This window comes from Chitinophaga sp. CCNWYY40 (genome assembly GCF_037483205.1).
Classification (GTDB): Bacteria; Bacteroidota; Bacteroidia; order Chitinophagales; family Chitinophagaceae; genus Chitinophaga; species Chitinophaga ginsengisegetis.
The window spans coordinates 164,741-211,896 of record NZ_JBBHLF010000004.1 but is presented as its reverse complement, the minus strand read 5'-3'; the positions used below and the strand labels follow the sequence as shown (position 1 = coordinate 211,896).

39 protein-coding genes and 1 pseudogene (1 of these 40 cut by a window edge) are annotated in these 47,156 nt (G+C 48.0%); 18 read left to right on the top strand and 22 right to left on the bottom strand.

From position 1 onward, the window contains the following. Positions 1-142: 142 nt before the first annotated feature. Positions 143-2,287, bottom strand: a complete 2,145-nt coding sequence (locus V7S65_RS15780; RefSeq protein WP_235015889.1) for a cation:proton antiporter — start codon at positions 2,285-2,287, stop codon at positions 143-145. A gap of 105 nt (positions 2,288-2,392) precedes the next feature. On the opposite strand from V7S65_RS15780, the gene V7S65_RS15775 reads away from it, so the two are divergent. The 3 genes from V7S65_RS15775 (at position 2,393) to V7S65_RS15765 (ending at position 4,026) form a co-directional block, all read left to right on the top strand. Beyond that, on the top strand, positions 2,393-2,701 hold the full coding sequence (locus tag V7S65_RS15775) for an ATP-dependent Clp protease adaptor ClpS (protein WP_079469023.1): 309 nt from the start codon (positions 2,393-2,395) through the stop codon (positions 2,699-2,701). Positions 2,702-2,709: 8 nt separating this feature from the next. Then, entirely contained in the window at positions 2,710-3,348 is a 639-nt protein-coding gene (gene aat, locus V7S65_RS15770; RefSeq protein WP_336387218.1) for a leucyl/phenylalanyl-tRNA--protein transferase, read from the top strand. A 69-nt stretch (positions 3,349-3,417) separates the two neighbouring features. Then, entirely contained in the window at positions 3,418-4,026 is a 609-nt protein-coding gene (locus tag V7S65_RS15765; RefSeq protein ID WP_336387217.1) for a DinB family protein, read from the top strand. Here V7S65_RS15765 and mtaB read toward each other — a convergent pair whose 3' ends face one another. Then, positions 4,027-5,316, bottom strand: coding sequence for a tRNA (N(6)-L-threonylcarbamoyladenosine(37)-C(2))-methylthiotransferase MtaB (gene mtaB / locus V7S65_RS15760; protein ID WP_339545995.1), 1,290 nt, complete (start codon positions 5,314-5,316; stop codon positions 4,027-4,029). An 80-nt stretch (positions 5,317-5,396) separates the two neighbouring features. Between mtaB and V7S65_RS15755 the strand changes: the two genes are divergently transcribed. The 3 genes from V7S65_RS15755 (at position 5,397) to priA (ending at position 9,107) form a co-directional block, all read left to right on the top strand. Beyond that, positions 5,397-5,831 carry a DUF4258 domain-containing protein gene (locus tag V7S65_RS15755; RefSeq protein WP_168771473.1) on the top strand — a complete coding sequence of 145 codons (435 nt, stop codon included), beginning with the start codon at positions 5,397-5,399 and terminating at the stop codon, positions 5,829-5,831. A gap of 73 nt (positions 5,832-5,904) precedes the next feature. Next, positions 5,905-6,672 carry a lysophospholipid acyltransferase family protein gene (locus V7S65_RS15750; protein ID WP_079469018.1) on the top strand — a complete coding sequence of 256 codons (768 nt, stop codon included), beginning with the start codon at positions 5,905-5,907 and terminating at the stop codon, positions 6,670-6,672. Then, entirely contained in the window at positions 6,669-9,107 is a 2,439-nt protein-coding gene (gene priA, locus V7S65_RS15745; RefSeq protein WP_079469017.1) for a replication restart helicase PriA, read from the top strand. The genes V7S65_RS15750 and priA overlap by 4 nt, the downstream gene beginning before the upstream one ends. A 3-nt stretch (positions 9,108-9,110) precedes the next feature. On the opposite strand, the gene V7S65_RS15740 is transcribed toward priA, so the two are convergent. Further along, positions 9,111-11,081, bottom strand: coding sequence for a DUF3857 domain-containing protein (locus V7S65_RS15740; RefSeq protein WP_336387215.1), 1,971 nt, complete (start codon positions 11,079-11,081; stop codon positions 9,111-9,113). 33 nt (positions 11,082-11,114) lie between these two features. Beyond that, entirely contained in the window at positions 11,115-11,777 is a 663-nt protein-coding gene (locus V7S65_RS15735; RefSeq protein WP_336387214.1) for an oxidoreductase, read from the bottom strand. Between the two features lie 73 nt (positions 11,778-11,850). On the opposite strand from V7S65_RS15735, the gene murB reads away from it, so the two are divergent. Beyond that, entirely contained in the window at positions 11,851-12,867 is a 1,017-nt protein-coding gene (gene murB / locus V7S65_RS15730) for a UDP-N-acetylmuramate dehydrogenase (protein ID WP_336387213.1), read from the top strand. Positions 12,868-12,908: 41 nt separating this feature from the next. Here the strand turns inward: murB and V7S65_RS15725 are convergent, their stop codons facing one another. From V7S65_RS15725 to V7S65_RS15650, 16 genes and pseudogenes are all read right to left on the bottom strand, one after another. Next, a complete protein-coding gene (locus V7S65_RS15725) occupies positions 12,909-13,877 on the bottom strand; it encodes a YpdA family putative bacillithiol disulfide reductase (RefSeq protein ID WP_079469013.1) in 969 nt (322 codons plus the stop codon). A gap of 15 nt (positions 13,878-13,892) precedes the next feature. Next, positions 13,893-14,588, bottom strand: a complete 696-nt coding sequence (locus V7S65_RS15720) for a type 1 glutamine amidotransferase (RefSeq protein ID WP_336387212.1) — start codon at positions 14,586-14,588, stop codon at positions 13,893-13,895. A gap of 38 nt (positions 14,589-14,626) precedes the next feature. After that, positions 14,627-15,508 (bottom strand): class I SAM-dependent methyltransferase, encoded by an 882-nt coding sequence (locus tag V7S65_RS15715; RefSeq protein ID WP_079469011.1) that lies wholly within the window; start codon positions 15,506-15,508, stop codon positions 14,627-14,629. Between the two features lie 114 nt (positions 15,509-15,622). Next, positions 15,623-16,579 carry a YeiH family protein gene (locus V7S65_RS15710; RefSeq protein ID WP_336387211.1) on the bottom strand — a complete coding sequence of 319 codons (957 nt, stop codon included), beginning with the start codon at positions 16,577-16,579 and terminating at the stop codon, positions 15,623-15,625. A gap of 95 nt (positions 16,580-16,674) precedes the next feature. Beyond that, positions 16,675-17,514 carry a hypothetical protein gene (locus V7S65_RS15705; RefSeq protein WP_336387210.1) on the bottom strand — a complete coding sequence of 280 codons (840 nt, stop codon included), beginning with the start codon at positions 17,512-17,514 and terminating at the stop codon, positions 16,675-16,677. A gap of 74 nt (positions 17,515-17,588) precedes the next feature. Then, the gene (locus V7S65_RS15700; RefSeq protein ID WP_336387209.1) at positions 17,589-17,966 is read right to left on the bottom strand and encodes a hypothetical protein; all 378 of its coding nucleotides are present in this window, start codon (positions 17,964-17,966) and stop codon (positions 17,589-17,591) included. A 96-nt stretch (positions 17,967-18,062) separates the two neighbouring features. Further along, positions 18,063-18,641 (bottom strand): hypothetical protein, encoded by a 579-nt coding sequence (locus tag V7S65_RS15695; protein WP_079469007.1) that lies wholly within the window; start codon positions 18,639-18,641, stop codon positions 18,063-18,065. A 63-nt stretch (positions 18,642-18,704) separates the two neighbouring features. Then, positions 18,705-19,136, bottom strand: a complete 432-nt coding sequence (locus V7S65_RS15690) for a phosphohydrolase (RefSeq protein WP_079469006.1) — start codon at positions 19,134-19,136, stop codon at positions 18,705-18,707. 56 nt (positions 19,137-19,192) lie between these two features. Continuing rightward, positions 19,193-21,124: pseudogene (nagB, locus tag V7S65_RS15685) on the bottom strand (glucosamine-6-phosphate deaminase); the annotation flags it as partial. A 235-nt stretch (positions 21,125-21,359) separates the two neighbouring features. Further along, entirely contained in the window at positions 21,360-23,654 is a 2,295-nt protein-coding gene (locus V7S65_RS15680; RefSeq protein ID WP_227024649.1) for a beta-N-acetylhexosaminidase, read from the bottom strand. Between the two features lie 20 nt (positions 23,655-23,674). Continuing rightward, on the bottom strand, positions 23,675-24,442 hold the full coding sequence (locus V7S65_RS15675) for an endonuclease/exonuclease/phosphatase family protein (RefSeq protein ID WP_079469004.1): 768 nt from the start codon (positions 24,440-24,442) through the stop codon (positions 23,675-23,677). Positions 24,443-24,449: 7 nt separating this feature from the next. Next, positions 24,450-25,334 (bottom strand): alkaline phosphatase, encoded by an 885-nt coding sequence (locus tag V7S65_RS15670; RefSeq protein ID WP_079469003.1) that lies wholly within the window; start codon positions 25,332-25,334, stop codon positions 24,450-24,452. Positions 25,335-25,419: 85 nt separating this feature from the next. Then, complete coding sequence (locus V7S65_RS15665; RefSeq protein WP_079469002.1) at positions 25,420-26,175, bottom strand: copper homeostasis protein CutC; 756 nt, start codon at positions 26,173-26,175, stop codon at positions 25,420-25,422. Positions 26,176-26,239: 64 nt separating this feature from the next. After that, a complete protein-coding gene (locus V7S65_RS15660) occupies positions 26,240-27,295 on the bottom strand; it encodes a N(4)-(beta-N-acetylglucosaminyl)-L-asparaginase (RefSeq protein WP_079469001.1) in 1,056 nt (351 codons plus the stop codon). Between the two features lie 36 nt (positions 27,296-27,331). Then, positions 27,332-28,297 (bottom strand): ROK family protein, encoded by a 966-nt coding sequence (locus tag V7S65_RS15655; protein ID WP_079469000.1) that lies wholly within the window; start codon positions 28,295-28,297, stop codon positions 27,332-27,334. Next, positions 28,269-30,185 (bottom strand): MFS transporter, encoded by a 1,917-nt coding sequence (locus V7S65_RS15650; protein ID WP_336387208.1) that lies wholly within the window; start codon positions 30,183-30,185, stop codon positions 28,269-28,271. Before V7S65_RS15650 ends, V7S65_RS15655 begins: the two co-directional genes overlap by 29 nt. Before the next feature lie 197 nt (positions 30,186-30,382). Here V7S65_RS15650 and V7S65_RS15645 point away from each other — a divergent pair, with 197 nt between their 5' ends. After that, positions 30,383-31,705 carry a sugar MFS transporter gene (locus V7S65_RS15645; protein ID WP_079468999.1) on the top strand — a complete coding sequence of 441 codons (1,323 nt, stop codon included), beginning with the start codon at positions 30,383-30,385 and terminating at the stop codon, positions 31,703-31,705. A gap of 109 nt (positions 31,706-31,814) precedes the next feature. Further along, positions 31,815-32,960 carry a galactokinase gene (galK, locus tag V7S65_RS15640; protein WP_111579452.1) on the top strand — a complete coding sequence of 382 codons (1,146 nt, stop codon included), beginning with the start codon at positions 31,815-31,817 and terminating at the stop codon, positions 32,958-32,960. A 71-nt stretch (positions 32,961-33,031) separates the two neighbouring features. Here galK and V7S65_RS15635 read toward each other — a convergent pair whose 3' ends face one another. Beyond that, entirely contained in the window at positions 33,032-34,426 is a 1,395-nt protein-coding gene (locus V7S65_RS15635) for a Gfo/Idh/MocA family protein (protein WP_079468997.1), read from the bottom strand. Positions 34,427-34,962: 536 nt separating this feature from the next. Here V7S65_RS15635 and V7S65_RS15630 point away from each other — a divergent pair. The 9 genes from V7S65_RS15630 to argH all read left to right on the top strand — a co-directional run bounded on the left by V7S65_RS15630 (position 34,963) and on the right by argH (position 46,054). Then, on the top strand, positions 34,963-37,023 hold the full coding sequence (locus V7S65_RS15630; RefSeq protein ID WP_336387206.1) for an alpha-L-fucosidase: 2,061 nt from the start codon (positions 34,963-34,965) through the stop codon (positions 37,021-37,023). Positions 37,024-37,597: 574 nt separating this feature from the next. Next, complete coding sequence (locus V7S65_RS15625) at positions 37,598-38,377, top strand: GNAT family N-acetyltransferase (protein ID WP_079468995.1); 780 nt, start codon at positions 37,598-37,600, stop codon at positions 38,375-38,377. A gap of 50 nt (positions 38,378-38,427) precedes the next feature. Beyond that, positions 38,428-39,618, top strand: coding sequence for an argininosuccinate synthase (argG, locus tag V7S65_RS15620; protein WP_227024651.1), 1,191 nt, complete (start codon positions 38,428-38,430; stop codon positions 39,616-39,618). An 11-nt stretch (positions 39,619-39,629) separates the two neighbouring features. After that, entirely contained in the window at positions 39,630-40,613 is a 984-nt protein-coding gene (gene argC / locus V7S65_RS15615; RefSeq protein WP_111579454.1) for an N-acetyl-gamma-glutamyl-phosphate reductase, read from the top strand. 31 nt (positions 40,614-40,644) lie between these two features. Continuing rightward, positions 40,645-41,772 carry an aspartate aminotransferase family protein gene (locus tag V7S65_RS15610; RefSeq protein ID WP_336387205.1) on the top strand — a complete coding sequence of 376 codons (1,128 nt, stop codon included), beginning with the start codon at positions 40,645-40,647 and terminating at the stop codon, positions 41,770-41,772. A 72-nt stretch (positions 41,773-41,844) separates the two neighbouring features. Beyond that, positions 41,845-42,795, top strand: a complete 951-nt coding sequence (locus V7S65_RS15605; RefSeq protein WP_336387204.1) for an N-acetylornithine carbamoyltransferase — start codon at positions 41,845-41,847, stop codon at positions 42,793-42,795. A gap of 2 nt (positions 42,796-42,797) precedes the next feature. Then, positions 42,798-43,586, top strand: coding sequence for an acetylglutamate kinase (argB, locus tag V7S65_RS15600; protein WP_336387203.1), 789 nt, complete (start codon positions 42,798-42,800; stop codon positions 43,584-43,586). A 3-nt stretch (positions 43,587-43,589) separates the two neighbouring features. Further along, positions 43,590-44,654 carry a M20 family metallo-hydrolase gene (locus V7S65_RS15595; RefSeq protein WP_336387202.1) on the top strand — a complete coding sequence of 355 codons (1,065 nt, stop codon included), beginning with the start codon at positions 43,590-43,592 and terminating at the stop codon, positions 44,652-44,654. 65 nt (positions 44,655-44,719) lie between these two features. After that, positions 44,720-46,054 (top strand): argininosuccinate lyase, encoded by a 1,335-nt coding sequence (argH, locus tag V7S65_RS15590; protein ID WP_079468987.1) that lies wholly within the window; start codon positions 44,720-44,722, stop codon positions 46,052-46,054. 59 nt (positions 46,055-46,113) lie between these two features. On the opposite strand, the gene V7S65_RS15585 is transcribed toward argH, so the two are convergent. Beyond that, on the bottom strand, positions 46,114-47,156 hold the end of the coding sequence (locus V7S65_RS15585) for a TonB-dependent receptor (RefSeq protein WP_336387201.1). Its footprint extends 1,333 nt past the window's final position; 1,043 of the gene's 2,376 nt are visible here — the last part of the coding sequence; its start codon lies off the right edge, out of view; the stop codon is at positions 46,114-46,116.

The window sequence follows — 47,156 nt, the reverse complement described above, 5'->3', positions numbered from 1 at the left end:
CTTAGCTCAGCTGGTTCAGAGCATCTGCCTTACAAGCAGAGGGTCACTGGTTCGAATCCAGTAGCTCCCACACTACACACAAATAAAAAAGGTCCTGCAGCAATGCGGGACCTTTTTGCGTTTAGCCGTTACGGGCTATCCATTATTTCTTGAATATCCGTTTCACCGCTTTACCCAGTTTATTCAGATTCGCAATTTGCTCCTGTATAGGCGCCAGCGTCAGATCTTCGGATTGAAGGCCCGCTTCCAGTGAATCAAACTCCCTTTGTTCAGGATACAGCAGGATTACATTATTGTCTTTAAAATGACGTTCCAGTTTAGCGGGAATGCCATCCATATAGGCATGATAGGAAAGCGTGCTTTTACGGGCTGTGACTACCACTACCAGGTCGTCCCTGGTTATTTCCCTGGAAAGGATCAGGAAATCCTCGATGGTATCAAACTGGCGGAAACTAAGGTCCACGCTCATTTTTGTCTGCTCCGCGAAAGCAGTGGTGATGGTTTGCGTTTTCTCATTACAGAAAACCAGTAACCTGGCGCCTGCCTGTTTGGCCAGCATAAACATTTTCTGCATGTAATGCAGGAAGCCCAGCTCGTATTCCGCATTGGGCGGCATTACCAGCACCATTTTTTTAGTGGTATTGAGTGGCGAGTGGAAGTTGCACACGTACACGGTTTCCCATACCCGTTGTAATACGTTATCAAGTGTGGTACCGAAGATGTTGCCCAGCCAGCGGTCGGTGGTGCTTGTTTTATCGGTCCAGCCCAATATCACATCGCTGATCAGCAGTTCTTTTGTGGCGCGCGTAATACCGTCGGAAACGTTGAGGTCTATGCGGGTTACCACCTGCACCGCGCTTTCTGTAGCAGCGGCGTGTATCACCGCCTTTTCCAGCATTTTATTGGTGAGATGGATCTTTTCTTTTGCTTCTTCATTATCCTGTACCACGGCCAGCGGATAAATAGGAGTAGGGGCGTTGCTGTCTTTAATCATTACTGCAAAGTCCAGCAGGGCCTCAATACGGTCGGGGTTGGAAACCGGTACCAGTATGCGTTCCGGCTGATCGTCCGCTTCGGGTTTGCCTTCTGCTTCCTGTATGGCCAACCGGCGGCCGGCATTTTCTGTTACAAAAGAGCCCACCAGGCAGGTAATGAGGATCAGGATCACCGTGCCATTCAGCACATGTTCATCTACAATATGCATATTATACCCGATGAGTATTACCGCAATGGTAGCGGCAGCGTGGGCGCTGCTGAGTCCGAAGATCACCTTGCGCTGGTTAGCGCTGTATTTAAACACCAGTTGAGTGAACAGGGCGGCCAGCCATTTGCTGCTAAGTGCCATCAGGGTAAGCGCGCCGGCAATGATGAGGGCTTCAGGGCCCTTCAGTAATACCCGCAGGTCTACCAGCATGCCTACACTGATCAGGAAAAACGGGATGAAAATAGCGTTGCCCACAAATTCAATCCGGTTCATCAGCGGTGAGGTATGCGGGATCAGCTGGTTCAGCGCCAGCCCGGCCAGGAATGCCCCGATAATACCTTCTACCCCTGCCAGTTCGGCCAGGAAGGCGGAAGCAAATACCAGCGCCAGCACAAATATGAAATGCGAAGTTTTATCGTCCTTAATCTTCTTAAAAAACCAGCGGCCAAGCATGGGCATCAGCCAGAGGATGATAGCGGCAAAAATGGCCAGTGAAATGCCCAGCCGTACCCAGAAGTAAGTATTGAGGTTGCCCGCCTGCGCACCGGTGATCACGGCCAGTATCAGCAGTACGGCCGTGTCGGTAATAATGGTACCGCCCACCGCTACGGTAACGGCCTCATTTTTTGTAATGCCCAGCCGGCTTGCCAGCGGATAAGCCACCAGCGTATGGGTGGCAAACATACTGGACACCAGCAGCGTGGCCATGAAATTAAACTGCAGTACATAGGTGCATACCACAAACCCCATTGTAAGGGGGATAAAGAAGGTAAAGGCGCCGAAAATCATGCTCCGGTAGCGGTTCTTGCGGAATTCCGTCATGTCCAGTTCCAACCCAGCGAGGAACATAATATACAATAGCCCGGCTTTGGCAAAGAGATCGATACTATCTTTCTGTATAATTTTAAAACCATGATCACCGATCAGCATCCCGGCAATGATCAGCCCTATGATACTCGGTATCCGCAGTTTACGTAACAGGATAGGCGCCAGCAGTATTATAAACAACACCAGCGAAAAGATCGGCACCGGATCTTTTAACGGCAAATTCGTATTCATCAATAAAACCAGTCCGTTCATCATAACCATTTTTTAAATTCGGAAGTATCCTGAAATCAACAGATCTCTGCTAAATATGGATAAATTAACGAATAATCCATGTAATTTTGCATAAAGCTTTTATTAAAGATGAGCGATCGTACAAGTACAAAAGGATTACCAGAGGAAGAGGTAGATGTGCTGGTGGCGGAAGATGAACAGTTTCCGTTCAGCCTGGTAGTCTGGAATGATGAAGTGAATACATTCGACTGGGTCATTGCTTCACTGATGGAGGTATGCGGTCATACGCATGAACAGGCAGAGCAGTGTGCGCTGATCATTCATTTTAATGGAAAGTATGCCGTAAAACAGGGCGAATACCTGAAACTGCGCCCCCTGTGTGAAGCCCTGCAGGAGAGAGGATTAAGCGTTACTATTGAAGAAATGGCAGGCAGCTGATTCCTGATATGTCCGTTTTCCGTCTTAACAAGCAACTGATTTTTCCGCCCGTTCAGCTTTCCGAGCCGGACGGATTACTCGCCGTGGGTGGTGACCTGTCTGTAGAAAGATTGCTGCTTGCTTACCGCTCCGGTATCTTCCCCTGGTACGATGAGCCCCCTATCCAGTGGTGGAGCCCTGATCCCCGCTTCGTATTATTTCCGGATGAACTGAAAGTATCCGCCAGCATGAAACAGGTGCTGCGCAAAAAAGAGTTCCGGATTACGTTCAATGAAGATTTTGCAGGCGTAATTGCCCGCTGCAGCAGTATTCCCAGGGCAGGGCAAACCGGTACCTGGATTACCCGCGAAATGCAGGAAGCCTATATCCGGTTGCACGAGGCAGGCTACGCTATGTCGGTGGAATGCTGGCGGAATGAAGCGCTGGTGGGTGGCCTCTACGGTGTTAAAACAGGCCCTTTCTTTTTTGGTGAGTCGATGTTCGCTACCGTCAGCAATGCTTCCAAAGCGGCTTTTATCACCTTTGTACAAACCTATGCACACGAGCTGGAAATGATCGACTGCCAGGTACATACCGACCACCTGGCCTCACTGGGCGCAGGATTTATTACCCGGGAGGAATTTCTGGAGATCATCGGTTTTTCGTAACTTACTTACTTATCTTTCTTCTTACTTACTATTACCCCCCATTTACTGGCACTTAAAATATTATCCACGATGAAAAAACTAGCGCTGTTACTCGCTATTGCTGTCTTTTCTGCGGTCACTGCTTTCCGGCCTGGGACCAGCGTCAGGGAAGACAGAACCCTCCTGATCACCCAGCTGCAACAAACAAAAGATCAGCTCCTGAAGGATGTACAGGGACTCACCGATGCACAACTGGAATATAAGCCTGCGCCGGATCGCTGGTCAGTGATCGAGTGCGTGGAGCACATCATGCAGATTGAAAAAGCTATCATGGAAGGGGAGCAGCACCTGGTACAGCAACCCGCCAATCCTGAAAGAAGAAAGGATATCAAAATTACCGATGAACAACTCATTAAGAATGTGGAAGACCGCAGCCACAAAGTAAAGGCGTCTGAAGCCGGTATTCCCAAACACAGCTATTCCTCCAATGCAGAAGCTATAAAAGCTTTCACAGACCAGCGGGATAAACTGATTGAATATGTAACCAGCACAAAAGACGTCATGCGTGATCACATCATGGATCATCCGGCGCTGGGGCCTATCGATGCTTACCAGTTATTGTTGCTGGATGCAGCGCATACCAACCGGCATACACAGCAGTTGCAGGAAGTAAAAGCAGATCCCGGCTTCCCGAAATAATTACCGGAGATCCCAGTCGATCAGCTGGTTGTGCCATTCCTGGCGGAAAGGAGTGGTTACCTTGATGTAGTTATCGGTGTAACCTTCCATCATACCATCTTTACCCAGCGATTCAAACAGCACTTTCCTCGTTTGATGGAGGTGTTGTTCGTTAAAGTATTGCTGTTTTTTGTGGCTGAGGTTACGCAGCATTTTGTTGCGTTCGTTCCTGATATGAACAGGTACTACCGGTTTTATATCCAGTGCACTGGTGTTGGAGCGTTCTGAGTAGGTGAATACGTGCAGATAAGATACATCCAGTTCATGCAGGAAGTCGTAGGTTTCGCGGAAATGCGCATCGCTTTCAGACGGGAAGCCTACGATCACATCCACGCCGATGGCGCAGTGTGGCATAAATTGTTTGATCAGGGCTACTTTTTCTGCATACAGCTCACGGCGGTAACGGCGGCGCATCAGCCCCAGGATTTCGTTACTGCCGCTTTGCAGCGGAATATGAAAATGAGGCATAAACCTGCGGCTGTTGGCTACAAATTCAATGATCTCGTTAGTGAGCAGGTTAGGTTCTATAGACGAAATGCGATAGCGGGAAATACCTTCCACTTTATCCAGTTCCTGCGCCAGTTCAAAAAAGGTTTCTTCTCTTTTCTTACCCCCTTCAAAGCCTTTACCAAAATCACCCAGGTTTACACCGGTGAGCACAATTTCCTTTACACCGGTAGCGGCCAGGTCCTGCGCATGCTTTACCACATTGGCAACACTGTCGCTGCGGCTTTTGCCACGGGCCATTGGAATGGTGCAGAAGGCACAGGTATAATCACAGCCGTCCTGTACTTTCAGGAAAGTGCGGGTACGGTCGTTAAGAGAATAGGAAGCATGGAAACTATTTACCTCGTCGATATCGCAGGAGCAGATTTTAGTGCTGTCTCCTTTGGTGAGTGTTTTGAGGTGTTCGGCGATATTGAATTTTTCGGCGGCGCCCAGAACCAGGTCCACCCCTTCAATAGCCGCAATTTCGGCGGGTTTCAGCTGGGCATAGCAACCGGTAATTACTACCATGCTGCCCGGCGCGCGGCGCTGTATACGGCGTACCAGCATACGGCACTCCTTATCGGCATTGTCTGTTACAGAACAGGTGTTGATCACATATACGTCCGCTGTTCCATCGAAATCCGTTTTTACAAACCCGTCCTGTTCCAGCAACCTGCTTATTGAGGAGGTCTCTGAAAAATTCAGCTTACAGCCGAGGGTATGAAATGCTACTGTTTTTACCTGTTCCATAAAGGGAAGCAAAGGTAGGAACTTTTTATGTCATAGTCAGGTAAGGAATTTTTGACTATTTTGCGCGGCGTTCTATTGTTTTTATGAAATCAATGCAAAAGTACCTTCCCGTTCTCCTTTTATCCATCTTATTGCTTGCCGGCTGGCAGCAGAAGTGGTGGAAAAGTGCGCCCACAGCCCCTACCACAGGCAGCCGCCCCGTGGTAGCCCGTAGCAACTCTAACAGTCCCGCTATTGCCGGCGAAGTTATTAACCGGCATGCCCATCTTGAATATACCAAACATGCCATTTGTCGGATGGATTGCCGTCAGGTGACAACCGCCGAAGTGGAGGAAATCCTGGCAGAAGGTAAGATCAACCCGGAAAAGTCCAACCCGGAAGACCATCCCTGCCCAACCTATGCCCTGGAAGGCTATTCCAGCGAAGGCCAGCACCTGCGGATCGTTTTTGCGCCCTGCGATTCACAGAACGCCAAAGTAATTACCTGCATCGACCTGGATAAGGACTGGGTTTGTCACTGCGATTAAATCGGCGCCCGGTTCCACGTAATTAGTAATTTTCTTCGTAGTTTTCCGCCATATTAAACCTTCCGAGGCGTTTATGAATTTTTTACTGAAACCGTTGCGTGTTATTTATGTGATATACGCCGCCGCCACTTTCCTGGGCATCATGTTTTTAATATTGCCGCCCATTTTCCTGGCCTCTTTACTGGGCCGGCAGAAAGGAGGTAACATTATATTTTATTTCCTGCGCTTCTGGGCCCATACCTGGTTCCCGCTGGTTGGCATGTGGGTAACCCGTAAATATTTATGTGAGCGCGACAACGAGCCCTGCATCTATGTGGTAAATCACCGCTCTTACCTCGATGCTGCCATCGCCGTAAAAGTAATGCGCCTCCCTTTCCGCCCGCTGGGAAAAGTAGAAATGTCTAAAATTCCTTTCTTCGGTTTTATCTATAAAAATTCTGTGGTACCGGTGGACCGCTCCAGCGCAGCCGCCAGGGCCCGCAGCGTACGGGAAATGATGACCGCCCTCAAAGCCGGCATCTCCATCCTCGTATTCCCGGAAGGCACCACCAACGACACCGATCAGCCGTTACGCCCCTTTCACAACGGCGCGTTCCGGATGGCCATCGAATTGCAAAAACCAATTAAGCCGGTACTGTACCTCGATGCAGGCCACCGCTTACCACATAAAGGACCTATGCACATCTCCCCCGGCAAATGCCGCGTGGTATTCCTGCCGCCAATACCCGTAACAGGAATGACACTCGATGATATCAATACCCTTAAACAACAGGTGTTTGATGCAATGGACACCGAATTACGCAAGTATCACAAATATCCAACCCTGCAGCCAATAGGATGAAGTACGCAGATGTAATATTGCCATTGGCGTTACCAAAAAATTATACTTACGCGGTTCCTGAAAATATGTCCACCCTGAAGGTAGGAAGCCGGGTAGCTGTACAGCTGGGAAAACAAAAGAAATACGCCGGTATCGTGAAAGCCATTCACGAACAGGCTCCCCTGTATAAAACCAAGCCACTGCTGGATATGCTGGATGCCGAGCCTATCGTATATCCTACCCAGTTAGCCTTCTGGACCTGGGTAGCCGCTTACTATATGTGCACGGAAGGAGAAGTGCTGAATGCCGCACTGCCCGCCCATCTCAAGCTTTCCAGCGAAACACTCCTGCTCTTCAACGATGCCTTCGGCGACGACTTTACTTCCCTCAGCGATGATGAATACCTCATTGCGGAAGCACTGCTCATCCGTAAAGAACTGCGGATTGAAGAAGTACAGATGATTCTCGATAAATCTGAAGTATACTCTGTTATCAAAACACTGATAGAGAAAAAAGTACTGCTGGTTTATGAAGAACTGAAAGAAGTATACCGGGAGAAACAGGAGAATTATGTGCAATTACATGCAGATTACCAGGAAGAAGAACAACTGGCCGCATTGTTCAATGATATGGGCCGCGCACCCAAGCAGATGGAACTGCTACTCGCTTATCTTCACCTGCTGAAAACACAGGGCGTTGTACTGCAAAAAGAACTGCTGAAAAAATCCGGCGCTACTACCGCCCAGCTAAAAGGACTGGTAGACAAAAACATCCTCTGGGTGGAGAAACGTACGGTAGACCGTATTCCTACCGGTAAGGTAGATACGCAGATCGATTTCGACCTGAGCCCTGCACAGGAAACGGCCCTCGCAGAAGTACAAACACACTTTAAAGATAAACAGGTAACCCTGCTCCACGGCGTTACCTCCAGCGGTAAAACACAGGTATATGTGAAGATGATGGAAGCGTGCCTGGCCACCGGCAAACAGGTGCTGTACCTGCTGCCCGAAATAGGACTCACCACGCAGATCATCCGCCGCCTGCAGAAACATTTTGGCGCCAGCATCGGCATCTACCACTCCCGGTTCAATAACAACGAACGCGTGGAAATATGGAACAAAGTAAAAACCGGGGAGCTGCAAATTATACTGGGCGCCCGTTCCAGCCTGTTGCTGCCTTTCCGCGACCTGGGCCTCATCATCCTTGATGAAGAGCACGATGCCTCCTATAAACAACAGGACCCTGCCCCGCGCTACCACGCAAGGGATGCGGCTATTTATTATGCCGGCCTCTTTAAAGCTAAAGTGCTGCTCGGCTCTGCCACGCCGTCCCTGGAATCGTATTTTAACGCCCAACAGGGAAAATATGGACTTGTTGAACTGAATGAACGCTATGGCGGCGTGGAAATGCCCGCCATAGAAATAGTGGATATCAAAAAAGAAATGGCGGAGAAAACAATGGACGGCCATTTTACCTCCGCCCTGAAAGTCGCCATCACACAAAGTATGGCCGAGGGCAAACAGGTAATCCTGTTCCAGAACCGCCGCGGTTACGCGCCTTTCCTGTTATGCACCACCTGCGGATGGATCCCGCATTGTAAACAATGCGATGTATCTCTCACCTATCACAAAAACCAGGATAAGCTGCACTGCCACTATTGCGGCACAAGATATCCATATGTACATACCTGCGCCGCCTGCGGCTCGCAAACTATTGAACCAAAAAGTTTTGGTACCGAGAAAATAGAAGACGACCTCCAGGTAGCCTTCCCGGAAGCCCGCATAGCCCGTATGGATGTGGATACGGTGAGGAACAAAGACAGCCACAATAAACTTATTCAGCTGCTGGAAGACCGCAGTATAGATATTCTCGTGGGCACACAGATGGTGGTAAAGGGGCTGGACTTTGAAAACGTAAACCTGGTAGGGATCCTGAGCGCCGATAATCTCCTGGGCTTCCCCGACTTCAGGGTGAACGAAAGGGCCTTCCAGATGATGGAACAGGTTAGTGGCCGCGCCGGCCGTAAAAACGGGCTGGGAAAAGTACTGATCCAGGCCAGCAACACCCGGCACCCGGTATTGCATTATGTAATGGCGCACGATTATAAGGCCATGTTTGAAGCAGAAATTGCTGAACGGCAGGTATTTGGGTACCCGCCCTTTTTCCGTTTACTGAAACTCACCATCCGGCATAAAAACCAGCAAACAGCAGAACAGGCCGCACAGATCCTGGCCAGCTGGCTGCAGCCGCATATCGGCGCACAACTGGTAGGACCGGCAGCTCCGCTGGTAGCAAGAGTGCGCAATAACTATTTGCAGGAAATGCTGATCAAACTGCCGCGTGAAGCCAGGCTGATCACCCATATCAAAAGGGTATTGCAGGAGTTCATTATTCAACTGAAAACGGAAAAAAGATTCCGTTCCGTAGTAATTATTCCGGATGTAGACGGGGTGTAGAATTTATTCTTTCACCAGTACCAGGTCCTGCTGCTGAAGCGTATGGATCCTTTCCAGCAACTGCCCGAATACGGCTTTACTGCTTCCGGAGAAATCTGTTTTTTTATACCACTCCAGTACAAAAATGCGCAGTTGATTGCCGTCCAGCTCACACCGCATTTTAAAACCCAATGCAGGATCAGCTCCTTTATCATTTATTTCTGCCGAAAAATCTTCTTTGTTCGCTACTTTATAACCCGCCGGCAGGGGAACGATCACGCGCCTTTCCTGGTAATAAGGAAAAGTAATCTGCACCGGCAGATCGCCCGGTGGAAGCGGGATATCCACTGGTATATTACCACCCAGTAAAGGACCAACGTGGATAACAATGCTGTTATTTTTATTTTCTACGGAAGATGTGGTAAGTAACGTACTGTTCAGCAACACAGGTTTATCCAGGGTGCGGTTATTAAACACTTCGTTTTCTGCTTTCACTTCCGTGGGTTTCCGGATACCCGGTTCAAACGGAAGGATGGCGTTGTATACCTGCAGCCGGCCTTCCGGTGTGCTGCCGGTACCGCCAAAGGCTGTTTTCAGGTTAGATGCAGGGTAGCCGCCAAAAGATTGCTTTACATCCCAGGTAGGATCTGTTACCGACCGGAGCGTGGCCTCAGTGGTAATGTTACTCAGGGTATACGGCGGCGCGGGTGTTTGAATAAAATCGGTCAGCACTTTGCTTTCTCCCGCCACCAGCGTATCACGGCAGCGCAATGCAGGAATGCCGGTCCACAGCGACGGGTAACACGGAAAACGTGTATTCGTTTCCGTTGGCGCCAATGCTTGTTGCAATCCGGGGAAATACAGCAATACATTGGTGGGCAGCTGCCGGTACACCAGTTGGCTGTCCATCAGTAAACTGTCGCGGGAAGTGGTGAACAATATCTGCGTGGGAATATTCAGCATATAATACACGGCATTCATCAAACGGGTAAACCCTGCTTTCTCTGCCTGCTTATTACGGATAATGGAAATGATATCTACCGTTTCGCCGGTTTCAGAAGGCTCTACCAGCCGGTAATTGGATTTGATAAATTGTTCTACCAGGTAGATCATCTGCGGAACAGGAATCCGTTGTTTCAGGAAAGGCCACTTCTGTAATTCTTTTTCCAGTTGCTTATATTCTGCTTTTGATACCGCCACAAAGGGGATATAACTATCTTCCCCAAACTTTTGCCAGGTCATACGTACGGTATCTTTTCCTTCTATTGCCTGCTTCAATCCGAAATCAATCCGTTTCAGCTGCGGCAGGTAAAAATACAGGTCGCTGTTGGGAAGCGCCGGCATATTCTGCATGCTTAACTGGTAGTAGTGGTTGTTACCGGCAATACTGTCCTGCAACGCGGGTAAACCGGCGCCGGGCTTCACCACAAAATCAAGCGTTTTTGGCGCTATCAGCACAAAGCTAAGCTGGTTGCAGGGAATGCCGGACTGCAGGTAGTCGGTGCCGGCGTAATCGTACTGTACTTTCAGGCTCAGCTCATACTCAATTTCACAGCCGGCTTCCAGCACGAGGTTGTTAGCCACTATTGCTTTCCGTTCGCGGTCCATTTCAATCATCCTCACCTGCTCGTTCAGGTTGGTCACGGTGCCACCGGGATGTATCACCCGGATACGCAAGCCACGCAAGGCTTCGCTGGGCTCCATCGACATTACCAGGCGGGTAAGGCTATCCGCTGCACGCTGTGTGTTAACCTTTATATTTTTGTACAGTGTTTTATAGTGCGAAGTGGCTTGTGCTTTATCACGCGGACTTACATTAAAATCCCTGACCATTCTGTAATCAACGATCGTGTAAGGAGCATCGGTAGATGGAGTGGTATGCAGCTGTGGATTATCTTTCCATATCTCAGGAAAGTAGCTGTTTACCTGCGCCTGCATAGATAGCGGCAGTATTGCAATACCTGCAACAGCCAGAAGAAGGACCCATTTTTTCATACGGGTTAAAGATAAGACTCAAATTCCGGATTTTCACGACTCGCCCATGCTCTGAATAGCATCCGATTCATAGATGCTTACGCCTTCATCATTCTCCTTTGCTGCTATGATCATGGCATTGGCAACGGTTGCCGCTTTGATGCCCCGGTATTTTTTCCATCTTCCCTGTAATAAAAAATAAAAAAGCTGGATAAGATATCTGCCGATCCATTCGCCGAATCTGAATTCTTTACGCTGACCTATCAGCACCGAAGGCCGGAAGATATTCACGCTGTGGAAACCCACTTTCTGAATGGCTTCTTCTGTTGCTCCTTTTGTACGCAAATAAAAGTTGCGGGAGTTAGGATTGGCGCTGACAGAAGACATCAGCAGGAATTGGGTGATGCCCTGTTCCTTTGCAATCCTGGCGCATTTCACAGGAATATCATAATCCACCGCCCTGAAACGTTCCTGGCTGCCGGCCTTTTTGATAGTGGTACCGATACAGCAAAAGAGAATGTCCCCGTGCAGCGCCGTCGCCAGGCTCTCTTCATCTTCAAAGTCCACAATGATGCTTTCCAGTTTTGGCCTGGCATGCGCCCAGGGCCGCCGCACCAGTACCTTCACTTTGCTGAAGGCAGGATCATGCAGCAGGGCTGCCACCAGGTGGGTGCCGGTGAGTCCTGTTGCGCCTATTACAATCGCCGTTTTATTCATGAAACTGGATTATAGGATTTATGATTTCTAAATGATTTGCGGCTATCTTTGCTGACCATAAATTTAAGTTATTATGCAGGTATCAGAAAATGTTCTGCTCAAATCATATAATACTTTTGGTATCAATGCCACTGCACGTTATTTCGCGTCCTTTTCCTCCGCGGAAGAGCTGAAGTCGTTCACAGAACATCAACAGCAGGACGGCCTGCCCCAGATGATCCTGGGCGGCGGCAGCAATATCCTGTTCACACAGGATTTTAACGGCTGGCTGCTGAAAAATGAAATCAAAGGCATCACGGTTACCGGGGAAGATAACGACTACGTATATGTGAAAGCAGGCGCAGGAGAGAACTGGCACGGGTTTGTGCAACACTGCATCGCGCAAAACCTCGCCGGCCTGGAAAACCTCTCCCTGATACCAGGTAATGTAGGCGCCAGCCCCATGCAGAATATCGGCGCCTATGGCGTGGAAATAAAAGATGTATTTCATGAGCTGGAAGCCCTTCACCTGAAAGATCATAGCATCGTTACTTTCAATAATGCCGATTGTCATTTCGGTTACCGCGAAAGCATCTTCAAAAAAGAATACAAAAACCAGTTTGCCATTTTATCCGTTACTTACCGGTTAAGCAAACAACCCCATTTTAATACCAGCTACGGCGCTATCAATGAAGAACTCCAGCGTATGAATGTGCAGGAGCTTTCTATCCAGGCCATCAGCCAGGCAGTGATAAACATCCGTTCTTCCAAACTGCCCAACCCCGCAGAAATAGGGAATGCCGGCAGCTTCTTTAAAAACCCTACCGTTACCAAAGCCGTGTATGAACAACTGCATGCAGCGTTCCCCGCTATGGTAGCCTACCCCGTGGCAGATGAACATTTCAAGCTGGCCGCCGGCTGGCTCATTGAACAATGCGGCTGGAAAGGATACCGTAACGGCGATGCCGGCGTACACGCCCGGCAGGCGCTGGTACTGGTGAATTACGGTCATGCAAAGGGAAGCGAAATTTACCACCTGTCCCAGGAGGTAATGGATAGTGTAAAAGAGAAGTTTGGGGTGGAGCTGGAGAGGGAAGTGAATATTATTTAGAAGCATTACAGGAACGGAGGTGTTACCTCCGTTCCGCTGCTCTACGCATTCGTTTTTATATGCTTCATAATCTTCTCCGCATGATCCCGCGAGTTTTCAATAAACCACACATGCGTGTTCATCCCGCCGCAAACAACGCCGGCTAAGTAAATCCGCGGCATATTGGTTTCCATCGTTACCGGATTATACGCAGGTAGTTTGAGCTTATCATCCGATAAAGCAATACCGGACTTTTGCAGCAGGCTGAAATTAGGCTGGTAGCCGGTCATGGCGATAACGAAATCATTGGCAATGGTAACAGGACCATCGGGGGTGGCAATATCCACTTCTTTATCACGGATGGCGGTAAGCGATGAATTAAACCATGCTTTGACAGAGCCCTCTTTGATACGGTTTTCAATATCCGGGCGTACCCAGTATTTTACGCGGGAGCCAATGTCTTCCTGGCGGATCACCATTGTTACGCGGGCGCCTTTACGGTAAGTTTCCAGTGCGGCATCTACGGCGGAGTTATGCGCGCCTATCACTACTACGTCCTGTGTGGCGTAGAAGTGAGGATCTTTGTAATAGTGTGTTACTTTGGGAAGCTCTTCGCCGGGTATGTTCAGCAGGTTGGGGATATCGTAAAAGCCGGTGGCAATTACTACATGCCGCGCATGATAAACACTTTTTCTGGTAGTAATCGTATATTCGCCGGCGTTAGGCGTTACCTGCTCCACTTCTTCAAACAGTTTTATATTCAGTTCATGCGAAGTGGCCACCCTTCTGTAATATTCCAGCGCCTCCGGCCGGGTAGGTTTCGGGTTGATGGACACAAAGGGAACATTACCAATTTCCAGCCGCTCAGAGGTAGAGAAAAAAGTCATGTACAACGGGTAGTTGTACAGGGAATTCACCACACAACCTTTTTCAAGGATAATATAGCTCAGTCCCGCTCTTTTGGCTTCCAACCCACAGGCCAGACCAATAGGTCCTCCGCCGATAATCAAAACATCAAACGCAGCAGTCATACAATCATATTTTATTTACAGCGCTGCCATATAATCCAGCAGGCGGTACATGGTTTCAGTGTTTTGCGTCAGCAGGTTCATATGCTGACGGATCTTCTCTTCATTTTGCACAAACGGCCCGCCGGCTGCAATGGCGCCGGCGCCGTGCAGGATCATTTCCTGCAAACTTTCTGCCGTTAATTCCATATGGAACTGGAGACCAATTACGCGGTCGCCGTAAATGAATGCCTGGTGGCTGCAGGCTGCGGAGGCCGCGAAGCGGGTAGCGCCTGCGGGCACATCAAAGGTATCGCCGTGAAAATGAAAGGTATTAAAATGATGGGGCAGCACTGTTTCCAGTGGAGCTGCCTGACCCTGGAAGGTGAGGTCCAGCGGGAACCAGCCGATTTCCGGCTGCGTATGCGGGTATACGTTAGCGCCGAGAGCCGCCGCAATCAGTTGTGATCCCAGGCAGATGCCCAATACTTTTTTATTTTGTTGGATAGCTTCCCGGATAAGGGCTATTTCGGTGGTCATCCACGGATGATGATCCTGTTCATACACGCCCATGGGGCCACCCATGATGATGAGCCAGTCCGCCGTTGCAAGCGCGGTAGTGTCGGTGCTTTCATACCAGCGGGTATAGGTTACCTGGTGCTGATGACTGCCGGCCCAGCCGGCAATGCAGCTGAGTCCTTCAAAAGGCACATGTTGAAAGTAGTGAATATGCATATGCAGAACGCTAAAATGATGCACCGAAGATACGGCTGCTATTTCACTTCTGCTCTTACTACTCTTAAATATTCATAGCCTTTCATCTGCTTACTCTTTTCTCCGAAATATTTTGCGCGGTAATCCCCGCCGCCGCCATCATAGTGCAGTTTCATATGATGTAATTCCAGGAAGGCATACAATTCTGCCGGACGGATACCGAAATCCCAGTTCTCACCGGCACGGCTTAGCAGCTTATTTATACGCACAAATCCATAAAATGCGGTTGGATTTTCCAGCACTGCTTTTTCTACATAGGTAAAGATGATCTGTGTACCCGGACTAAAATTTTTGACATGATGGAAAATTGTTTCCGCCTGTTTGGCTTCCTGTTGGGTGGTGATTCCTTCCCAGAGAAACAATGTTTTTAAATGTGCGCCGTAGAAGAGTTCCGGGAATACTTCAGAGATCTGTTGCGTGTTCAGATCCAGCTGCACATAATCCACATGAATGGTTGGTAATCCTACCAGTTCCGAGAGTATTTTCTTCTTGGTATACTGAAGTGTTGGGTGATCCATTTCCACATAATGCAGTGGTACACCAACATTCAGGCGATGCGCCCTCGTATCAAAAGTAGCGTTGAGAATAATTACCTGGTTAATACCCTGCGATCTTACCGCATGAATGATCATGTCGTCAATCAGCCTTGTTCTGGCAACAGCGGCGGTGAAGCTGCCGGGCCAGCGGAACTGTATACAGGCAGTAACTATTTTCCTGATGAAAGCAATCGTGCAACCCGCCAGTAAGATCTGATAAAATCTTGACAGAAACGCGCTGGCAAACGGATCATACAACAGGCGTTCTTTCTCAGGTTTCGTACTTTCTATTGCCCGGAATGCAGCCATATAAGTGCCGGATTTGGTAGCAGGAGACCGGCTCATAAATTACGTGTAGTCATCTTGGTTATTGAGATAAATGATGCGAGTATCACAAATGATCGATGATCAAATATATGTAAAAATGAGAATAGGATTATCACGGGATTTTCCCCGGTATCAGGCCAGGCAGCAGATGGCCAGCAGGGTTCCGGCACTGATCAATACCCATAGTATTACCCCGTGGATCAAGGGTTTGCGGCCGATTCCACGCAGCGCCTCGCGGCTGAGATTGGTGCCTATCAGGAACAGGGTGAGCGACAAACCCGTTTTGGCGCTTTTTACCAGAAAGGGGCCGGCCTGCTGAAACAACGGTACCCAGGTATTAAGCAGCATAGCAGCGATGAACACGGCAATAAACCACGGGATCCTGATGTTGCCCGCATCTGTTTTAAACAACAGGGTGGTAATGAACGCCACGGGAACAATCCACAGGGCGCGCGACAGTTTCACGGTGGTAGCTATTTGCAACGCCTCTTCACCATATTTGTTGGCGGCGCCTATTACAGAACTGGTATCATGAATAGCGATGGCGCTCCACAGGCCAAACTGTTGCTGGGATAAATGCAGCCCATGGCCTACTGCCGGGAAAATAAAAAGGGCCAGTGCATTCAGCAGGAAGATGATGCCCAATGCCACGGAAACCTGTTTCTCACCGGCTTTCATCACTGGTGCAATGGCGGCTATGGCACTGCCGCCGCAGATGGCGGTACCGCAGGAAATAAGATGAGCGGTTTTTTTATCAATCCCCAGCAGCTTGCCCAGCACGGCTCCTGTTAGTAAGGTACCGGCAATGGCAGTAATTGTAAAAAGAAATCCTTCGCTGCCGGCTTTCAGCGCGCTGTGCACATTCATGCCAAAGCCCATTCCTATAATTGACAGCTGCAGCAGCCAGTGGGTAATGCGTGGTGTTACTGTGGTGAAAGGATTACCACTGGTTTGCGCCAGGGCGAATCCCAGCAGCAGCGCCACTGGCGGGGGTACTACCGGCAGCAGCGTAATAGCTGCTGCGGTGAGGAATATAATTTTCTGCGTGTTCTCCGGTAGCCAGGTGGCCGCTGTCTTCTCTTGTTGCATACACGAAACGTTTGTAATTGGATTACAAAGGTCCGTATCACAGGCCCGGAAGTCAAATGTCTATAAGTGATAGGTGATAACCAAAAGTTATGGACTTAATCAACGGAGAGAATGAACTTGTTGAACTTCACGGCGAAATCTTCTTTCAGGCTTTTATCGATGCCGTTGAGATAGTTGACAGTAAAGCCGCGTTGCAACCTGCGCGGAGTGCCGCCATCGAGTTGAATGGGCCGGGAGTGCAGCACGCCTATGAGTTGTTTTCCCTGGAAAACAAGGGCCAGGCGATACAACGGGCTGGGATCATCAATACCGCTTTCATAATTGAAATACAGTACATAGGGCTTGAGGGTGGTTTCTTCTTCCAGTTTGAAATTGTGGATAAAGGGTTCCATATCAGCGGCGCTTCGACCAGTATGTTGTTTCAGGTAGCTGCTTAAAGCAGATTCAATGATGGTGCCGTTACGGATACTTTTCTTTTGCGTATAGCCGTTAATGGTAGCCCACATCTTTTCCCCGTTGGTGGCTACGGGCAGTTTGATGTCGCGTTGCAGTACGCCTGCATCCACGCCATTTACTTTTATTTTGCGGCCCTTGTGAAAAAGGGGTTTGCTGAATTCATCTTTCGTAATATCAAAATCCACGCTTACCGGGTACCAATCCTTTTTCACCGGCGCACAACGCAGGGGGATATAATCTACCAGGGTAACCAGTGGTTCTCCGCCGGGATTATTCAGTATGGTGGCAGCGCCGTTAATTCTTTCGCCAACAATAGGGGCCTTGCTACGGGCAGGTTTGGTAGCAATTTCGGTAGCATTTTTTTTATTGTTTTTTGCAACGTTTTCTTCGTTATCGTATTTGCCTGGCTTGTTATCCAGGTTGCACGATACCAGTAATACTGCCAGTGTGAGGCAGGATAAATATTTATTGAGATACATATGAAAGTTACTGTTTTACGGGAATGGAAGGACTCCGGCTTCCATCCGCTGCTGCACCTGCACAAAGATTAGGCCTAGAATTCCGTGAATATAACGGTGTCGCCTATCTGCAGGCGGCGAACCTGTTTCATGGTGGAAAACGGGTCCAGAGGGGACCAGTCCTGCGCTGTATAAAGCTGTATGTTTTTACCCGTCAGTTCGTGTTCCAGTGTTTTTAAAGGGAGGCTGGTATTGGTTTTACGGGAGATGTAATAGATCCTGGGATCTTCCTTCAAATGGATAATAATGCCGGGAGGACCCGCTTTAATTTCCTTTACCACTCCGGTGATAGCAGTGCAGTGCTTCTTATCTGCCTTATGGGCAGAGGGAATACCGGAAATAAGCAATACCAGTATTAAAGTGGCTACCAGCAATAATGCGGTAGCGCCTTTTTTGTTGGCTTGTTTTTTCATGATCCGTTGGCGTAAGTCAGGTTAGATACAGCGGACTCAATTTACAAAATATATGCATTAAAAAAGCAGGCCGTAAGCCTGCTTATATTCAAGGTGTTATTTTTCTTTTTTATCACTGGCTTCCTCATCCCATTCATCATCTTCCTCCCAGTCTTCATCCTCTTCCCAGTCATCGTCTGCCTCGTCATCATCAATCAGCAAACTTTGTTCTGAGCCGGGTTCTATGTGGTTTTCCCGCCAGTGGGCCACAATTTCATCTGCTTTCTTTTGCACAGGGGCAAAGTCGCTGATGACGGATCCTTCAAATTCAACTTCCACATCGGGTAAAGCCTGAAGGGCATTGAAGCAGTCCTGGAGGAGACTGATAGTTACGGGAGCGTTGCGTAAAGCGCTGTAAGATAGCCGGATAGCGTCGAAAGGGCCGCTGTTATGAAATACTTCCTCCCCGTTGATCATGGGGAAAAGCCATATCAGCACGTCGTCGCCTGATTCTTCGCTGTTAAGGATACCAAAAAAATCATCGAGTTGTTCAAAACCCAATGGGGCCAGCTGTGCGAATGCTTTGTTCCTGGCCGGAAATTTAGGATGCTCTTCTCCTGTAATTAAGAATAATTCACCGAACCTGGGCTTCTCTTTTGCAGCAAACCTAAAGTCAATGAGGATATCGTTTTCCATTGATGGCTATTCTGTTTTCTACTGTAATTTAATAGTTTAATCGGAAGGCGTTGAAAAAATATTCTACTGGATAACGGCGGCCGCTATCCGGCGGTAAGCGTGCAGGTATTTGTTCAGGCGGGCAATATCTTTTTCCTTTACGTCGGTCATACGTCTGATATCCATATTGTCTGTAAGGTCGTTGAGTTTAACCATACAGGCCAAACGGTTCTGAAGGGTACGATCCACGAAGTGGTCGTAGTCTTCGTCCTCATCCAGTTTGGTCACACAGTAAAGAGCGGCCAGCAGGTGAGGGGCCAGTCCTTCCTGTTCAAGGGCTTCAAAGGTCCAGCTGGTGTCTTCTACCACATCGTGCAGCACCCCTACAATCTTTTCGTCTTCAGTGCGGCCCATTTGCATTACACGGAACACATGCCCTATATAAGGCTGCCCGTATTTGTCTACCTGGTCTTTATGGGCGGTGGTAGCTATTTCTATGGCTCTGCTCAGATTCATATAAAAAAATAAAGGGACTGCGATGGTTATCACAGTCCCCTAAAATTATGATTTATTTACATAAAATGGTAACGTACAAATGCTTCCATAGCGGCATACTTCTGTAAACCTAAACGGTCGTACAGGTCGGCGGTGTTGGCGTTACGGTCTTCAGCACGCTGCCAGAATTCGCGGAGATCGGTTCCCTGGAAAGGCACCACATCCTTCTGACTCTGGTGAATGAAGATACCAAGACGCTTCTGCATCACCTGGTCAGGGCTCATGGGAACAGCCATTTCAATTTCATGTATTTCCCACTCCTGCCATGCGCCTTTATACAGCCATACCCAGCAATCTTTGGCCCAGTCTTCTGTTTTCACAATTTCCAGTGCAGCAAAGATAATGTCCAGGCACACCTTATGCGTTCCATGTGGATCGGCAAGGTCACCGGCGCAGAAGATCTGTTGTGGCTTCAGCTTACGCAACAGCTCTACAGTCAGCGCCACATCTTCTGGTCCCATTGGTTTCTTTTCCACCAAACCGGTTTCATAGAAAGGCAGGTTCATGAAATGGGCGTTTTCTTCCGCAATACCTACATAACGACAAGTAGCTTTTGCTTCGCAACGACGGATCAAACCTTTGATAGCGCGGATTTCAGCAGTATCTTTCTGGCTTGGCTTCTTGGTGCGGATAAACGCTTTTGCTTCATCCAGGATCAGGGAGCTTTTGCTTTTATCGATGTCGAACATACCTTCAAAACCTACGGCAAAGTCGATGAAACGCAGCAGGAACTCATCTGTTACGGCGATGTTGCCGGAAGTCTGGTAAGCTACGTGTACATCATGTCCCTGTTCGTGCAGGCGGATGAAAGTACCACCCATAGAAATGATATCATCATCAGGATGCGGGGAGAAGATCAGCGCACGCTTTTTAGCGGGTTCTGAACGCTCCGGGTGGTTTGGTAACTGCGGACCAGGCTTGCCACCAGGCCAGCCGGTAATGGTATCGCGGATGGCGTTAAACTCTTCGATATTGAGCTCATAGGCAGAACCATACTGTACGATCAGGTCGTTCAAACCGTTTTCGTTATAGTCCTTGTCAGTGAGCATCAGGATAGGCTTGTTCAGTTTCAGCGCCAGGCTGGTTACTGCTTTGCGGATCAGGCCCGGAGTCCATTCGCAATCGCCGGTGAGCCACGGTTCATTGAAACGGGTCAGTTCAGCTGCTGCCTGTTCATCAATGATAAACTTGCAGTTAGGATGCTGTTGCAGCAGGGAAGCAGGCACCTGGTCGGTGCTGTGTCCTTCTACAGAACGGCGAACGATTTTGGATTTATGCGAACCCCACGCCATCAGTAAGATGCGTTTTGCCTTAAAGATGCTGCTAAGGCCCATTGTAATCGCCAAACGGGGCACCTGGCTCATATTCGGGAACTCATACGCATTGGCCAAACGGGTGCTGTTGTCCAGCGTAACGAGACGGGTGTGTGAATTGATATTAGCGCCTGGTTCGTTGAAGCCAATGTGGCCGTTGTTACCAATACCCAGCACCTGGATATCGATACCGCCTAATTCTTCAATACGTTTGTCGTAAGCCTCACAATATTTCTTGATCTGATCCTTTGGAATGGTACCATCCGGAATGTTGTACTGACCTTCAGGGATATCAACATGATTGAACAGGTGTTCTTTCATAAAGCGGTTGTAGCTCTGTAAAGCATCCGGCTCTATAGGATAATATTCATCCAGGTTAAAGGTGATGACGTTCTTAAAGCTGAGTCCTTCTTCTTTGTGCAGACGTACCAATTCTGCGTACAGATATTTAGGAGTAGAGCCGGTGGCCAATCCTAAAATACATTTTTGGCCGGCAGCCTGCCTTTCGCGGATCAGCGCGGCAATTTCCTGTGCTACTGCTTTGGAACCCTCTTTGGCAGAAGGATGTATTTCCACAGCAATTTGTTCAAAGCTGTCGATCAGTTCGATTTCCTGATGATTAATCGTCATTTGTAAACGTTTTTGATTAGATGCGGTTTAAAAACGAGCCGGAAAATTAAAGAATTTACTGCTAATGCGCATTATTATTTAGCAATATTTAAATTATATTTCTTTAGCTTGTTATAAACCATTTAATATTTGATCTCGTTAATATGTTTAGCACACAGCGGTTGAAGGCCGTATCATATATTTTGGTGTAGGAGTCATAAAATGAAAACCGTTCCGCATTTGCCGGGACGGTTTTCGATTTTTAGTTTATGATAAACTCATCTGCAAACAACCATGCGCCGTTGCCTGCTCCTGCTGCACCGGCAGGGATCTTACCAAAGTTCTGCATCTGCACTTTTACAAAACGGCCGCGAACAGCCTGCAAATGGCCTCTTACCTTATTGATGCCCTGCTGTGCAAAAGTGTTCTGTTTGTACACTTCCTTATAGCTTTTACCATCATCAGATACGGAGAACACTACCTGCTTCGGTGGGTAGATCCAGTCGCCCTTCACATTGATCGTATTAATGCCTACCAGGTGAATATCCTGCACACTGTCCAGTTCCACTACTGCTTCCATATCCGTTCCTTTAAAGCCAAACCATTCGTTATCGTTGTAAGCAGCATTGCCTTCCACGCCATTTACCAGGGTAAAGTCGCTGGCAGGGCGGTGAGCTGCATCCGCTGCAGAAGCCATGCTTACCTTTTTAGCCAGTCCTTTGTGAAACAGGAACGTTTGATCGTACTCGTTGCCAAAAGGTTTGCCATCCAGGAATACCTGCGCACGGAGCGTTCCGCTGCGGGTAATTTGTACAGGCGCTGTATAAGGAGTCGCCTGAGGGGTAGGAGCAGTACTATCGGTAGTGAAAAATATTTTACCGCCATCCAGTTTTGAATTCAGTACTACAGCCACGCCGCCTTTGCCATTATCGGTTACTTTGCCGGTAACTTCAAAAACATGTTTGGCATAATTTACCTTCTTCAGGTCCAGCCTTTTTACATGTATTTTCAAACGGTCTACAAAGTTGTCGTAGTTACGTTTATCCTTTGGCGACCACAGTACTTCTGATAATGCGGCTGCACGCGGGTATACCATGTATTCCAGGTAATTGGTATTGTTGATGTATTCTGTCCATACGTTGGCCTGTGCACCTTTGATGTATTTAGCTTCATCGCTGCTCAGTTCCGCCGGAATGGGCTCGTAGGAATACACCTGGCTCACCGGCAGGAATCCGCCTATCGCCAGTGGTTCATTCGAGCCTTTGGACTGGTAGTGGTCAAAGTAGCAGAATTCGCCCGGCGTCATTATCACATCATGCTTTTGTTTGGCTGCTGCAATACCGCCTTCAATGCCTCTCCAGCTCATTACGGTAGCATTGGGAGCCAGGCCGCCTTCCAGGATCTCATCCCAGCCAATGATCTGCCGTCCTTTGCTGTTCAGGTATTTCTCCATCCGCTGAATGAAATAGCTCTGCAACGCATGTTCATCTTTCAAACCTTCCTGCTTCATACGCGCCTGGCATTTAGGACATTTTTCCCAGCGTACTTTGGGAGATTCGTCTCCGCCGATGTGGATATACTTGCTCGGGAACAACGCCATCACTTCATCCAGCACGTCCTGTAAGAAAAGATAAACGCTGTCGTTACCAGCGCAGTATACATCATCGTATACGCCCCAGCGGGTGCCTACTTCATACGGGCCACCGGTGCAGCCCAGGTTGGGATACGCGGTAAGCGCTGCAAGTGAATGCCCCGGCATTTCAATTTCAGGAATCACGGTGATAAAGTGATCAGCTGCATACTGCACTACTTCTTTCACCTGTTCCTGTGTATAAAAGCCGCCATAAGGTTTGCCATCGTATTTATTGTCGGCATAACGGCCGGCCATTGTTTCTTTCCTTTTGGAAGCCACTTCCTGCAGGCGCGGGTATTTTTTGATTTCAATACGCCAGCCCTGGTCCTCTGTCAGGTGCCAGTGAAACGTATTCATCTTGTGCATCGCCATCAGGTCGATGTATTTCTTTATAAAATCAACAGAAAAAAAATGGCGGCCCACATCCAGGTGCAGCCCGCGGTAAGCGAAACGGGGCGCATCGGTAATATTCACACCAGGTATAAACATGGCGCGCGCTTTTTCTACCGGCAGTAACTGGATCAGCGTCTGTACGCCATAAAAGGTACCGGCGCCGCTGTTGCCTTTGATGGTAACGTGGTTGTGATCTGCAGTAAGCGTATATCCTTCTGCGTTAGTAGTGTCATTGCCGGTTTGTAACAGGATGGCATTCTTATCTCCCTGTTCTTTTACCGCCAGTTCATACCCGGTTAATTCTTTGAGCCAGGCATTAAATAAAGCGGCTGTTTTTTTGTCGCTTTCATTATTGGCAACAATCACCGTTTGCTTGTCCAGTAAAAAAGAATCAGCTGTTTCGCTGACACTGGCAGGCATAGGAATGATGCTCACACTGCCTTTGGGGGCAACGGGCTGCTGAGTGGTACAACTCCACAGTCCTGCTGCTGCCATCAGTAAGCACAGGTGAATTACTCTTTTCATTGTCATATAATGGATTGTTTTTTCTCTTATTTCATTTCAAGTTCACACAACACCGGGCGATGATCGGACGCCACTGTTTCTTCAATGATACGGGCGCCGGTGATCGTCCACCGGTGTTTGGGAGCAAGCATGATATAGTCCAGTTTTATTGTTGGTGAATCAGCAGGAAAGGTTGGTCCCATCTGGCTGGTGGCATCTGCAAATACCTGTTTGAGCACATTGATTTCCTTTGAAGCAGGCGGGGCGTTGAAGTCGCCCGCAATAATCACAGGAGTGGCTGTTGCCTTGAAATAGTCTGCCAGTGCGTTGGCCTGTGCAATGCGGTCGGTAGCCTTTTTGCCTGCATCCAGGTGAGTAGTTACAAACTGCAGGGAGCTGTCTCCGGGGAGCCGAACGGTAACAATGCCGGCAGCCCTGGGTTCATTGCCTTTTGCAGAAGGTAACATCAGGGTAGTATTGTTGCTGATGGGAAAACGGGAAAGGATGCCGGTGCCATAACCGCCGCCGTCAAAATCCATTGATTTGGCAAAATACGTGTACATGCCGGTGATGGAGGCCAGTTCTTTCAGCTGATCACTTTGACTGGTGCGGCCGGTGGCGCTGTCTACTTCCTGCAGTGCCACCAGGTCGGGATTGGTGGCCAGTATTACATTGGCGATTCCCTGAAGATCCAGTACCTGTTTCATGTTTTCCCCGTGATGAATGTTGTAGGTGAGCACCTTTACTTTTTGCGTTTGCGCAAAAAGGACACTACCTGCAAAACATACCACCGTAAAAAGCAGCATTTTTTTCATATCAATATCATTTGAACGCTTCCGTCACTGGCCTTCCGGTCCACACCTGCGGTGTTTTCAACCCAAAGATCCAGGCAAGAGTTGCAGCAGTATCGTAGGTAACTACGCTGCTTTTAATCTCTTTGTTTTTTGCCACACCAGGGCCACGGATGATCCAGGGAATCTGCATTTCTTCCATCGTTTTGCCGCCATGTCCTTTCTTGATACCGCCATGATCAGCTGTCAGCAGGATAATCGTATTATCCCACATCCCTGCATCTTTCACTGCCTGCAGAATTTTTCCCAGCAACACATCATTCTTTGCTACCTGGTCGAAGTAAGGCTGTATATTATGACCAATATTATGCCCGGTTCCATCGGGTTCATCAAAATGGATGAACAGGAAATCCGGTTTCTTTTCTTTGATATAGGCTACAGATGCCGCAGTAGCCAGGCTGTCGTTGTCGTGTGTACCAAGATCTTTGTTTACCGCTGCTTTGGGAAACAAATAACCGATACCATCCCAGCTATAAATAACGCCTATCTCTGCCTTTGGTTTCTGTTCACGTAAAATGGTGTATATAGAAGGAAACATGCCATACTGATCCAGCTCGCGGGAAGGCAGTTCAGGTTTCCGGCTGTCCCATTCTGTATAACCGTGTACTTCAGGACCGGCGCCCATTACCATGGAGGCCCAGTTAACCGCACTGGAAGAAGGCAATACACTGCGGGCCTGTAAAGTCCACGCACCATCCTGCATCATTTGTTTCATATTGGGGTTGTTCACTTTCGGAAAACAGTAAGCGCCGAAGCCATCCATGCCTATCAGGATAACGTGCTTTACCCCTTTGATCTGTGCCTGCGCGAAGAATCCGCCAAGCAACAAACCTGTTACAATGATCAGTTTTTTCATTTCGTTGTTCACTTTTAAGCTAACATGCGTTAGCCCGTAAAATTAATACTGGGTTTTCAATAAATCTTTAGCTAAACATCGTGGGCTAAGATAGTAATGTTTTCTCGCCTATTTCACGGATTAATGTTACTTCTTTTTTCTGTGTGGCGGAGATGCCATATTCAGGAACGCCGGGAATGCCGCCCATACTCACATTGGGATTGCGATAAGTCATCCCGCTTTCTTCATAGCCTTTTGCGGAAGTATGATATTCCGTAATACCGGTAGCGGTAATTAATTGTGCAATATTGTTGGCACGGACGCCGGAACCGGCCATAATGGCGATGCGGTCGTTAGCTCTTTCCACCAGCTCTTTCAGCAGGGACGCGCCTTCCAGGGCGGTATTGTGTGCGCCGGAAGTAAGGATCCGTTCGCAACCAATGGAAATAATATCTTCCAGGGCTTCAAACGGGTTGTCTGTCATGTCAAAGGCGCGGTGAAAAGTAACGCCCATTGGCCACGCCAGGTCAACGAGTATTTTGCATCTTTGTTTATCCACCCGGCCATCAGGCAGGAGGATACCAATTACCACACCGTTGCAGCCCAGTAGTTTGCTTTGCTCAATATCGCGTTTCATCACTTCAAACTCCAGGTCGGAGTAAAGGAAATCGCCGCCACGCGGGCGGATAATAGGGTAGAGGTCTATTTTTACTTTTTCCCTGGCCAGCGCAATGGTGCCATAGCTGGGCGTAGTGCCGCCTTCCAGCAGGTTGTCACAGAGTTCTATCCGGTTTGCGCCACCTTCTTCCGCAGCAATGCAGGATGCTACTGATCCTGCGCATATTTCGAGGGTGAAAGGCATAAAAAACAGCTTTTGAAATGAGGTATCAGCACAGGGATCAGTGATAACGGCTGATCCCTGCCTGCTAAAAATGATGTTTCCCGTCAATTAAAATATTGCTGGTATCACTGGTGCACACAGCATAGCTAAAACCCTTCTGGAGGCAGTAAGCGCCATGTTCCCCTTTTTTATTGAGGGCCAGGAAACCAACCTGGATTTCTTTTGCTTTGGAAGGACTTCTTTTCACAATACGGTCTACCGCTTCTTTACATGCCTTTTCCGGTGGATAACCCTGACGCATCAGTTCCACCACCAGGTGGCTGCCTACTATTTTGATCACTTCTTCTCCAACACCGGTGCTGGTAGCAGCGCCCACTTCATTGTCTACATATAATCCTGCGCCGATGATGGGAGAATCGCCCAGGCGGCCATGCAGCTTAAAGGCCATGCCACTGGTAGTGCAGGCGCCCGACAGGTTGCCGTCGGCGTCCATTGCTACCATGCCTATTGTATCGTGGTTGTATACATTCCCCGGCAGCATCAGCGGATTAAACGCAGTGGCGCCGTTGGAGGGTGTATACGATTTGTTTTCTATGTTGATGATGGGCTTATATTCTGATGTTTTCAGCCACTCTTTCCATGCTTTTTCTGATTCCGGCGTCAGCAGGTTTTCTTTCTGGAAGCCATTGGCCAGTGCAAACTGCAATGCGCCATCGCCTACCAGCATTACATGCGGCGTTTTTTCCATCACCAGGCGGGCTACTGAAATAGCATGGGTCACGTGTTCCAGCGCACCTACGGAGCCGCAGTTGCCATGTTCATCCATGATGCAGGCGTCGAGTGTAACACGGCCATCACGGTCGGGGTAACCGGAGAAACCAACGGTGTGGTTGTTGGGATCTGCTTCCGGTATCTTTACGCCGGCTTCCACAGCGTCGAGCGCGCGGCCGCCTTTTTTCAGCACCTCCCAGGCAGCAGCATTGGCCGCACGGCCAAAGTCCCAGGTAGATACTACAATCGGCTTTCCTTTTACCGGTCCGCGTTTCCCCTGCGAACGTGCAGGCGTTCCCGTTACTCCATCCAAAGAGAAAACAGCGGCGCTGAGGGCCGCTGTTTTCAGGAATGATCTTCTATTACTCATATAAAGCATTTTATACTTTTCTGCTTCCGCTGAAAGCTAGTCTTTCATTTCCCATGCCAGCGCACTGGCGCCCAGAATAGCTGCATCGCTTTCTTTCAGTTCAGAGAACAGCAATTTAACTTTATTCTGGAAAATAGGAAGCAGGTTCTTCTCCATATGCTCCCGTACCGGTTTCATGATGAGGTCTCCGGCTTTGGTTAAGCCGCCGAACAGCACAATGGCTTCCGGGCTGGAGAACATCACGAAATTGGCGAGGGCTGCACCGAGTATCTTACCGGTGAACTCATATACTTCCATCGCCAGGGGATCGCCCTTCATGGCGGCTTCGTAGATGAGCTTGGAATTGATCTCTTCTTTGGTATGCTCCCGCATTATGCTGTGCGTATCCGGGCGGGTAGCCAGGAATTCTATGGCAGTATTGGTAACGCCGGTGGCAGAAGCATAGGCTTCCAGCGAACCATGCGCTCCGGTACCGGCATGCAGCCTCCCGTCGGGGATCACAATACAGTGACCCAGTTCGCCGGCAAAACCATCATGACCATAAATCAGTTGCCCGTTGGCCACAATGCCGCTTCCCACACCTGTACCCAGGGTGATTACGATAAAGTCTTTCATACCCCTGGCAGCGCCGTAGATCAGCTCACCCAAAGCTGCCGCATTGGCGTCGTTGGTGAGTACGGTTGGTAAACCGAATTTCTGTTCCAGCAAACTGGCCAGTGGCACTACGCCTTTCCAGCGCAGGTTTGGCGCATATTCTATATTACCGGTATAGTAGTTCCCGTTGGGAGCGCCTACACCAATGCCTTTCATGTTTTCAATGCCGCCTGCCTCATTAATGAGGATAGACAGGTGTCCATGTAATTCGTCCAGGAAGCCATTTACATCTTCATGCTGATTGGTCAACATTCGACCATCACCAATAATATTACCCCTGCGATCTACAATACCGAATTTGGTGTTAGTACCCCCGATATCAATGCCCACCGCTAACTGCTGACTCATAATCAATTCCTTGAGATTTTAAAATGGTTTTAACTCTAAATGCGAAGAACGCGAGATAAGCAAAGCACAGCGCCGGAATAACATAAGAGGCGTGGATACCAATGCTTGCAATGTCTGCCAGACCGCCCTGTACAGGAGGAATGAGAGAGCCACCGAGGATCATCATTACCAGGAACGCAGAACCCTGGCCAGTATACTTGCCCAGACCTGCGATTGATAATGCGAAAATGCTTGGCCACATCACAGAGCAGAATAATCCGCCGCTGATAAATGCAAACGTAGCCAGCTGACCGGTGGTAAATAATCCGATCAGAACAGAACCAACACCCAGCAAACCAAAGATGGTAAGGGTTTTGGCAGGTTTGTCCTGGCCGGCAAAGAAGCCAATGATCTGCACCACTATACAGATAGCATATGGATATAAAACACTGATATCATTGCCCTTGATGCTGTTGGCGCCGAGAATAACACCATAAGCTACAAAAGGAACAACTACACAGAGAATATTACGGGTGGTTTTAGATACGTTGAATACGCTGATGGCGCCGGTCCAGCGGCCAATCATCATACTTCCCCAGAACAGGGATACATACGGATCCAGTTCTGATTCAGCCAAACCTTTTACGGTCAGGAAACCAGGATGCTTCAGCAATGCGCCGAGGTTACTGGCAATGGATACTTCCACGCCCACATAAATAAAGATAGCCAGCATACCCAGGATCAGCTGCGGATATTTCATCGCGCCCCAGCCTTCACTGTTGCTGGCAGATGCCATTTTGGTATAAAAGAGGATACCGATAATACCCACAATACCCGCAATGAACATCGGCAACTCAAATTTCAGTATCAGGCCCATGAGGATCAGCACAAACATAAATGTGATAGCCAGTAACGATCTGGTAGCTTTGGGAGAAGATTCAAAACCTTCTGTATCCTGACTTTCCGGCATCTTCACAAAAGCAAAAATAGCAGCAGCAACGAGGAACAGTCCGATGAGAAGGAAATATAAAGTATTGATTTTGCTGATATCCGTACTTACTTCGCCACCTTTAATATTACCAAACAGCAACATGCTCACGATAATAGGTCCGATGGTAGTACCAAAGGAGTTAACACCTCCCGCCAGGTTCAGGCGGTGAGTACCTTTGGCAGGATCTCCCAGTAAAATTGCAAATGGATTGGCAGCGGTTTGCTGCAGTGAAAATCCTAAGGCCACTATAAATAAGGCCATGAGGATAAGGGCAAAATATCCAAACGTAACGGTTTGTTTATAGTCAGTATCCAGTACAGTTACTATTTTTTCCAGGTTAGCTTTCGTAAAGGTGGCAGCATACAGTTTATGCTCCTCATCTTTTGTAAAGCCTCCGGAAACTGCGGAAATTAACTGCGGATTTGTGGTGTACTTTTCAGCGGATTCATTACTGCTGATCAGGAGGGAATAGGTATCCGGATTTTTCTCACGGCGGATCTTCACCTGCCTGTCGGATGTCTGCAACTGCTGCTCTACCTGGAAACCGCTGATGTCAGCAATCGTTTCTTTGATAGGAACAATCTTCTCCTTATTCACACATGGAATCATAATTACCGAGCCAAGCACGGAAATCAGCAACCCGTAAATAATACCCTTCTTGTACCCGATCTTGTTTAGGATGTCCACTTTTCTTGCGGTGGAAGCCAGGTACAGGATCAGCGAACCTATAAAATAGGCACTGTAAAAAGAGAAGTCGATAAGCTGAGACTCCAGCTGGGTGAGGTTAAAGTGAGATTTGCAAAACGGGATAAAGATACTGTTGGATGCAGCCAGAAATCCCCAGAAAAAGAAAACCAGAATAAGCACAAAGAACGAAGGATGGGTGCTTTGTGCGTTTTGTTTTGATTGCTGAATCATAAACGTGTTAAGTTACGGTGAAATTTTGCCGGTTAAATGTATAATTATTTTTTTAAAATTTTTTAAAAAGTCAAAATATTCTTGCAATTTAGTGATTGGGTAAAACGTTTTAGCAAAAATAATTGCGAAATATACAAGAAATATAGGAGAAGTTTAATTATGTTCGTGCTTATCAAAAAAAATAATTCTGACAGCTTATGTCCAACCAAACAGTAACAATGAATGTCCCTCCCAAACAGGCCGGGTATGCGCAATCAATGGCCATTATCGGCATATTGTTTTTCGTATTCGGGTTTGTTACCTGGCTCAATGGAACACTGATCCAGTTTTTCCAGATCGTATGTGAACTGAACGTATCCCAGGCGCTGCTGGTAACTATGGCCTTTTATATGGCCTATTTCTTCCTCTCCATTCCTTCTTCCTTTATCCTGAACAAAACAGGTTTTAAGAACGGGATGGCCTTAGGACTCCTCATCATAGCCATTGGCTCCCTGGTGTTTATACCTGCCGCCAACGCACGCAGCTTCGCTATGTTCCTCACCGGCCTGTTCATCCAGGGCGCCGGATTATCATTGCTGCAAACCGCTTCCAACCCTTACGCCAGTATCATCGGGCCAAAGGAAAGTGCGGCCAAGCGTATCAGTATCCTCGGTATCTGTAATAAAAGTGCAGGCGCCCTGGCCCCGCTGATCCTCAGCTCTATTGTACTGAAAGGAGCCGACAAGCTGGAAAAAGATATTGCTGCTGCGGTAGACGCGGTACAGAAAAATGCTTTACTCGATAGCCTGGCCTCCCGCGTAATCGGCCCCTACGTAGCTATCGCCATCATATTAACTATACTGGCGTTTCTCCTGAAACGTTCTTCTTTACCGGAAATTGATACTAATACGGAAGATGCAGCCACCGCTGCAGCTACCACCGGTAAAACGAGCGTATTCCAGTTCCCTCAGCTGGTATTGGGCGTGCTCTGTATCTTTGTTTATGTAGGCGTGGAAGTAATGGCCGGCGACGTGATCGGTCAGTACGGAAAAGCCCTCGGCATGAGTGTGGACGATACCAAGTACTTCACCACCTTTACCCTGATAGCTATGCTGGCAGGTTATGTAATAGGTATTGCTACCATCCCGAAATACCTCTCCGGTAAAAAAGGATTACAGATCTCCGCTATACTGGGCGTACTGTTTACCGTAGCCGCCTATTTCGCTACCGGCTTCTCCGCGGTAACGTTTATCGCTTTACTCGGACTGGCCAATGCGCTCATGTGGCCCGCCATTTTCCCAATGGCTATCGACGGACTGGGCCGCTTCACCAAAATAGGCTCCGCCTTACTGGTAATGGGTATCGCCGGTGGTGGCGTGATCCCGCAGATCTACAGCGGTATGTTTGATCAGCACAGCATGTTCAGCTTCCTCTACAGCAGCAGCATCGATTTCAGACACGCATTCCTGTACTGCATGGTGCCCTGCTACCTGTACATCCTGTTTTATGCCCTGGTAGGCGATAAAGTAGGCAAGAATTAACTACTCCTGATATTTTTTGAAAGGTTGTTCTGATTTTCAGAACAACCTTTTTTTATTCTCAATCATTTTTATATTTTTAGGTGTAAATTTTACGTTTAATAATCTTTTAATGATACAAGAAACCAGGGAGCAGTTTATCCACTTATTTGAAAAAGAGCCACTGATGGTCGTTTCCCCCGGACGCATCAACCTGATCGGTGAACATACAGATTATAATGATGGTTTTGTTTTACCCGCAGCTATCGATAAGAAAATTGTATACGCCATCGCGCTCAACAATACACAGCAATGTAATGTACATGCCGTTTTTACTAATGAAACGGTGTCGTTCAGCCTGGAAGAGGTAAAACCAACTCCCGGATGGATCAACTATCTCATGGGAGTAGTGTATCAACTGCAGGAACGCGGGCTGCCTGTACAGGGCTTCGACTGTGTACTGGCCGGCGATATCCCCGTAGGCGCAGGTATGTCTTCTTCCGCCGCTGTAGAAGGAGGTCTTGTTGCCGCACTGGATCATATCTTCGCATACGGACTGGATCGCATGCAAATGGCCCTCATCGGTCAGAAAGCAGAACATACCTTTCCGGGGGTAAAATGCGGCATCATGGACCAGTTTGCAAACCTGCATGGTAAAAAAGACCAGGTAATGCGCCTCGACTGCCGCAGCCTGGAATTTGAATATTTCCCTTTCAACTTCCCCGATTACAAAATAGTACTGTGTAATTCTATGGTTCATCACTCCCTCGCTTCTTCTGAATACAATGTACGCAGGCAGCAGTGCGAGGAAGGTGTTAAGGCCATCCAGGCAAATCACCCCGCCGTGAAATCCCTGCGGGATGCAGATATGAACATGCTCAACGAAGTTCGCGCACAGCTTTCTTCCAAAGTATACGACCGCTGTAATTACGTAATCGCTGAAATACAACGGGTACAGGATGCTACCGCACTGCTGAAAAAAGGCGACCTGCAACAGTTCGGTGAACTGATGTATGCCACCCACGAAGGACTGAGCAAACTCTATGAAGTAAGCTGCCCGGAACTGGACTTCCTCGTATCACTGGCCAGAGAGAGAAAAGAAGTAGCCGGCGCCCGCGTAATGGGCGGAGGTTTTGGCGGTTGTACCATCAACCTCGTAAAAGCGGATAAAGTAGAGGAATATGTATCCTTCATTAAATCCCGCTACCTGGATCAATATGGTAAGGAACCGGAAGTATATGTAACCATTATTGAAGAAGGGGTTTCCATTATCGACTGATAAATAAACGACATAAAGAAAAGGCAGCGGAATTTTCCGCTGCCTTTTTTATTAGCTGACAATGATAATTATTAGTACTGATCGTCCAGTGCAAAGATTGGCTTTCTGTTCATCCAGCGGCCACGGGTGAAGTCCGGAATGAACTGCACGCTGCCGCTTTCTGCTACGGATTGCTCACTCAGCGGAGTGATAGCGTACCAGGTAGCCATGTCGTAAACATCCAGCGGATAGGGCGCACCACGTTTGATACACTCGAGGAAAGAGTTGAGTACAAACCAGTCCATACCGCCATGACCCGCACCTGCAGCATCGTTGGCATACTTTTTCCACAATGGGTGGTCGTATTTGCCAAAGTAGCTGTTGGGATCTTTAAAGTCGCCGGTCTTTTCCCATTCGTCGTGTTTACTTTTCTTTTCTACGTAAATAGATTCCTGGTCATCCATCCACAAACCATTGGTACCCTGAACACGGAAGTTCAGTGAGTAAGGCCGCGGAGAGTTGGTATCGTGCGACAGCATGATCGTTTCACCATTGTTGGTTTTGATCAGGGTAGACACGATATCGCCCAGTTTGAATTCTACTTTCGCATTTGGATGGTTTTCACCGCCGTTATCCACAATGTATTTATGTAAACCACGGGATTTGGTAGCCACGGATGTCAGCGACAACAAGCGGTTACCACGGTTAATATTGATGTAGTTGTTGACCGGACCCAGGCCGTGCGAAGGATACAGATCACCGTTGCGGTATACAGAGTGGGCAGTTCTCCACTTGGCTTCAGACAGTGCTTTTTCTCCGAACTCCACACCACCGCCATAATACTGCTTGCCGTTATTAAACTTAACGCCACGCAGATCGTGCTGGTAACCACCCTGCAGGTGGATCAGCTCACCAAATAAACCCTGGCGTACCATGTTCAGTACGGCCATCACATCCCTGCGGTAACATACGTTTTCCATACCAAATACAGGGATACCGGTTTCTTCACTGGTATTTACCAGTTCCCAGCATTCCTGGATATCTGATGCGCCACAAACTTCCACCGCCGGTGTTTTACCTGCTTTCATACAGGCTACCGCCATGATAGAATGCCATTCCCACGGAGTGGCAATGATCACCGCATCAATGTCGTCACGTTTCAGCATGTTGCGGAAATCTTCCGGACCGTTCGTGTATTCAGCTACTTTTCTTTTGCCGCCGTATACCTTTTCGATCATGGCCCGTACCTTTGGGAGGGTGTAAGTGGTATCAGGATCCGCGAAAGCAACAACTTCTGCGTCTTCACGATGGAGACAGAAATTCAGGTGACCGAGTCCGCGGGCGCCAACACCTATCAGACCGATTCTAACTTTTGGTTTCTTTTCGTTGGCAAATAATTTGGCAGAAGAGCCGAGCATAGAAAGTCCTACGCCAGCTGCTACCGTGTTTTTCAGAAAACTTCTGCGATGCAGTGGATTTTTATTCATTGTTCAAAGTTTATCAGCGTATACATTATACGTCTTAGGAGGGACTAAATTTATAAAAATTGATTTATCTAAACCAACCCACCATAGAATAATCTTACATTTTTGTGATAAACGGCGGGTTATCACCACTTATCCTGCCCTCTACAGATGAGGAAAAGCGTATCAAGTCCACCTCAAAGGCATGTCAAAAGCATATCAAGGGGTGGGTTTTTGCAGGCGCCATTTAGGGATAACCCGTAGATAAGCCGTATATGAGCCGTATATAAGCCGTAGATAACCCGTACCTATAGAGATACGGGTTATCTATGAATCATCACCGTCTTTTTTATAGATAGGGTATAATTATACCTGGGCAGATCCCAGGATAGTTTATTGTTCAGGGCTTTTCTTATGATGGTATTTCCCTACGGTTAACTAAACCTTCGGGGCCGGTTTAAGCTAAAATTGAATTAATAATAGGGAATTTGAGATTGAAGGGTTCTGATTATCTGCTATATCTTCGCTCACATCGTAATCCGTAACTTTTATTTCAGGCAATGAAGAAAAACACGTTACTCCTCGCGGGGCTGCTCGGCTTCAATATGGCAATGGCCCAGGAGATCAAACCTTACGGCGCCCTGCCTTCCAAAGCGCAGGTATCCTGGAATGACATGGAATATTACATGTTCATTCATTTTGGACCCAACACCTTCACCAACAAAGAATGGGGCCATGGCGATGAAGATCCGAAAGTATTCAATCCTACCCATCTGGATGCCCGTCAGTGGGCGCGTACCGCCAAAGCGGCCGGTATGAAAGGAATTGTGATCACCGCCAAACACCATGATGGCTTCTGCCTCTGGCCCAGCAAATACAGTACCCATACTGTGCGTGAAAGCGCCTGGAAAGATGGTAAAGGCGATGTGCTGGCCGAACTGTCGGCCGCCTGTAAGGAGTACGGTCTGAAGTTTGGCGTGTACCTCTCTCCGTGGGACCGCAACCATCCTGAATACGGGAAGCCTGGTTATAACCAGGTGTTTGCCAATACGCTTAATGAAGTGCTTTCCAGCTACGGTCCTGTATTTGAACAGTGGTTCGATGGCGCCAATGGCGGTAATATCAAGCAGCCGTACGACTGGAACCTGTTCCACAGCGTAGTCTATAAAAATCAGCCCAATGCCGTGATCTTTAGTGATGTGGGACCGGGCTGCCGCTGGGTGGGTAATGAGAACGGTATTGCCGGCACTACCAACTGGAGCACACTGAATGTAAAAGGCTTTGCACCGGGTGCAAATGGTCCGGCTACCAGGTCACTCAATGAAGGTAATGAGGATGGCGAACAATGGATCCCCGCAGAATGCGACGTATCTATCCGGCCAGGATGGTTTTACAGCCCCGAAACAAACGATAAGGTAAAATCTGTGTTCTCGCTGCTCGATATCTATTACGGCTCCGTGGGCCGCAACGGTAACCTGATCCTCAATGTGCCGGTAGACCGGGATGGTCTTATCCATCCGAACGACTCTACCCGCCTGATGGAGCTGCGCCGTGTGCTGGATGCGTCTTTCAAAAACAACCTGGCAAAACGTGCCGTAGTAACTGCCACCAACACCCGCAGCAACAATAAAGCTGTAAAGGTGTCTAACCTGAATGATGGCACCAACGCCACTTACTGGGCCACCACTGACGATGCTACCACTACTACCATCACGCTTACCTATAAGCAGCCGGTTACCTTTAACAGGCTGGTGCTGCAGGAATACATTGCGCTGGGTCAGCGCGTGAAAGCCTTCAACGTAGAAGTGCTGGAACAGGGCGCCTGGAAGCAGATTGCCAGCGAAACCACCATTGGTCACAAGCGTATTTTGCGTTTGAAGGATTACACCACCACACAGGTGCGTATCAATATCCTGGATGCAAAGGCGGCGCCGGTGATCAGTGAAGTGCAGCTGTATAAAGCGCCGGGGTTACTTACTTTGCCGCAGATTGGCCGTACTGCCGACGGGAAAGTATGGATCCACAGCGAATCCGGCGATCCTGATATTCACTACACCCTGGATGGCAGCGAACCTACCGTGAAGTCGCCGAAGTATATATCTGCAGAAACTACTGTTATCAACCTGCCCCGGGGCGGCGTGGTACGCGCCAAAGCGTTCCTGGATAACGGCAAAACTGCCAGCGAAACAGTTACCACCACCTTTGATATCGCTGCTGCCAAATGGAAAGTAATTTCCCCGGAGGCTGCGGCCAAAGACAATGACCCTGCTAAAGCCATAGATGGCAGCAATGCTACTGTTTATGTGGCAGGCAATAAAGGATATCCGCATGAGTTGCAGGTGGATCTGGGCGAAACCCTTTCCCTGAAAGGATTTACGTACACTCCTCCGGTTGGCGAAGGCATCATTTACGGCTATGAGTTTTACACCAGCACTGACGGTAAAAACTGGGGCAGCCCGGTAGCCAGCGGTCAGTTTGCCAATATCAAAAACAACCCGGTGCAGCAAACGGTGGCTTTCAAAAAGACCAGCGCCCGCTACATCCGCTTTGTGGCTACTTCGCCGGCAGATGAAAAGCAGCCGCAGGCGGCCATTGCCGAGTTAGGCGTGATTACCCGCTGAGAGCGGATGTTGCCTTTCCTGGGATTCGGCTGATTATACTGATTACTTTGATTTTACTTTTTGGATTTTAAATGATTTGGGGAGATAGAAATGGATGTTCCATTTTTATCTCCCCAATTTTCTTTAAAATCAACATAATTGGCTAATTATCAGCATAAAAATCACAATATATAATTAACCAAATCAGCTCAATCAGTGTAATCCCGGGAAAGACAACATCCGCGTTTGTTAAAATTCTTCTCAACTCAAAAAAAATTCGACTATTTAAAAGGATATTGTTATAACTTTGCCGATAATCTAAACTAAAGACAATATTTATAACAATTTAACGCTGAACTGAAGTTGGAAAAAACCGCAACTCATACCAACATTTCTGCATATCATCCCGCTTTAACCGAGGGGGTATATTCTGTTGGGTTCAATGTCTTTAGATTTCTTTCCCGACGACCTAGAATTTGATAGCGCTTGTCTGAATATGGCCGCTATCGCACCGTGATTCCCCAATCCTCCGGTGAACCTTTCCAGCAATGGAATTTCAAGTTAGTTTATTGATTCACGATTTCAATTTAAAAAGTTGGAAAATCAACATATCATCGTTAGGGTAGCCACTCCTGACGATATTCACTATTCAAATACCATCACAGACGAGATGGAATCATCTGCAAAAGCAAGAGGAACCGGCATTGCGAAGCGTTCCCCTGACTATGTAGAGCTGAAAATGAACGAAGGCAAGGCGGTAATTGCTGTTACCGATAAGGGCGAATGGGTAGGCTTCTGCTATATTGAAGCCTGGGGTCATGAGAAATTTGTGGCGAATTCGGGTCTGATCGTTAATCCCGCCTTCAGAGGCCACGGTGTGGCTAAATCGATCAAAAAGAGAATATTCGAACTGTCGAGAGAGAAATACCCGGATGCCAAGATCTTTGGTTTAACCACCGGCCTCGCAGTAATGAAAATCAACTCAGAACTCGGATACGAGCCGGTAACCTATTCTGAACTCACCGATGATGAAGAGTTCTGGAAAGGCTGCAGAAGCTGCGTGAACTTCGATATCCTCACTGCTAAAGAAAGGAAGAACTGCCTGTGCACGGCCATGCTGTACAACCCGCTGGAAAAACTGAAGGAAGCAGAAGAAAAAGCAATGGCCGACAAAGCGCCGGTTCCTGAGCCACAACCGCAGCCACAATTATCTGTGAGTGCCAGCGGTCACATGCACCACGCCAGACGCCGCCGCAGATTTAAAGGAAACATAAAGCTCTACGAGCGATGGTTACGTTTTAAAAGATTTGTTTTGCTGAAAAGCAAAAAAGAAGGTGGCGCCACCGGATCTAAAAAGAAATTTTTCCTGTTCTGACTACAGGATCATCAATATTGTTATCTGGATTTATAAAAAAAGATGTCATAATGAAAAAAGTAGTACTGGGATTTAGCGGAGGACTTGATACTTCCTATTGCGTTAAATATCTGACCGAAGAAAAAGGATATGAAGTGCATTCAGTGATTGTAAACACTGGCGGTTTTTCTGAAGAAGAACTGCAGGAAATAGAAAAGCGCGCTTACAGCCTGGGCGTTAAAAGTCATAAAACTGTTAATGCAATACGTTCTTATTATGATGGTGTGATCAAATACCTCATCTTCGGTAATGTACTGAAAAATAATACCTACCCGCTGAGCGTAAGTGCAGAGCGCATGAGCCAGGCACTGGCCATCGCGGAATATGTGAAGGAAGTAGGAGCCGACGCAGTAGCGCACGGCAGCACCGGCGCCGGTAACGACCAGGTGCGTTTTGATATGGTGTTCCATATCATGATCCCCGGCGTGGAAATCATTACCCCGATCCGTGATCTGAAACTGAGCCGCGAAGAAGAGATCTCCTACCTCAGATCCAAAGGAGTAGAAGTGAACTTTGAAAAAGCCATGTACTCTATCAACAAAGGTATGTGGGGAACTTCTGTTGGCGGAAAAGAAACACTCACCTCCAATGGTATGCTGCCTGAAGCGGCATGGCCTACCCAGCTCACAAAGCAGGGAGAAGAGCAGGTGAAATTAACTTTTGAAAAAGGTGAGCTTACTGGTGTGAACGACAAAACTTTTGGTCATCCATCTGAAGCTATTCAATATTTACAAACCATCGCCGGTCCTTTTGCCATTGGCCGCGATATCCACGTAGGCGATACCATCATCGGTATCAAAGGACGTGTAGGATTTGAAGCCGCTGCGCCGATGGTGATCATCAAAGCGCACCACGCACTGGAAAAACATGTGTTAACAAAATGGCAGCTGAGCTGGAAAGATCAACTGGCCCAGTTTTATGGTAACTACATGCACGAAGGCCAGATCATGGACCCGGTTATGCGCGACATCGAAGCCTTCCTGCAAAACACCCAGGAAAATGTTTCCGGCGAAGTATTTGTTACCCTCATGCCTTACCGTTTCCAGGTTACCGGTATCAACTCTCCTTACGACCTGATGAGCAGCAAGTTTGGTAAATACGGTGAAATGAACACCGGCTGGAGCGGAGATGACGTAAGAGGATTCAGCAAAATTTTTGGTAACCAGACAATGATCTGGCACCAGGTTAAAAATTCTATCTAAATCAGCAGGCAATGGCAAATGATAAAAAGATAAGAGCAGGAATTGTAGGCGGGGCAGGTTATACAGGCGGTGAAATGATCCGGCTTTTACTGAATCACCCGGATGTTACTATTTCGTTTGTACATAGCCGTAGTAATGCTGGCAATCCTTTGTATGCAGTACACGCAGATCTGTTAGGAGAAACAGAACAACTGTTCACCGGCGATCTGAGCAACGATATTGATGTGATGTTTCTTTGCCTGGGCCACGGCGAATCTAAAAAGTTCCTCGAAGCAAATGAGGTGGCTGCCCATGTAAAAGTGATTGACCTGAGCCAGGATTTTCGTTTAGGCGAAACCGTAAAGGACCGCGCTTTTGTATACGGTTTACCGGAAATGCAACGCGACCTGATAAAAACTGCGCAGAACATTGCCAATCCCGGCTGCTTTGCTACCGGTATCCAGCTGGGCCTGTTACCACTGGCAAAGGCGGGGCTGCTCACGGAAGTACATACCACCGGTATCACCGGTTCCACCGGGGCGGGACAAAGCTTACAGGCTACCTCGCACTTTACCTGGAGGGCCAATAATATTTCCACCTATAAAGTGCTGAATCATCAGCACCTGAAAGAAATACGACGAAGCCTGCAGCTGTTGCAGCCAGGCTTCAATGGTGAGGTGAATTTTGTTCCCGTACGCGGCGATTACCCAAGAGGAATCTGGGTAACCTCGTACCTGCAAACCGACTTATCGCTGGAAGAGGCTGTGAAGCTGTATAAAGACTTCTACGCCGGTCATCCGTTTACACATGTAAGCGATAAACAGATCGATCTGAAGCAGGTAGTGAACACCAACAAGTGTTTGATTCAACTGGAAAAAACCGGTAACAAACTGGTGATCCATTCCATTGAAGACAACCTGCTGAAAGGCGCTTCCGGTCAGGCAGTGCAAAACATGAACCTGATGTGCGGACTGGATGAAACGGCAGGACTGAAACTGAAGTCCATCGTGTTCTAAGTGTTTTTATCATTTTCAATTTATTGCCAACATGAAACTGTTCGACGTATATCCCGTTAACGATATCATTATAGAAAAAGCCCAGGACTCCCACGTTTGGGATAACAAGGGCACACAATACCTGGACCTGTATGGCGGGCATGCAGTGATCTCTATTGGTCACACGCATCCACATTATGTAAAGCGCCTTACAGACCAGTTGCATAAAGTAGGCTTTTATTCCAATTCTGTAAAGATGCCTTTACAGGAAGAGCTGGCGGCCTTGCTGGGCAAGGTTTCCGGTAAGGAAGACTATCAGCTGTTCCTGTGCAACTCCGGTGCGGAAGCCAATGAAAATGCACTGAAGCTGGCCTCTTTTTACAACGGTAAAAAGAAAGTCATTGCCTTTAAGAAAGCATTTCACGGCAGAACCTCCCTGGCAGTAGCGGCTACCGACAATCCGAAAATTGTAGCGCCGGTAAATGAAACAGATAACGTGGTATTTTTACCCTGGGAAGATGAAGCCGCACTGGAACAGGCTTTTCAGCAGTATGAAGTATCCTCTGTGATCATTGAAGGTATCCAGGGGGTAGGTGGTATCAACGTAGCCAGCGAATCTTTCCTGCGGAAGATCAGGAGCCTGTGTGATGCGCACAACGCCGTGTTCATTGCAGACTCCGTACAGTGTGGATATGGCCGCAGCGGTAAATTCTACTCGCACGATTTTGCGGGTGTAAACGCGGATATCTACAGCATGGCGAAAGGAATGGGAAATGGTTTCCCGATCGGCGCCATCATCATTGCACCAAAATTCCATGCGGTGTATGGTATGCTGGGCACTACCTTTGGTGGTAATCACCTGGCCTGCGCAGCAGCCCTGGCAGTACTGGAAACCATACAGGCGGAAAAACTGATGGACAACGCAGCTACGGTAGGTAACTATCTCATGGAACAGCTGCGCACATTTGATAAGGTGAAAGAAGTAAGAGGCCGTGGTTTGATGATCGGTATAGATCTCCCGGAAGAATTATCACACGTGAGAAAAGAACTGCTGCATACCCATAAGATCTTCACCGGTGAAGCAAAACCAAACGTGATCCGTTTGCTTCCTTCCCTGGCGCTTACACAGGCCCACGCAGATCAGTTCCTGGAAGCATTCGGAAAAGCATTAAATAAATAAGTAAACAACCATGTACGGCAGGCAGTGTGCCTTTAACATCTTTCCACTGCCTGTTTAAAGCCTATAAGCGAAATGAAACAATTTATTTCTACAGCAGATGTTCCCAGTGTCCCGCGGTTAGTGGACATTGCGCTGAACTACAAGAAAGATCCTTTCAGGGATAAGGAATTAGGTAAGAACAAAACAGTGGGAATGATATTCCTGAATCCCAGTTTGCGAACACGTTTAAGTACACAGATCGCTGCAAAGAACCTGGGTATGGAAGCGATCGTGTTTAACATCGATAAAGAAGGATGGGCGCTGGAAATGAATGATGGCGTGGTGATGAATGGCAACACCACCGAACACGTGAAAGAAGCGGCGGCAGTAATGGGGCAGTACTTCGATATACTGGCCATCCGTACTTTTCCGGGATTGAAAAATAAAGAAGAAGATTATACAGAGAAATATATTAACCAGTTCATTAAGTATGCCGGTGTACCGGTAGTAAGCCTCGAAAGCGCTACCCTGCACCCTTTACAGAGTTTAACAGACGTAATTACCATCAAGGAAAACTGGCAGCAAGCCCGTAAACCTAAAGTGGTAATGACCTGGGCGCCTCACGTAAAAGCGCTGCCACAGGCTGTTCCCAACTCCTTTGCACAATGGATGAACGCATGGGGCGAAGCAGATTTTGTGATCACCCATCCGGAAGGCTACGAACTGGACGAGAAATTTTCCGGTAATGCACAAATTGAATACGATCAGGATAAAGCCTTGCAGGACGCGGATTTTGTATATGTGAAAAACTGGTCTTCTTACAAAGACTATGGCAAAATTACCTGTACAGATCCTTCCTGGATGTTTACCAACGAAAAACTCAAACTCACCAATGCTGCCAAAGTAATGCACTGCCTGCCCGTAAGAAGGAATGTAGTGATTGCAGATGAAGTACTGGACGGTCCGCAATCCATCGTTATCCGGGAAGCCGGTAACCGGGTATGGGCAGCCCAGGCAGTGTTGAGTGAAATACTGAAAGGATAATTATGATCGACTTATTTATTATCAAAGTAGGCGGAAACGTAATCGATAACCCGGCATTGCTGCAAACCTTCCTGGAAAAGTTTGCAGCAATTCCCGGTAAAAAGATCCTGATACACGGCGGCGGCAAAATTGCTACCCGTATCGGTGATAAGCTGGGTATTGAATCGAAATACGTAGACGGCAGACGGATCACCGATGCAGACACTATAGATGTGGTAACAATGGTATACGGTGGTTTGGTAAACAAACAGCTGGTAGCCAAACTGCAGGCCAATGGCTGTAATGCCATCGGTTTAACCGGTGCCGACGCCAACATCATTCCTGCGGTAAAAAGACCGGTAAAGGAAATCGACTATGGTTTTGTAGGAGATATACGTACGGAGATCCTGCATACAGGTCCGCTGAAAGCATTGCTGGATACCGGTATTACGCCGGTGTTTGCCCCGCTTACGCATGATGGTAATGGCCAGATCCTGAATACCAATGCAGATACCATTGCCTCTTCGCTGGCTATTGCGTTATCGCAACATTACAGTGTACGGCTGATTTACTGCTTTGAAAAGAAAGGGGTGTTGCGTGATCCTGCAGATGATGAATCCGTTATTAATCTCATCAACAAAGAAATTTACCAGCAACTGCTGGAAGAAAAAATACTGACAGACGGGATATTGCCTAAACTGCAAAATGCTTTCGGGGCAATTGACAATGGTGTAAAAGAAGTGCTGATAGGGCATGCAGACGATGTTCTGAGCAATACAACCCCGAAAGTGGCAGGCACTCTAATATGCTAACCTATGTGGAACGAAAAACTATATGATGTGGCGGTGGCCCTGCTCAAACAGATGATCGCCACCCCTTCATTAAGCCGCGAAGAAGACGGCGCCGCGCAACTGATCAGTGAGTTCCTGACGGCAATGGATATTCCGCATGAGCGGCATCTCAATAATATCTGGGCCCTCAATAAACATTACGATCCCTCCAAACGTAATATACTCCTGAACTCCCATCATGATACCGTAAAACCCAATCCACAATATACCCGCGATCCTTTTAGTCCGGATGTGGAAGACGGAAAGCTCTACGGGCTCGGTAGCAATGATGCCGGCGGTTGCCTGGTTAGCCTGATTGCGACGTTCCTGCATTTTTATCATCGCAGTGACCTGAGCTACAATATCATCCTCACAGCCACCGCAGAAGAGGAGATCAGTGGCGCCAACGGGATAGAAAGTATCCTGCCGAAACTGCCCGCTATTGAGTTTGCTATTGTGGGAGAACCCACTTTAACACAACTGGCCATCGCCGAAAAAGGACTGATGGTACTGGATTGCACCAGCTACGGCAAGGCAGGGCACGCCGCCAGGGAAGAAGGAGAAAATGCGTTGTATAAAGCATTGCCCGATTTGAACTGGTTCAAAGATTTCCGTTTCCCGAAAGTATCGGAAACACTGGGCCCCGTGAAGATGAGCGTCACCGTGATCAATACCTCCAATAAAGCGCATAACGTAGTACCGGCCGACTGCACCTTTGTAGTGGATGTACGGGCTACCGATCAATATACACTGGAAGAACTGCTGGAAATGATCCGGGCCAATGTATCCTGCGAAGTAAAGCCACGGTCCATGAGAATGCGGCCTTCCTTTATTCCAATGGAACATCCGTTTGTACAGGCAGGCATAAGTGTGGGTAAAACCTGCTACGGATCGCCTACCACGTCCGACCAGGCGCTGATTCCGGCTACCTCTGTGAAAATGGGTCCCGGCGATTCTGCCCGCTCACATACCGCAGATGAATATATTCACCTGCACGAAATCAAAGATGGTATCCAGAGCTATATCCAGTTACTGGAAATGATCCAGTAGTGTATCTTTGGTAAATATGATTTTTAATTTCACGCTTTAACACCGCGTGGAAAAACTATAGTATTATGAAATTGTGGCAAAAAGATAAAGCCTCCTTAGCAGCGGTGGAAACATTCACCGTAGGAAAAGACCGTGAAATGGACGCCTTCCTGGCGCCGTTTGATGTGCTGGGTTCTATGGCACATATCACCATGCTGCAAAGTATAGGATTGCTGGAAGCAGAAGAACTCACGATATTAAAACAGGAACTCAAAAACATCTACCAGGAAATTCAATCCGGTGATTTTAAACTGGAAGAAGGAGTGGAAGATATCCACTCGCAGGTAGAACTGTTGCTGACCCGCCGTTTGGGCGAAGTAGGCAAGAAGATCCATAGCGGCCGTTCCCGCAACGACCAGGTTTTGGTAGATCTGAAGCTGTTCCTGCGTCATGAACTGCAAACCATGACCGAGGAAGTGCTTGCGTTGTTCCACCTGTTACAGCAAAAAAGTGAAGCATACAAAGCGCACCTGATACCGGGTTACACCCACCTGCAAATTGCCATGCCTTCTTCCTTCGGATTATGGTTTGGCGCCTACGCCGAAAGCCTGGTAGACGACCTCACCATGTTACAGGGCGCTTATAAAGTAGTGAACAAAAACCCGCTCGGCTCCGCAGCCGGTTACGGATCTTCGTTCCCCCTTGACCGTGAGCTTACCACCGCTTTGCTGGGTTTTGATGCGCTCAACTACAACGTAGTGTACGCACAGATGGGACGCGGTAAAACGGAAAAAATAGTAGCTTTTGCACTGGCCGGCATCGCAGCTACCATTGCTAAAATGGCAATGGATGCATGTTTGTTCATGAACCAGAACTTTGGCTTTATCAGCTTCCCGGATGAACTCACCACCGGCTCCAGCATCATGCCGCATAAAAAGAACCCGGATGTATGGGAACTGATCCGCTCTCATGGCAACAAACTCCAGGCATTACCCAATGAAATTGCCATGATGACCACCAACCTGCCTTCCGGCTACCACCGCGATTTGCAGCTGCTGAAAGAAAATTTATTCCCTGCTTTCCAAACGCTGAAAGACTGTATCCGCATGAGCCGCCTGATGCTGGAAAATGTACGCATAAAGGAAAACATTCTGGATGATGATAAGTACCAATACCTGTTCAGTGTGGAAGTGGTAAACAACCTGGTGTTACAGGGTACGCCGTTCCGTGAAGCCTATAAGAAAGTAGGCATGGACATTGAAAACGGTACCTTCTCTCCTGATAAAGCCGTGAAGCATACCCATGCAGGCAGCATCGGCAATTTAGGAACGCAACAGATTGCTGCGCAAATGGATGCGGTGATAAAAGGTTTCCCTTTTGAATCGGTAGATAAAGCGATAGAGAAATTACTAAATAGTTGATAAGATACAGGCATAAAAAAAGCGAGGTGATTACCTCGCTTTTTTTATGCCTGTATCTTTTAGAATCCTATAGTAACCCCGGCAAAGAAATTAATCCCTGCCATCGGGTAATAATAATTGTCGTACACCACGCGGTTGCTGGCCTGATCGTAGCTGCTGTAGGTACTTCCGTTGGGTTCATATTTCACGTTGAAAATATTGTTCAGCATGAATTGCAGTCCTAGTTCACGGAATAACGGTTGCGGCACTACGTAGTTGATACGCAGGTTGTTTACAAAGTAAGCATCCAGGCTGCCCGCTACATTAGAGGTGTTATCCATATACTGACGGCTTACATATTTACCCAATACATCGATGTTCAGGTCCTTCACCGGTTTCACGGTTAACGTTAACCCACCTACGAAAGAAGGAGAAAACGAGATATCTGTTTTGTTGAACACCTGTGTATGCGGCGTATAGCCGGCATCGTAAGTAATGGCATGATAGTCCAGTACTTTGTTCTGGCTCAAAGCTGCATTGGCGGCTACGCTCACGAGGCTGCCCAGTTTTACATTTCCATTTACTTCAATACCCATGCGGTAGCTTTTGGGAATGTTGGTGCGGATGTATGCGCCAACATCGTTGAGCATACCGGTTTGCACCAGCTGGTTTTTATAGTTCATGTAATAAACGTTCGCCTGGATAGCAGCGATGTTGTTGTTCCATGAATAGCCGGCTTCCACATCGCGGAGCACTTCCGGTTTGGGTGTTGCTGCGCCGAAGTTGTTTTCAAAATCAACACGGTTAGGCTCTTTGTGCGCAATGGCTACCGAAGCGAATACACGGTTGGTAGGGTTAATGTTGTACGAGATACCTGCCTTCGGATTAAAGAAGTTATAATTCACGTGTGCCATGTATGCAGGGGCGGCTTCAAAGCCATCCATGTTGTACATGATGTTGCGGTACTGCATATCTGCAAAAATGCTCAGTGCAGATGTGAGTTTATATTCTCCTTTCCAGTAAACATTGAAATCGTTTTTGGCAGCGGGATACCTATAATATTCATGATCTTTATCGATGCCTGTTTGCGCCCAGATGATTTTGCCATAATGATCGCCGGTGT

Coding starts and splice junctions, on each gene's coding strand:
- V7S65_RS15780 (WP_235015889.1), bottom strand. CDS start 2,287: ATGATGAACGGACTGGTTTTATTGATGAATACGAATTTGCCGTTAAAA.
- V7S65_RS15775 (WP_079469023.1), top strand. CDS start 2,393: ATGAGCGATCGTACAAGTACAAAAGGATTACCAGAGGAAGAGGTAGAT.
- aat (WP_336387218.1), top strand. CDS start 2,710: ATGTCCGTTTTCCGTCTTAACAAGCAACTGATTTTTCCGCCCGTTCAG.
- V7S65_RS15765 (WP_336387217.1), top strand. CDS start 3,418: ATGAAAAAACTAGCGCTGTTACTCGCTATTGCTGTCTTTTCTGCGGTC.
- V7S65_RS15755 (WP_168771473.1), top strand. CDS start 5,397: ATGCAAAAGTACCTTCCCGTTCTCCTTTTATCCATCTTATTGCTTGCC.
- V7S65_RS15750 (WP_079469018.1), top strand. CDS start 5,905: ATGAATTTTTTACTGAAACCGTTGCGTGTTATTTATGTGATATACGCC.
- priA (WP_079469017.1), top strand. CDS start 6,669: ATGAAGTACGCAGATGTAATATTGCCATTGGCGTTACCAAAAAATTAT.
- V7S65_RS15740 (WP_336387215.1), bottom strand. CDS start 11,081: ATGAAAAAATGGGTCCTTCTTCTGGCTGTTGCAGGTATTGCAATACTG.
- V7S65_RS15735 (WP_336387214.1), bottom strand. CDS start 11,777: ATGAATAAAACGGCGATTGTAATAGGCGCAACAGGACTCACCGGCACC.
- murB (WP_336387213.1), top strand. CDS start 11,851: ATGCAGGTATCAGAAAATGTTCTGCTCAAATCATATAATACTTTTGGT.
- V7S65_RS15725 (WP_079469013.1), bottom strand. CDS start 13,877: ATGACTGCTGCGTTTGATGTTTTGATTATCGGCGGAGGACCTATTGGT.
- V7S65_RS15720 (WP_336387212.1), bottom strand. CDS start 14,588: ATGCATATTCACTACTTTCAACATGTGCCTTTTGAAGGACTCAGCTGC.
- V7S65_RS15715 (WP_079469011.1), bottom strand. CDS start 15,508: ATGAGCCGGTCTCCTGCTACCAAATCCGGCACTTATATGGCTGCATTC.
- V7S65_RS15710 (WP_336387211.1), bottom strand. CDS start 16,579: ATGCAACAAGAGAAGACAGCGGCCACCTGGCTACCGGAGAACACGCAG.
- V7S65_RS15705 (WP_336387210.1), bottom strand. CDS start 17,514: ATGTATCTCAATAAATATTTATCCTGCCTCACACTGGCAGTATTACTG.
- V7S65_RS15700 (WP_336387209.1), bottom strand. CDS start 17,966: ATGAAAAAACAAGCCAACAAAAAAGGCGCTACCGCATTATTGCTGGTA.
- V7S65_RS15695 (WP_079469007.1), bottom strand. CDS start 18,641: ATGGAAAACGATATCCTCATTGACTTTAGGTTTGCTGCAAAAGAGAAG.
- V7S65_RS15690 (WP_079469006.1), bottom strand. CDS start 19,136: ATGAATCTGAGCAGAGCCATAGAAATAGCTACCACCGCCCATAAAGAC.
- V7S65_RS15680 (WP_227024649.1), bottom strand. CDS start 23,654: ATGACAATGAAAAGAGTAATTCACCTGTGCTTACTGATGGCAGCAGCA.
- V7S65_RS15675 (WP_079469004.1), bottom strand. CDS start 24,442: ATGAAAAAAATGCTGCTTTTTACGGTGGTATGTTTTGCAGGTAGTGTC.
- V7S65_RS15670 (WP_079469003.1), bottom strand. CDS start 25,334: ATGAAAAAACTGATCATTGTAACAGGTTTGTTGCTTGGCGGATTCTTC.
- V7S65_RS15665 (WP_079469002.1), bottom strand. CDS start 26,175: ATGCCTTTCACCCTCGAAATATGCGCAGGATCAGTAGCATCCTGCATT.
- V7S65_RS15660 (WP_079469001.1), bottom strand. CDS start 27,295: ATGAGTAATAGAAGATCATTCCTGAAAACAGCGGCCCTCAGCGCCGCT.
- V7S65_RS15655 (WP_079469000.1), bottom strand. CDS start 28,297: ATGAGTCAGCAGTTAGCGGTGGGCATTGATATCGGGGGTACTAACACC.
- V7S65_RS15650 (WP_336387208.1), bottom strand. CDS start 30,185: ATGATTCAGCAATCAAAACAAAACGCACAAAGCACCCATCCTTCGTTC.
- V7S65_RS15645 (WP_079468999.1), top strand. CDS start 30,383: ATGTCCAACCAAACAGTAACAATGAATGTCCCTCCCAAACAGGCCGGG.
- galK (WP_111579452.1), top strand. CDS start 31,815: ATGATACAAGAAACCAGGGAGCAGTTTATCCACTTATTTGAAAAAGAG.
- V7S65_RS15635 (WP_079468997.1), bottom strand. CDS start 34,426: ATGAATAAAAATCCACTGCATCGCAGAAGTTTTCTGAAAAACACGGTA.
- V7S65_RS15630 (WP_336387206.1), top strand. CDS start 34,963: ATGAAGAAAAACACGTTACTCCTCGCGGGGCTGCTCGGCTTCAATATG.
- argG (WP_227024651.1), top strand. CDS start 38,428: ATGAAAAAAGTAGTACTGGGATTTAGCGGAGGACTTGATACTTCCTAT.
- argC (WP_111579454.1), top strand. CDS start 39,630: ATGGCAAATGATAAAAAGATAAGAGCAGGAATTGTAGGCGGGGCAGGT.
- V7S65_RS15610 (WP_336387205.1), top strand. CDS start 40,645: ATGAAACTGTTCGACGTATATCCCGTTAACGATATCATTATAGAAAAA.
- V7S65_RS15605 (WP_336387204.1), top strand. CDS start 41,845: ATGAAACAATTTATTTCTACAGCAGATGTTCCCAGTGTCCCGCGGTTA.
- argB (WP_336387203.1), top strand. CDS start 42,798: ATGATCGACTTATTTATTATCAAAGTAGGCGGAAACGTAATCGATAAC.
- V7S65_RS15595 (WP_336387202.1), top strand. CDS start 43,590: ATGTGGAACGAAAAACTATATGATGTGGCGGTGGCCCTGCTCAAACAG.
- argH (WP_079468987.1), top strand. CDS start 44,720: ATGAAATTGTGGCAAAAAGATAAAGCCTCCTTAGCAGCGGTGGAAACA.